56 protein-coding genes (2 of these 56 cut by a window edge) are annotated in these 57,671 nt (G+C 35.0%); 30 read left to right on the top strand and 26 right to left on the bottom strand.

The window, feature by feature from the left end; genetic code table 11:
• Nucleotides 1-265 carry the 3' portion of a T9SS type A sorting domain-containing protein gene (locus tag LB454_RS00840; protein WP_224462415.1) on the top strand. 2,009 nt of this gene lie to the left of the window's left edge, so only the last 265 of its 2,274 coding nucleotides appear in the window; the start codon falls outside the window, past its left edge; the stop codon is at nucleotides 263-265.
• 82 nt (nucleotides 266-347) lie between these two features.
• Here LB454_RS00840 and LB454_RS00835 read toward each other — a convergent pair whose 3' ends face one another.
• A complete protein-coding gene (locus tag LB454_RS00835) occupies nucleotides 348-2,576 on the bottom strand; it encodes a TonB-dependent receptor family protein (protein ID WP_224462414.1) in 2,229 nt (742 codons plus the stop codon).
• 187 nt (nucleotides 2,577-2,763) lie between these two features.
• Between LB454_RS00835 and LB454_RS00830 the strand changes: the two genes are divergently transcribed.
• Nucleotides 2,764-3,945, top strand: a complete 1,182-nt coding sequence (locus LB454_RS00830) for a hypothetical protein (RefSeq protein ID WP_224462413.1) — start codon at nucleotides 2,764-2,766, stop codon at nucleotides 3,943-3,945.
• Here the strand turns inward: LB454_RS00830 and LB454_RS00825 are convergent.
• The 6 genes from LB454_RS00825 to porX all read right to left on the bottom strand — a co-directional run bounded on the left by LB454_RS00825 (nucleotide 3,942) and on the right by porX (nucleotide 9,458).
• Entirely contained in the window at nucleotides 3,942-5,363 is a 1,422-nt protein-coding gene (locus LB454_RS00825; protein WP_224462412.1) for an MltF family protein, read from the bottom strand. The two genes, LB454_RS00830 and LB454_RS00825, sit on opposite strands and share 4 nt — an antisense overlap.
• A 126-nt stretch (nucleotides 5,364-5,489) precedes the next feature.
• Nucleotides 5,490-5,786, bottom strand: coding sequence for a hypothetical protein (locus tag LB454_RS00820; RefSeq protein WP_224462411.1), 297 nt, complete (start codon nucleotides 5,784-5,786; stop codon nucleotides 5,490-5,492).
• A gap of 58 nt (nucleotides 5,787-5,844) precedes the next feature.
• Nucleotides 5,845-6,219: a DUF4258 domain-containing protein gene (locus tag LB454_RS00815; RefSeq protein ID WP_224462410.1), complete on the bottom strand. Its 375-nt coding sequence runs from the start codon at nucleotides 6,217-6,219 to the stop codon at nucleotides 5,845-5,847.
• 9 nt (nucleotides 6,220-6,228) lie between these two features.
• Nucleotides 6,229-7,434, bottom strand: a complete 1,206-nt coding sequence (locus LB454_RS00810) for an alanine dehydrogenase (protein ID WP_224462409.1) — start codon at nucleotides 7,432-7,434, stop codon at nucleotides 6,229-6,231.
• Nucleotides 7,435-7,492: 58 nt separating this feature from the next.
• The gene (gene tsaE / locus LB454_RS00805; protein WP_224463851.1) at nucleotides 7,493-7,903 is read right to left on the bottom strand and encodes a tRNA (adenosine(37)-N6)-threonylcarbamoyltransferase complex ATPase subunit type 1 TsaE; all 411 of its coding nucleotides are present in this window, start codon (nucleotides 7,901-7,903) and stop codon (nucleotides 7,493-7,495) included.
• Between the two features lie 4 nt (nucleotides 7,904-7,907).
• Entirely contained in the window at nucleotides 7,908-9,458 is a 1,551-nt protein-coding gene (gene porX / locus LB454_RS00800; protein WP_224462408.1) for a T9SS response regulator signal transducer PorX, read from the bottom strand.
• Between the two features lie 37 nt (nucleotides 9,459-9,495).
• Between porX and LB454_RS00795 the strand changes: the two genes are divergently transcribed.
• From LB454_RS00795 to LB454_RS00700, 20 genes are all read left to right on the top strand, one after another.
• Nucleotides 9,496-10,725 carry an HD domain-containing protein gene (locus tag LB454_RS00795; RefSeq protein WP_224462407.1) on the top strand — a complete coding sequence of 410 codons (1,230 nt, stop codon included), beginning with the start codon at nucleotides 9,496-9,498 and terminating at the stop codon, nucleotides 10,723-10,725.
• Nucleotides 10,726-10,749: 24 nt separating this feature from the next.
• A complete protein-coding gene (gene lpxD / locus LB454_RS00790; RefSeq protein ID WP_224462406.1) occupies nucleotides 10,750-11,784 on the top strand; it encodes a UDP-3-O-(3-hydroxymyristoyl)glucosamine N-acyltransferase in 1,035 nt (344 codons plus the stop codon).
• Complete coding sequence (locus LB454_RS00785; RefSeq protein ID WP_224462405.1) at nucleotides 11,771-13,165, top strand: bifunctional UDP-3-O-[3-hydroxymyristoyl] N-acetylglucosamine deacetylase/3-hydroxyacyl-ACP dehydratase; 1,395 nt, start codon at nucleotides 11,771-11,773, stop codon at nucleotides 13,163-13,165. Before lpxD ends, LB454_RS00785 begins: the two co-directional genes overlap by 14 nt.
• 1 nt (nucleotide 13,166) lies before the next feature.
• Nucleotides 13,167-13,949 carry an acyl-ACP--UDP-N-acetylglucosamine O-acyltransferase gene (lpxA, locus tag LB454_RS00780; protein ID WP_224462404.1) on the top strand — a complete coding sequence of 261 codons (783 nt, stop codon included), beginning with the start codon at nucleotides 13,167-13,169 and terminating at the stop codon, nucleotides 13,947-13,949.
• Nucleotides 13,950-13,955: 6 nt separating this feature from the next.
• Nucleotides 13,956-14,522 carry an elongation factor P gene (gene efp, locus LB454_RS00775; protein ID WP_224462403.1) on the top strand — a complete coding sequence of 189 codons (567 nt, stop codon included), beginning with the start codon at nucleotides 13,956-13,958 and terminating at the stop codon, nucleotides 14,520-14,522.
• Between the two features lie 14 nt (nucleotides 14,523-14,536).
• On the top strand, nucleotides 14,537-15,472 hold the full coding sequence (locus LB454_RS00770) for a UDP-3-O-(3-hydroxymyristoyl)glucosamine N-acyltransferase (RefSeq protein ID WP_224462402.1): 936 nt from the start codon (nucleotides 14,537-14,539) through the stop codon (nucleotides 15,470-15,472).
• Nucleotides 15,469-15,879, top strand: a complete 411-nt coding sequence (locus tag LB454_RS00765) for a hypothetical protein (protein WP_224462401.1) — start codon at nucleotides 15,469-15,471, stop codon at nucleotides 15,877-15,879. Before LB454_RS00770 ends, LB454_RS00765 begins: the two co-directional genes overlap by 4 nt.
• A 74-nt stretch (nucleotides 15,880-15,953) precedes the next feature.
• Nucleotides 15,954-16,829, top strand: a complete 876-nt coding sequence (gene sucD, locus LB454_RS00760) for a succinate--CoA ligase subunit alpha (protein WP_224462400.1) — start codon at nucleotides 15,954-15,956, stop codon at nucleotides 16,827-16,829.
• Between the two features lie 63 nt (nucleotides 16,830-16,892).
• The gene (gene fabG / locus LB454_RS00755) at nucleotides 16,893-17,639 is read left to right on the top strand and encodes a 3-oxoacyl-[acyl-carrier-protein] reductase (protein ID WP_224462399.1); all 747 of its coding nucleotides are present in this window, start codon (nucleotides 16,893-16,895) and stop codon (nucleotides 17,637-17,639) included.
• 111 nt (nucleotides 17,640-17,750) lie between these two features.
• Complete coding sequence (locus tag LB454_RS00750) at nucleotides 17,751-19,661, top strand: hypothetical protein (RefSeq protein WP_224462398.1); 1,911 nt, start codon at nucleotides 17,751-17,753, stop codon at nucleotides 19,659-19,661.
• A 10-nt stretch (nucleotides 19,662-19,671) separates the two neighbouring features.
• Complete coding sequence (locus tag LB454_RS00745) at nucleotides 19,672-20,487, top strand: prohibitin family protein (RefSeq protein ID WP_224462397.1); 816 nt, start codon at nucleotides 19,672-19,674, stop codon at nucleotides 20,485-20,487.
• Nucleotides 20,488-20,691: 204 nt separating this feature from the next.
• Nucleotides 20,692-21,549 carry an ATP phosphoribosyltransferase gene (gene hisG / locus LB454_RS00740; protein WP_224462396.1) on the top strand — a complete coding sequence of 286 codons (858 nt, stop codon included), beginning with the start codon at nucleotides 20,692-20,694 and terminating at the stop codon, nucleotides 21,547-21,549.
• Nucleotides 21,549-22,838 carry a histidinol dehydrogenase gene (hisD, locus tag LB454_RS00735; protein ID WP_224462395.1) on the top strand — a complete coding sequence of 430 codons (1,290 nt, stop codon included), beginning with the start codon at nucleotides 21,549-21,551 and terminating at the stop codon, nucleotides 22,836-22,838. The genes hisG and hisD overlap by 1 nt, the downstream gene beginning before the upstream one ends.
• A gap of 9 nt (nucleotides 22,839-22,847) precedes the next feature.
• Complete coding sequence (gene hisC / locus LB454_RS00730; protein ID WP_224462394.1) at nucleotides 22,848-23,888, top strand: histidinol-phosphate transaminase; 1,041 nt, start codon at nucleotides 22,848-22,850, stop codon at nucleotides 23,886-23,888.
• Nucleotides 23,889-23,915: 27 nt separating this feature from the next.
• Nucleotides 23,916-25,049, top strand: a complete 1,134-nt coding sequence (hisB, locus tag LB454_RS00725; protein ID WP_224462393.1) for a bifunctional histidinol-phosphatase/imidazoleglycerol-phosphate dehydratase HisB — start codon at nucleotides 23,916-23,918, stop codon at nucleotides 25,047-25,049.
• Entirely contained in the window at nucleotides 25,050-25,637 is a 588-nt protein-coding gene (hisH, locus tag LB454_RS00720; protein ID WP_224462392.1) for an imidazole glycerol phosphate synthase subunit HisH, read from the top strand.
• 54 nt (nucleotides 25,638-25,691) lie between these two features.
• A complete protein-coding gene (gene hisA / locus LB454_RS00715; protein WP_224462391.1) occupies nucleotides 25,692-26,417 on the top strand; it encodes a 1-(5-phosphoribosyl)-5-[(5-phosphoribosylamino)methylideneamino]imidazole-4-carboxamide isomerase in 726 nt (241 codons plus the stop codon).
• A gap of 11 nt (nucleotides 26,418-26,428) precedes the next feature.
• Entirely contained in the window at nucleotides 26,429-27,184 is a 756-nt protein-coding gene (gene hisF, locus LB454_RS00710; RefSeq protein ID WP_224462390.1) for an imidazole glycerol phosphate synthase subunit HisF, read from the top strand.
• 11 nt (nucleotides 27,185-27,195) lie between these two features.
• The gene (hisIE, locus tag LB454_RS00705) at nucleotides 27,196-27,798 is read left to right on the top strand and encodes a bifunctional phosphoribosyl-AMP cyclohydrolase/phosphoribosyl-ATP diphosphatase HisIE (protein ID WP_224462389.1); all 603 of its coding nucleotides are present in this window, start codon (nucleotides 27,196-27,198) and stop codon (nucleotides 27,796-27,798) included.
• 17 nt (nucleotides 27,799-27,815) lie between these two features.
• Complete coding sequence (locus LB454_RS00700) at nucleotides 27,816-28,601, top strand: tRNA pseudouridine synthase A (protein WP_224462388.1); 786 nt, start codon at nucleotides 27,816-27,818, stop codon at nucleotides 28,599-28,601.
• On the opposite strand, the gene corA is transcribed toward LB454_RS00700, so the two are convergent.
• The 11 genes from corA to LB454_RS00645 all read right to left on the bottom strand — a co-directional run bounded on the left by corA (nucleotide 28,598) and on the right by LB454_RS00645 (nucleotide 38,340).
• Nucleotides 28,598-29,707, bottom strand: coding sequence for a magnesium/cobalt transporter CorA (gene corA, locus LB454_RS00695; RefSeq protein ID WP_224462387.1), 1,110 nt, complete (start codon nucleotides 29,705-29,707; stop codon nucleotides 28,598-28,600). The two genes, LB454_RS00700 and corA, sit on opposite strands and share 4 nt — an antisense overlap.
• Nucleotides 29,688-30,092, bottom strand: coding sequence for a glyoxalase (locus LB454_RS00690; protein ID WP_224462386.1), 405 nt, complete (start codon nucleotides 30,090-30,092; stop codon nucleotides 29,688-29,690). Before LB454_RS00690 ends, corA begins: the two co-directional genes overlap by 20 nt.
• Before the next feature lie 210 nt (nucleotides 30,093-30,302).
• Complete coding sequence (locus LB454_RS00685; protein WP_224462385.1) at nucleotides 30,303-30,866, bottom strand: type 1 periplasmic binding fold superfamily protein; 564 nt, start codon at nucleotides 30,864-30,866, stop codon at nucleotides 30,303-30,305.
• Nucleotides 30,867-30,892: 26 nt separating this feature from the next.
• Nucleotides 30,893-33,310, bottom strand: coding sequence for a TonB-dependent receptor (locus LB454_RS00680; RefSeq protein ID WP_224462384.1), 2,418 nt, complete (start codon nucleotides 33,308-33,310; stop codon nucleotides 30,893-30,895).
• Between the two features lie 46 nt (nucleotides 33,311-33,356).
• Entirely contained in the window at nucleotides 33,357-33,665 is a 309-nt protein-coding gene (locus LB454_RS00675; RefSeq protein ID WP_224462383.1) for a hypothetical protein, read from the bottom strand.
• 60 nt (nucleotides 33,666-33,725) lie between these two features.
• On the bottom strand, nucleotides 33,726-34,043 hold the full coding sequence (locus tag LB454_RS00670) for a DUF6787 family protein (protein ID WP_224462382.1): 318 nt from the start codon (nucleotides 34,041-34,043) through the stop codon (nucleotides 33,726-33,728).
• A 19-nt stretch (nucleotides 34,044-34,062) separates the two neighbouring features.
• Entirely contained in the window at nucleotides 34,063-34,470 is a 408-nt protein-coding gene (locus LB454_RS00665) for a DUF6146 family protein (protein WP_224462381.1), read from the bottom strand.
• An 8-nt stretch (nucleotides 34,471-34,478) separates the two neighbouring features.
• Entirely contained in the window at nucleotides 34,479-35,258 is a 780-nt protein-coding gene (locus tag LB454_RS00660; protein WP_224462380.1) for a septal ring lytic transglycosylase RlpA family protein, read from the bottom strand.
• Between the two features lie 5 nt (nucleotides 35,259-35,263).
• Nucleotides 35,264-36,214, bottom strand: a complete 951-nt coding sequence (locus LB454_RS00655) for an NAD(P)-dependent oxidoreductase (RefSeq protein ID WP_224462379.1) — start codon at nucleotides 36,212-36,214, stop codon at nucleotides 35,264-35,266.
• A 10-nt stretch (nucleotides 36,215-36,224) separates the two neighbouring features.
• Entirely contained in the window at nucleotides 36,225-37,295 is a 1,071-nt protein-coding gene (gene serC / locus LB454_RS00650) for a 3-phosphoserine/phosphohydroxythreonine transaminase (RefSeq protein ID WP_224462378.1), read from the bottom strand.
• Nucleotides 37,296-37,302: 7 nt separating this feature from the next.
• Nucleotides 37,303-38,340 carry an acyl-CoA reductase gene (locus LB454_RS00645; RefSeq protein WP_224462377.1) on the bottom strand — a complete coding sequence of 346 codons (1,038 nt, stop codon included), beginning with the start codon at nucleotides 38,338-38,340 and terminating at the stop codon, nucleotides 37,303-37,305.
• Nucleotides 38,341-38,401: 61 nt separating this feature from the next.
• On the opposite strand from LB454_RS00645, the gene LB454_RS00640 reads away from it, so the two are divergent.
• The 3 genes from LB454_RS00640 to LB454_RS00630 all read left to right on the top strand — a co-directional run bounded on the left by LB454_RS00640 (nucleotide 38,402) and on the right by LB454_RS00630 (nucleotide 43,859).
• Nucleotides 38,402-38,752 (top strand): 4Fe-4S dicluster domain-containing protein, encoded by a 351-nt coding sequence (locus tag LB454_RS00640; protein WP_224463850.1) that lies wholly within the window; start codon nucleotides 38,402-38,404, stop codon nucleotides 38,750-38,752.
• Nucleotides 38,753-38,924: 172 nt separating this feature from the next.
• Entirely contained in the window at nucleotides 38,925-40,805 is a 1,881-nt protein-coding gene (locus tag LB454_RS00635; protein WP_224462376.1) for a DNA topoisomerase IV subunit B, read from the top strand.
• 459 nt (nucleotides 40,806-41,264) lie between these two features.
• The gene (locus LB454_RS00630; RefSeq protein WP_224462375.1) at nucleotides 41,265-43,859 is read left to right on the top strand and encodes a DNA gyrase/topoisomerase IV subunit A; all 2,595 of its coding nucleotides are present in this window, start codon (nucleotides 41,265-41,267) and stop codon (nucleotides 43,857-43,859) included.
• Here the strand turns inward: LB454_RS00630 and LB454_RS00625 are convergent.
• The gene (locus LB454_RS00625; protein ID WP_224462374.1) at nucleotides 43,856-44,224 is read right to left on the bottom strand and encodes a DNA topoisomerase IV; all 369 of its coding nucleotides are present in this window, start codon (nucleotides 44,222-44,224) and stop codon (nucleotides 43,856-43,858) included. The genes LB454_RS00630 and LB454_RS00625 overlap by 4 nt on opposite strands.
• A gap of 41 nt (nucleotides 44,225-44,265) precedes the next feature.
• Nucleotides 44,266-44,688: a helix-turn-helix transcriptional regulator gene (locus LB454_RS00620; RefSeq protein WP_224462373.1), complete on the bottom strand. Its 423-nt coding sequence runs from the start codon at nucleotides 44,686-44,688 to the stop codon at nucleotides 44,266-44,268.
• Between the two features lie 296 nt (nucleotides 44,689-44,984).
• On the opposite strand from LB454_RS00620, the gene LB454_RS00615 reads away from it, so the two are divergent.
• The gene (locus LB454_RS00615; RefSeq protein WP_224462372.1) at nucleotides 44,985-46,133 is read left to right on the top strand and encodes a M14 family zinc carboxypeptidase; all 1,149 of its coding nucleotides are present in this window, start codon (nucleotides 44,985-44,987) and stop codon (nucleotides 46,131-46,133) included.
• Nucleotides 46,134-46,219: 86 nt separating this feature from the next.
• Nucleotides 46,220-46,702, top strand: a complete 483-nt coding sequence (locus LB454_RS00610; RefSeq protein ID WP_093368261.1) for an Lrp/AsnC family transcriptional regulator — start codon at nucleotides 46,220-46,222, stop codon at nucleotides 46,700-46,702.
• A 51-nt stretch (nucleotides 46,703-46,753) separates the two neighbouring features.
• Here LB454_RS00610 and LB454_RS00605 read toward each other — a convergent pair whose 3' ends face one another.
• Entirely contained in the window at nucleotides 46,754-47,464 is a 711-nt protein-coding gene (locus LB454_RS00605) for a YebC/PmpR family DNA-binding transcriptional regulator (protein WP_224462371.1), read from the bottom strand.
• 8 nt (nucleotides 47,465-47,472) lie between these two features.
• Nucleotides 47,473-47,856: a hypothetical protein gene (locus LB454_RS00600; protein WP_224462370.1), complete on the bottom strand. Its 384-nt coding sequence runs from the start codon at nucleotides 47,854-47,856 to the stop codon at nucleotides 47,473-47,475.
• A 223-nt stretch (nucleotides 47,857-48,079) separates the two neighbouring features.
• Here LB454_RS00600 and LB454_RS00595 point away from each other — a divergent pair, with 223 nt between their 5' ends.
• Complete coding sequence (locus tag LB454_RS00595) at nucleotides 48,080-49,579, top strand: DEAD/DEAH box helicase (RefSeq protein ID WP_224462369.1); 1,500 nt, start codon at nucleotides 48,080-48,082, stop codon at nucleotides 49,577-49,579.
• 60 nt (nucleotides 49,580-49,639) lie between these two features.
• The gene (locus tag LB454_RS00590; protein ID WP_224462368.1) at nucleotides 49,640-51,253 is read left to right on the top strand and encodes a BCCT family transporter; all 1,614 of its coding nucleotides are present in this window, start codon (nucleotides 49,640-49,642) and stop codon (nucleotides 51,251-51,253) included.
• A 5-nt stretch (nucleotides 51,254-51,258) separates the two neighbouring features.
• Here LB454_RS00590 and LB454_RS00585 read toward each other — a convergent pair whose 3' ends face one another.
• The 3 genes from LB454_RS00585 to LB454_RS00575 all read right to left on the bottom strand — a co-directional run bounded on the left by LB454_RS00585 (nucleotide 51,259) and on the right by LB454_RS00575 (nucleotide 54,451).
• Nucleotides 51,259-51,879: a YqaA family protein gene (locus LB454_RS00585; RefSeq protein WP_224462367.1), complete on the bottom strand. Its 621-nt coding sequence runs from the start codon at nucleotides 51,877-51,879 to the stop codon at nucleotides 51,259-51,261.
• Nucleotides 51,880-51,959: 80 nt separating this feature from the next.
• Nucleotides 51,960-53,168, bottom strand: coding sequence for an MFS transporter (locus LB454_RS00580; protein WP_224462366.1), 1,209 nt, complete (start codon nucleotides 53,166-53,168; stop codon nucleotides 51,960-51,962).
• The gene (locus tag LB454_RS00575) at nucleotides 53,165-54,451 is read right to left on the bottom strand and encodes a mechanosensitive ion channel family protein (RefSeq protein ID WP_224462365.1); all 1,287 of its coding nucleotides are present in this window, start codon (nucleotides 54,449-54,451) and stop codon (nucleotides 53,165-53,167) included. The genes LB454_RS00580 and LB454_RS00575 overlap by 4 nt, the downstream gene beginning before the upstream one ends.
• Nucleotides 54,452-54,520: 69 nt before the next feature.
• Here LB454_RS00575 and LB454_RS00570 point away from each other — a divergent pair, with 69 nt between their 5' ends.
• Complete coding sequence (locus LB454_RS00570) at nucleotides 54,521-55,372, top strand: SdiA-regulated superfamily protein (protein WP_224462364.1); 852 nt, start codon at nucleotides 54,521-54,523, stop codon at nucleotides 55,370-55,372.
• Nucleotide 55,373: 1 nt separating this feature from the next.
• Here the strand turns inward: LB454_RS00570 and LB454_RS00565 are convergent, their stop codons facing one another.
• On the bottom strand, nucleotides 55,374-57,671 hold the 3' portion of the coding sequence (locus LB454_RS00565) for a transglycosylase domain-containing protein (RefSeq protein WP_224462363.1). Its footprint extends 15 nt past the window's final position; 2,298 of the gene's 2,313 nt are visible here — the last part of the coding sequence; its start codon lies off the right edge, out of view — the gene reads right to left on this strand; it ends in the stop codon at nucleotides 55,374-55,376.

Here is a 57,671-nt window from a genome sequence, read left to right as displayed (position 1 = left end):
AATTTCAGAAAGTTTATCTGCCATAGGATTTGATGAAACTACATTATCAATTTATCCAAACCCAACAAATTCTCTTCTAAATATTGAGTCCAATTCTGCAGATGATCTTAAGGTAAGTCTTTTTGATATGACTGGTAAACAATTATATTCTGGAGAAATGAAAGGTAGTACATCCATAGATCTAAATGCTTATTCTTCAGGAATCTATTTCGTGAAATTAGATAATGGGTCAGATTCTACTACCAAAAAAATTGTCAAGCAGTAAAATTTAATACTTTACTTTATAAAAAAGAAAAGCCCGAGTCAACTGTCTCGGGCTTTTGCATGAAATAATAAACTAAAACAAATTAAAATCTAAACTCGAAACCTCCATAGATACCAAATGGATGTCCTGGTCTCAATCCAGCTGGAACTCTAGCTACTTCATATTCAGTATCTAGCATGTTAATTATGTTAGACGTTAAGCTGAAATTTTTATTCAAGTGGTATTTAGCAGAAAGATCTACAATAAAATTGCTTCCCACTTTTTCATTTGATGGGATACTTCCAGACCCAGCTTGAGTTCTGAATTCGCCTCTATATCTGGCGTTGGCATGTGCTTCAAATTTATCGGCTATAAAACTTAAACCTGCATTGAATTGATGTCTAGAGATATATGGTACTTCGTCACCTTCTGCAACTTCTCCCCAAATTCCTACATTACTGTCAAATGTATTTTGAAATGTAGCATCAGTAAAAGTATAAGCTACACTAAATGGCATGCTGTAATTGGAATTAGCTTTCAAAACATCGTAAGCACCCTGTACTTCTACTCCAGCAACGTCTACCTCTCCTGCATTAAACAAGTCTAAGGTACCAACACCACCAGTTGCTGCAAAATCACTTCCCAATAAGTTACTGTAATCATTATAAAATCCAACAAGCTCACCCGAAAACCCGTTGTGATTGAAACGAGTACCTAACTCATAATTCACACTTTGTTCAGAGCTCTCTTCTGGTCTTGTACCGCCAGGGGAAAAACCTTTATGCACACCACCAAATAATGAAATCTCTTGATTAAATTTATAATTAGCACCTATTCCAGGGATAAATTCATTGATTTCATTTGACCTTGTGGATAAATCTGTTCCTGTTCTCTCTACATCATTTCTTCCGAAGTCATTTCTTTCTAATTTTATGTTCTCATATCTCAACCCTGGAGTTAATGTTAATTTACCATACTTCAACTTGTACATGACATGTGCTGCTAGTGCTTTTGCATCTGTAATGCGGTTAGAATCTGTTCCAGGTATACCTGCATCAACAAGATTCATATTTCCCCCAAGCATATTATAGCCATCTACCCACTGGAATCTATCTTCTTCGTCCTGGTGGTATCTTAAACCTACTTCAATATCATGATATACATCTCCGGTTAAAAAATGATAATCTGCTTTGGTCTGAATACCCTGAGAGTAGTATTCTCTATTATTATTTTTAAGATTTAATGCAGACCCAGCAAAATCTTCTGAGCCATTGACTATTCCAAACAACACTGGAAAATCCCCCGGATTTTCTAAAAGATTGGCGATACTGGTAGATTGACCATTTGCTGAAACGTCATTTAACTTATACCAGTTTCTTTTGAAATCATTTCTATAGGCTGTGGTAGTTACCCTGAAGTAATCTGTAATTTCAGCAGTGTGAGTTAACATAAACTGAGAATGCTCAGTACTCATAAGATCTTCTTGAGAACCTGCATAGCGTCTAAATGGAGTTCTGCTGTAATCCTCGTCTGTTAAACCTAAGTAGGTTTCATCCGAAGCTTCATCAGAATATTGAAATTTGAAATCTAAAGATTGCTGAACTCTTGCTTCAGGATTTGTGTTAACTCTAAACTTTGCTACCACATCGTTGGTTTCAAATCCGGTGTCCCCACCATTATCTAGATTTTTGAATCCTTCAGATTCTCGTCTATTATATTCTATCATATAACCAAAGTTTTTAAAAGAATCTCCAACGTTGGCATAACCATTAAAGGTGTTGTAAGAGCCATAATTAGCTCTGGCATTAGCACTGAAGCTGTTTGGTATTTCAGTGGAAACAAAGTTAATAGCACCTCCAGTGGTATTGGGGCCATACTGAATTTGACTACTTCCTTTTAAAACTTCAACAGCCTGCATTCTGTTCACATTAGGAAAATAATACGCAGCTGACGCACTATATGGAGCAGGAGCCATTAAAATTCCATCTTCCATAATGTTTATTTTAGAAGAACGTTCTGGAGAAGTTCCTCTCAAACTGATGTTTGGTCTTAACCCAAAACCGTCTTCTTCATATATATTTACACCTGGTACCTGACCTAAAATCCTATTGATGTCAAAATAATTGTGTTGCTCCAACTCTTGCTTCGATAAATAATAAGCTGAGCCAGTTCTGTTTCTTGCTTCAAACTTGCTCCCTAAAAGCTTATTGGCTACAATCGTAACTTCCATTAAATCTTGAATAGAATCTTTTTTTGCAGAATCTTGAGTCTGAGCCATTAAAAATCCTGTGCATAGTAGCAATAAAAAAGAGGTAATGCGATTTAAATTCATTATTGTTTATTTAGATTAATTATGTATTAGCTTGAATTTTTGCGCAAAAATAAGTGTGAACTTTGAATGCTACAAGTTTATTTAGACTTAATTCAAATAATTTTTTTTATGTTTTTGACTATCAGTAAGGTAGAATTCAGTTTTATATATCGATAGAATATCTACATTTGCTTTATAAAATTAGAATATGAAAAAAGCTCTACTTATACTAAGTGTTTTATTGTTTATCTCTTGCAACAGTATTAAAAAAACTCAGCAAGCTCTGAATTCCGGGAATTATAGAGAGGCAATGAATAGATCCATACAGAAACTACAGAAAAACAAATTCAATAATAAAAGTGCTGACTATGCAAGAATTCTTAAGAATTCTTTTGAAAAGTATAGGGAGCAAACTTTGGATAGAATTGATTTTCTTGAAAGGGAAACACTAAAAGATAATTCTAAACCAGTTTATGAATTATATGTAGAATTACAGTCAGTTCAAAATAGAGTGAAGCCACTTTTGCCATTGAAAAATAAATCAGGAGAAAATATAGATTTTAAATTCTTCGATTTTACTGAAAATGTCTTAGTTGGTAAAGAAAACTATGCTAACTATTTGTACACAAAAGCTAGTGACTTATTGAGAACCAACGATAAGATAGACAGTCGTCTGGCTTACAATAGTTTGGTAGAATTAGAAAATCTTGCACCAAGATTTAAGAATGCATCCTCATTAAAGCGCGAAGCTTACATTAATGGAATCGACTTCATTTTGGTTTCGTTATATAACGATACAGAACAAATTATTCCAAGTGAAGTAGAGGATAGGCTTCTTAACTTTAGTACGCTCAATCTAAACGATTTGTGGACAGAATATCACGTCAACGCAAGAGAAGACGTTAACTATGACTTATCTGTAGAAATTCATTTTAATAACATTCAATTTTCTCCTGAGCGTTTACTCGAAAAGGAAACTTCTCTCAACCGTGAAGTTGTTGATGGGTGGAAGTATAAAAAAGACAGAAACGGGAATTATATTTTGGATGATAAGGGTAACAAAATTAAAGAAGATGTTATAGTCAATGCCAGTGGTGTGTTTTATGAAACCATTCAATCTAAGGAAGTAAATGTAACTGCAGAAGTCAATTATTTTGATTTAAACACAGAGCAGAAGATCAATACATATCCGCTAGAAAGTCTATTTATTTTCGAAAATAGGTTTGCCAGGTTTAATGGTGACGAGCGAGTGCTCAACAAGGATGAACTCTTTCTATTGAGAAGAGGGCCAGTAGATTATCCGAGTAATGAAAGGATGCTTATAGATGCTTCAGAAGATATTAAAGCTAAACTGAAAGCCATTTTAAATCAACAGCTTTCTACTAATTAATTGTCGATGAATTTTTGATAATGTTCGTACCTCTTAAAGATTTCTCGAACATAATTATAAGGTTCTTCACCTCTTACATAGCCATATTTAATAAATGACTTGTTGTAATGTTCTGGAAAACTCAAATCCAGCAGAGCAAGTTCTACATTATTATCCCAAATCAAAGGATCTAAGCCTTGTTTTTTGGCTAGTTTCTGAGCATCTTTTACGTGGTAGAGACCACAATTATAGGAGCCTAAAGCAAATTTTATACGCTGAATACTGTCTTTTACCTCTTCATGGCTATCGATCATTTGGTTGAGATACTTAGCCCCAGCTTTTAAACTCTGACCAGGATTGTAAGGGTCTGTAACCCCAAGTTCTCTTGCAGTAGCAGGCATGATCTGCATGAGGCCGCTAGCTCCAGCCCAGGAATCTCTGTTTGGCTTAAACTGTGATTCCTGGTAGGCAACTGAAGCCAATAGTCTCCAGTCCCAGTTGATTAGATCAGCATTTTCTTTTATGATTTCATCAAAAGGACTTATTTTGTTTTCGTTTAGGCTATAAAACTCACTTATAACTCGTTTTTTATGAAGTCTTTTATTTTTGAAATATTTATTATAAATCACATGATAATCTGTTGTTTTTTTGGCTTTATCCAACCATTGATTAACCGTAGCTAGAAGTTGCGTGTCTCTTTTTCTCACAGCCCAGCCTATGCGCTGGGAAAGGCTTAATGAAGTGTTGATATCTAGTATAGGGTAATAAGAGGAGTTGATGAATGCAATATTTTCATCTGCTATTGTGTATTTAATTTCACCCTCAGCAACTTTTTGAATAATTTTATCTGTTGACATCGTGCCTTCCAGTGTATCTATAAATATGCTACCACCTAATTCGTTGGCAAGATTTTTCACTCTGGATGCATAAGAAGAATTTCTTTTCACAGAAATGGTATCACCAATCAATTCAACAGGATTGGTGACCAAATAATTTTTAATTTCATGCAATTTCATCTGTCTCCAGTATTCAGGTTTTCTCTGGATCAAGACCTGATGAGACAAGTATAGGGGTGTGGTGAAATTTATCTGTTTCTTTCTAGATTCTGTAATCGTATACCCATAAGCCAGTAGATCTCCTTCACCATTTTGTAAAAGTTCCACCAAGTCATTTTCGTCTTTCGCGATTACCATTTCAAGCTCTACACCAAGATCTTTTGCAAGTCTTTCCAGGAGCTCATATTCAAACCCCATGGGCCTTCCTTTATAAAGAAAGTAGGTAGTTCCAGAATAAATAGTAAGTGCTTTTAAAGTTCCACTTTCTTTTATTTCTTCCAGATCTCTTGTGAATTTATCGGTATTGTTGTCCAATTCAGGCTCTTTTGAGGATTGACAACTCATGATGACAAGCATCAAAAATAGGAGCAAAATCTTTTTCATATGCATAAATAAGGAACTTCAAGATATGAATTAGTTTAATGTATTAAAACTATTTCTTAATCTTTTAGAAACAAAAAAGACCAGAATAAACTGGTCTTTTGATATAACTTTTTGATTTTAAACTAATTAATCCTCATCATCCTCTTCATCATCTTTTTGAGGTAAATCTACATAGTTCATATCCATTTCATCATCATCATAATCCTCAACATCAAATTTGGTCATTGTGTCTTCTAATCTAGTGCTTATTTTAACTAAATAGATACAATCTTCGGTTTTCACTTCAACAGCTTCAACAGTTTCATTTTTGGAGTTTTTAAATACCAACACATCTCTATCATCATAGCCATCAGGATATTTTTGAACAAGAAGAGATAAGATTTCAGGTGTAAGTTTTTTGTAATCAATGATGATGCGTTTCATACTGAAAAATGTTTGTTATCAACAAACATAAAATAAAAGTTGACATAAAAAAACAAAATCATTTTAAATTAAAAACTCTTTTCAGCACCGCTGTGGAATCACAGTTTTCGAAGATTAATCCAAGCTCCTTTTTGTTTACTTTACCTTCAACTTGATAAATTTTACAAGGCTTTGCTTCAATATCACTTTTTTTAAAGTTCACATCTCCAGCTTTTAATATATAAGATATGTATGAAGTGTCGATCTGTTGAGCTTCGAAAAATAGAAGAGCATCCTTAGAAACAATTCGTTCTTTGTTTCGGATGTTTTTTAAAACTCTAGCATCTAGTCCCCAGTCACATGATGTTTTTTTGCCACCTAAAAAAAACATGAGCATAATGATTCCCACTACAAATCCTGATAGATAATAACCTAGCCTATGAATGAATTTCATGTCAATTTTTTAAAAGATAAGTAAATTGGGATCTCTGTGGTTAAGGTCAAACCATTCAGCTACAGACTTATTTGTTAATATACCATGATAAAAGTATAAGCCGTTTCTGAGACCAGAATTAATCCTTAAAGCTGGTTCTAAGCCTCCTTCTTCACCTATATCTAGTAGGTAGGGAGTAAAAATATTACTAATAGATAAGGACGCTGTCCTTGAGTATCTTGAAGGTATGTTTGGAACGCAATAATGAATGACATCGTGTTTTTCCATAGTTGGATTATCGTGTGTTGTCATCACTGAGGATTCAATGCATCCGCCCATATCAATACTTACATCTATTATTACCGCCCCTTTTTTCATCCTCTTCACCATTTCTTCAGTCACAATAACTGGAGCTCTGTTTTTTCCTCTCACAGCACCAATAACCACATCCGCTCGTTTTAATGCTTTCATGAGTATTTTAGGCTGAAGCGTAGAAGTGAATAATGGCCGACCTACGTTGCTTTGCAAACAACGTAACTTAGTAAGTGAACTATCAAACACCTTCACACCAGCACCAAGCCCTAGAGCGCTTCTTGTCGCAAATTCCCCAACTGTTCCGGCTCCTAAAATGACAACCTCTACTGGAGGTACACCGCTTATGTTTCCAAACATAAGACCATTCCCTCCAGACATATTGGAAAGCAGTTCTGAAGCAATAAGTATAGAAGATGTTCCGGCAATTTCACTTAGCGCTCTTACGGCTGGATAGCCGCCAAACTCATCTTTTATAAATTCAAATGCTAAAGCTGTTATTCTTTTTTTGGCTAGGGTTTCACAGTAAGATTTATTCCTGGTTTTCAACTGTAAAGCCGATATCAGTATCGCCTGTGGTTTAATCATTTCGAGCTCCTCTTCAGATGGCGGAGCGACTTTCAAAATAATAGGACAAGCAAAAACTTTATGAGTGTCTTTGCTAACTTCTCCACCTGCTTCACTATAGTCCTTATCACTGAAATTCGCCTGATCACCTGCACCACTTTCTATCAAAACTCGATGCCCGTTTTGAGTCAAGGCATTCACTGCATCTGGAGTAAGACAAACTCTTTTTTCCTGGTAAGAAGTTTCTTTGGGAAGTCCAATAAATAGTTCTCCTTTGGAACGTTGTATCTCGAGCATCTCTTCCTGGGGGAGCAGTTCTGAAGTTGAAAAGGGTGATTTTGAGGAGTGTGGATTCATTGAAAATATTAGTTAAGCGAAATTAATTAAAATAAACCGGAAAACTCCTCACAATTTTTTAAAACTCACTCAAAGTCAGTGATCGAGTATCTGTATTTTTAACTTCAAATTTTAATAGAGTATAATGCTCGGGCCACAAATTTGGGATCTTTTCTGGCCATTCTATGAAAACATAATGTTTGCCATCCAGATAATCTTCAAACCCGATATCATAAGCCTCATTTTCATCCTCAATTCTATAGAAATCAAAATGATAGATGTCAGTTTCTTTACCTTGATATTCATTGACTAGAGAAAAAGTAGGGCTGGTAACTTTGTCTTGACTTCCAAGCTGATTGACCATTTCTTTAATCAAAGTTGTTTTTCCTGCGCCCATTTCACCAGAAAAAAGAATATATTTTGAATTTGCCTTTTCTAAAACTTGGTTAGCAATATTTCCAAGATCTTCAAGTGTGTAATCTAATGTCATCATATTACCTTGGTTCCATTACCACAAATGGTATAATCATTTCCTCCAGGGATATTCCTCCGTGCTGATATGAATTTCTATAATAATTCACGTAATAATTATAGTTATTTGGGTAAGCTAAAAAATAGTTTTCTTTAGCAAAAATAAAGGAACTCGACATATTGATACTGGGTAAATGAATCTTTTTTGGATCTTTGGCTACAACAACATCCTTTTCATTATAAGTCAAACTTTTCCCAGTTTTGTATCTTAAATTTAGACTTGTGTTTTTATCACCAACTACTTTGGAAGGATGTTTCACGTTAATGGTACCGTGGTCTGTCGTTATAATTAATTTAAACCCTAGACTCTGTGCCTGTTGAATAATGTCCAATAAGGGTGAATTTTTGAACCAGCTTTGCGTCAAAGATCTGTAGGATTTATCGTTGGAGGCCAATTCTTTTATAACCTCAAGCTCGGTTTTAGAATGTGAAAGCATGTCTACAAAATTGTAAACAAGAACCGTTAAGTCATTATCTTTTTGACTTCTAAAGTTTTCTGCCAACTTCTTGCCTTTGGCTACATTTGTTATTTTGTGAAATTGGGTTTTGTAATCTTTACCAAGCCTGCTTAACTGAGCTTCCAAAAATTCCTTTTCAAATTGATTTTTTCCGCCATCATCTGTGTCATTCAACCAGTATTCTGGATAAATCTTTTCCATATCGGCAGGTGTTAAGCCAGAAAACAGTGCATTTCTCGCATACTGCGTTGCAGTTGGCAAAATACTGAAATATGGCTCTTCCTTATTTTTTTTGTAATGATTGGCAATGGTAGATTCAAAAGACTTCCATTGATCGTATCTCAAGTTATCAACAACTACTAGAAGTGTGGGCTGGTCTTTGGATAATTCTGGTAGAATTTTAGATTTGAAAAGCGTGTGCGATAGAGTAGGAGCCTCTGCATTTTTTTCAAACCATGTTTGGTAATTTTGATCTATAAACTTACAAAATTCAATATTGGCTTCGTTTTTTTGAGATTCAAGAATTTCGAACATTCCTGTATCCTCAACTGTTTCAAGCTCAAGCTCCCAGTAAATCAACTTTAAATATAAATCCACCCATTCCTGATAACTATTAACATTCGTCAGTTCCATAGATATTTTCCGGAACTCCTGTTGATAATTTAAAGTAGTTTTCTCCGAAACCAATCTAGAATGGTCCAGGTTTTTTTTCAGACTCAGTAAAATTTGATTTGGATTTACAGGTTTTATGAGATAATCTGCGATTTTGGAGCCAATCGCTTCTTCCATGATATATTCCTCTTCACTTTTAGTTATCATTATAACTGGTAGGTCATTTCGGATCGCTTTCAATTCGTTAAGCGTTTCTAGTCCTGTGAGTCCAGGCATATTTTCGTCCAGAAAGACAATATCAAACCTTGTATTTGTCACTTCGTCAATAGCTTCCGTACCACTTTGACAGGTTGTTACTTCGTAGGATTTTTTTTCTAGAAATAATATATGTGGCTTTAGTAAATCAATCTCATCATCCACCCAGAGTACTTTTATCTTTGACATATATAGCTGTATATTTGTGTTTTAAAATTTTTTTGAATTGAACCAAAGGAACAAACTTAAAATAATAAACGATCCGATTTATGGATTTATTACCATTCCGAGCCCTTTAATTTTTGATCTTATTGAGCATCCTTACTTCCAAAGATTGAGGCGTATTACTCAAATGGGACTATCGCATTTGGTATATCCAGGAGCCAACCATACACGATTTCATCATGCTTTAGGTTGCCTTCACCTGATGAAGAAATCTATTGATATTTTGAAATCCAAAGGAATTGAAATTTCAGAAGAAGAGGAAGAAGCTGTACTTATTGCGATTTTACTTCACGATATAGGACATGGTCCATTTTCTCATGCTTTAGAACATTCTATCGTAAGTGATCTTTCACATGAGTACCTGTCACTTGAGTTTATGAATAAATTAAATTCAGAATTCAACGGTCAACTTACTTTAGCCATTGATATATTCAGAGGAAACCACGATAAAAAGTTTTTGTGTCAGCTTATTTCGAGCCAGTTGGATGTAGATCGACTGGACTACTTAAAGCGGGATAGCTTTTACACCGGTGTTGCCGAAGGAAATATCAATAGTGAGCGACTTATCAATATGCTGAATGTAGTTGATGACGAACTTGTTGTGGAAGAAAAAGGGATATATTCTATCGAGAAGTTTCTTGTTGCGCGAAGGCTTATGTATTGGCAAGTGTATTTGCACAAAACCAGTTTGTGTGCAGAACAAATACTTATAAGATTACTTCGTAGGGCAAAATTTGTTTTTGAGACGACTGAGGAAACTATTGAAAACTCAACCTTAAACTACTTTTTAAGACACAGAATTGATTCTGAAAATTTTGATGACCTCACTTTAGAGTTATTTTCCAAACTTGATGATTACGATATCATTTCAGCCTTGAAAGTTTGGCAACATCATGATGATTTTGTGCTTAGTAAGTTAAGCCAAATGATTTTGAATAGGGATTTACTTAAAATAAAGTTGAAAAATGAACCTGTTGATGCAGAAAAACTGGAGGAGTATTTAAAAAAAGCTCAGAAGAATTTCAACATTACTATAGCTGAAGCAGCGTATTTTGTTTTTGAAGGTTCTACCTCAAATCTTGCTTATCAGCCTGACAAAGAACATATTAATATTTGGTATAAAAATGGAAAAATCAAAGATGTTTCTTCAGCTTCAGATCAACTCAATTTGAAAGCGCTTTCAAAAACAGTAATCAAATACTACATATGTTACCCAAAATCCAATAATTAACCGTTTTTTTCTATTTTTGCCAGAATGAAATTTACAGCTCAACAAATAGCAGATATATTAGACGGTGACATCGAGGGAAATCCCGATGCCGAAGTTGATAAGCTTTCTAAGATAGAGGAGGGGAAAGAAGGTTCACTTACATTCTTATCCAACCCTAAATATACAGCATACATTTACGAAACTGAAGCTAGCATTTGTATAGTAAACAAAAGTTTTGAGAAAAATCAGCCGATATCTACTACACTTATAAAAGTAGAAGATTCTTACGAAGCCTTTTCAAAATTATTAGAAGTTTACAATCAAATTAAACTGGATAAAAAAGGTATTGAAACACCAAGTTCAATTTCAGATTCAGCCAAACTTGGAGAAGAGCCTTACATTGGGGCTTTTGTTTACATTGGAGAAAATGTAGTGATTGGTAATAAAGTAAAAATATACCCCAATGTGTATATTGGTGATAATGTGACAATTGGAGATCATGTGACCATTTTTGCTGGAAGTAAGATATATTCTGAAACGCAGATTGGAAATCATTGTACTTTGCATAGTGGAGTAATAATAGGTGCCGACGGATTTGGTTTTTCTCCATCAGACAATGGGGAATATTCCAAAATTCCACAAATAGGGAATGTCATCATAGAAGACTATGTAGATATTGGTGCGGCAACTACGATAGATAGGGCAACTCTTGGTTCAACAATAATTAGAAAAGGTGTAAAATTGGATAATCAAATCCAAATTGCACACAATGTGGAGATAGGTGAACATACTGCCATAGCAGCACAAACTGGAATAGCTGGATCTACGAAAATTGGTAAAAATTGCCTTATTGGAGGTCAGGTAGGTGTTGCAGGTCACATCAAAATTGGTGATCGAGTAAAAATACAGGCTCAGACTGGAGTAGGAAGGAATATAAAAGATGATGAAGCGATCCAAGGTTCTCCAGCGTTTGGATATAGTGATTTTAATAAATCTTATGTTCACTTCAGAAATTTCCCAAAAATAATAAGCCGCATAGACAATATTGAAAAACAACTTCCCAAGAATGAAAACCATTAACCAAACCACTATAAAAAAAGAAGTGTCTCTCCATGGAGTGGGGCTTCATACTGGTCAAAATGTTACGTTAACATTCAAGCCTGCTCCAGTCAATAATGGATTTGCTTTTAAAAGAATTGATCTTGAAGGCGAGCCAATTATTCCTGCAGATGCAAATTTTGTTACTAATACGGACAGAGGAACAAGTCTGGAAAAGAATGGCGTAGTAATCCAAACTTCAGAGCATGTTCTTGCTGCTTGCGTAGGTTTAGGAATAGATAACGTTATTTTAGAACTTAATGCATCAGAGCCACCTATTATGGATGGTTCGTCAAAGTTTTTTGTAGAAGCTTTAGAAAAAGCTGGTATTGAAGAACAAGATGCACCAAGGGATGAGTTTATTGTGAAAGATGTCATTTCCTTCAAAGATGAAGAAACCGGTTCAGAAATCATAGTGATGCCTGCTAATGAATATCAGGTGACTACCATGGTAGATTTTGGAACTAAAGTTCTGGGCACACAAAATGCTTATTTAAATAAAATGAGCGATTTCAAAAAAGAAATTGCAGACTCAAGAACCTTTAGCTTTTTGCATGAACTAGAAGCAATGCTAGCAAATGGACTTATTAAGGGTGGAGACCTTAATAATGCCATAGTTTATGTAGATAAGGAACTTTCGCCAGATACAATGGTGAGGTTACAAGAAGCATTTGGTAAAAATGAAATCTCTGTAAAACCTAACGGTATTTTAGACAATCTCACACTTCATTATCCCAATGAAGCAGCTAGGCATAAATTGCTGGATGTTATCGGGGATTTAGCATTGGTAGGAACACACATTAGAGGTAAAGTCATCGCCAACAAACCAGGTCATTCTATCAACACTCAGTTTGCTAAAAAGCTTGCTAAAATTATTAAAACTGAAAAACGAAATAAAGTACCTAAGTTTGATCTTAACAGAGCTCCGCTTTATGATGTTACGGAGATCATGAACAGACTCCCGCACAGGCCTCCGTTTTTACTGGTAGACAAGATCTTTGAATTGACAGATAAGTCTGTAATTGGGACCAAAAACGTAACCATGAATGAACCTTTTTTTGTAGGTCATTTTCCTGGTAAGCCTGTAATGCCTGGGGTACTTCAAATTGAAGCCATGGCTCAAACCGGAGGTATTTTAGCGTTAAGTACGGTAGAAGATCCTGAAAATTACTTGACTTACTTTATCAAAATTGATAATGTAAAGTTCAAACAACAAGTTGTGCCTGGGGATACGCTTATTTTCAAACTGGAGCTTATTTCTCCAATCCGACGTGGAATTTGTCATATGCAGGGATATGCTTATGCAAATGATAAATTAGCTTGTGAGGCTGAACTCATGGCTCAAATTGTAAAATCAAAATAACATGAATCAACCCTTAGCATACGTTCATCCTGGAGCAAAAATTGCCAAAAATGTAGTGATAGAACCTTTCACTACTATTCATAACAATGTTGAAATCGGCGAAGGCACTTGGATTGGTTCTAACGTAACTATAATGGAAGGTGCCCGCATTGGAAAAAACGTGAGTATTTTTCCTGGTGCTGTCATATCTGCCGTACCGCAAGATAAAAAATTTGAAGACGAAGATACCATTACCGAAATTGGAGACAATACGACCATTAGAGAATGTGTTACCATAAATAGAGGTACCAGCGATAAAATGAAAACCAAAGTTGGTAAAAACTGCTGGATCATGGCGTATTGCCATATTGCACATGACTGTATTGTAGGAGATAATTGCGTATTTTCAAACAACAGTACACTAGCTGGACACATTGTTGTGGGCGATCATGCTGTTCTTGCAGGAATGGCGGCTGTGCAACAATTTTGCAGTATAGGACGCCATGCTTTCATTACAGGAGGTTCACTAGTGAGAAAAGATGTTCCACCATTTGTAAAAGCTGGAAGAGAACCCTTATCTTATGTTGGAATTAATTCTGTAGGATTACGCAGAAGAGGATTTGATACAGACAAAATAAGAGAAATTCAAAACATTTATAGGATTCTTTATCAGAAAAATTATAACAATACTCAGGCAGTTTCAATTATAGAAGCAGAGATGGAGGCAACTCCTGAGCGTGATGAAATACTTCAATTTATAAAAGATTCCCAAAGGGGAATTATGAAAGGATATTTTTCAAACTAAAAAATTATGGCTACAACAAGCGACATTAGAAATGGATTGTGCATCAGATACAATCACGATATATTTAAAGTAACGGAATTTCTCCATGTGAAACCAGGAAAAGGTCCTGCATTTGTGAGAACCAAATTGAAAAGTGTAACCACTGGAAAAGTTATTGATAACACCTTTTCTGCAGGTCACAAAATAGAAGAAGTAAGAGTTGAAACTCACAAGTATCAGTTTTTGTATCAAGAAGGGGAATTTTATCACTTCATGCACGTAGAAGATTTTACTCAAATTAGACTACTGGAAGCAGCCTTAGATATGCCAAATTTGCTTAAAGAAGGTGAGGTGGTCACTATCTTAATCAACACAGAAGATAATCAGCCACTTTCTGTCGATATGCCTCCTCATGTGGTTCTAGAAGTGACACAAACAGAACCTGGACTTAAAGGAAATACAGCGACCAACGCTACTAAACCTGCGACTTTGGAAACAGGCGCAGAGGTGAATGTTCCTTTATTTATAAACGAAGGCGATAAAGTAAAAGTTGAAACTGAAAAAGGGACTTACAAAGAACGTATTAAAGAATAAGAAGACCTTATCAAATGAAGTTTCCTCACTCACAAAGTCTTAAACAAATTGCTGAGCTTATTAAGGCTGATTTTGTTGGTGAACCAGATTTTAAAATTCTGGGCATCAACGAGATTCATGTTGTTGAAGAGGGTGATATTGTTTTTGTAGACCATCCTAAATACTATGATAAAGCTTTAGAATCTAAGGCCAGCGTTGTATTAATCAATAAAAAAGTGGACTGCCCGGAAGGAAAAGCACTTTTAATTTCAGAAGATCCTTTTACAGACTTTAATAAGCTTACAGCTCATTTCTCACCCTTCAAGGCCTCAAGTCAAGCTGTATCAAATTCAGCAAAAATTGGAGAAAATACAATCCTACAGCCTAATGTGTTTTTGGGGAATGATGTGAAAATTGGTAATAATTGTATTATCCACAGCAATGTCTCCATCTATGATGGTGTTGAAATTGGCGACAACGTGCAGATTCATGCAGGAACAATTCTAGGGGCGGACGCTTTTTATTACAAAAACAGACCTACACATCACGATAAACTTTTTTCTGGAGGTAGTGTTAAGATTGAAAATAACGTTGAAATTGGAGCACTTTGCACCATAGATAAAGGAGTTTCTGGTATTACCATCATTGGCGAAGGGACAAAGTTGGATAATCAGGTTCAAATAGGGCACGATACAATTATCGGCAAAAAGTGCTTAATCGCTTCACAAACAGGTATAGCAGGTTGCGTTATTGTAGAAGATGAAGTGACTATTTGGGGACAAGTCGGGATAGCCAGTGGCTTAAAGATTGGTTCAAAAGCAATCATATTTGCTCAATCTGGCATTAGTAAAGATTTAAAACCAAATACAACCTATTTTGGTACTCCTGCAGACGATATAAAGAAAAAATACAGAGAATTAGCCTACATAAACAGAATTCCAGATATCATTCAAAAATTGAAAAATTTATGAGTACTTCAAATAAGGACTTAGTTAAAGACTTTTTTACCTCAAAATATTATAAGAATACGGCAGACTTTGAAAAGTTTATTCATCCAGACATCAAAATTGACTGGAACAGCAGTAAAGGTTTTTTTCTATTCGATTATGACAAATTCAAGTCCATGTCTTTTGAAATGGGAAAATCTTTTGAAAATATGTCTCCAGAATTTTCTCATCTTATAGAAGAAGATCATAAAGTCTGCGCCAGATTTACTTACAATGTTGAGACTATGGAATCTACAGATTTAATAGGTCTGGCAGATTTTTTTAGCATCTGGGAGATTAGAGATAACAAGTTATATAGAGGTTACATTATGTCACAACCATGCGATGATGGTCTAGAAGGTATTTTATCTTATATAAATGACCATAATTAAACAATTAAATACTTAATAATTTTTAAGGCTCGGCTTAAAAAATTACTTTTGTTCAACAAAAATTAAACAAACTTATGAGCGTTTTAGTCAATAAAGATTCAAAAATAATTGTTCAGGGATTTACGGGGAGTGAAGGCTCTTTTCATGCTGAGCAAATGATAGATTACGGAACCAACATTGTGGGTGGAGTTACACCTGGTAAAGGAGGAACTACACATCTAGGAAAGCCAGTTTTCAACACGGTTTCTGAAGCTGTTGAAAAAGCTGGAGCAGATACTACTATCATTTTTGTTCCGCCAGCATTTGCGGCAGATGCAATTATGGAAGCAGCAGATGCCGGTATTAAAGTAATTATTGCTATTACTGAAGGTATTCCTGTTTCTGATATGATTAAAGCTTCAGATTACATCAAAGGAAAAGATTGCAGACTTATTGGTCCAAACTGTCCAGGTGTTATTACTCCTGAAGAGGCAAAAGTTGGTATCATGCCAGGTTTCGTTTTCAAAAAAGGTAAAGTAGGTATTGTTTCAAAATCTGGAACATTGACGTATGAAGCAGCAGACCAAGTTGTAAAAGAAGGCTACGGTATTACAACAGCTATTGGTATTGGCGGTGATCCAATCATTGGAACTACGACTAAAGACGCTGTTGAAATGTTAGTAGGAGATCCTGATACTGAATGTGTAGTGATGATTGGAGAGATAGGTGGACAGCTGGAGGCTGAAGCTGCAAAATGGTATAAAGAAAGCGGTAGCAAAAAGCCTGTGATTGGATTTATTGCAGGTGAAACAGCTCCTGCTGGAAGAACAATGGGTCACGCTGGTGCTATTGTAGGCGGAAGCGAAGATACGGCTCAAGCTAAAAAAGCAATTCTGAAAGATTCAGGAATTTACGTTGTAGATTCTCCTGCAGAAATTGGTAAAAAAGTTGCTGAAGTTTTATCCAAATAACATTCACTAGTCTTAAGCCTTTGTTCTTAAACAAGGGCTTTTTTATATTCTAAATTGAAGTTTATGAAATTACTTGATTCAAAAAATGTCATTATTACGGGTGGAAGTCGGGGTATAGGTAAAGGTATTGCAGAAGTTTTTGCAAAGCACGGTGCTAATGTTGCTTTTACCTACAATTCTTCTTCAAGTTCAGCTCAGGAGCTTGAGGATCACTTAAAAACGTTTGGTGTTAACGCAAAAGCATACCAATCTGATGCTTCTGATTTTGATCAAGCTCAAAAACTGGCAGACGATATTATAAAGGATTTTGGAAGTATTGATGTTTTGATTAATAATGCCGGAATCACCAAGGATAACTTGTTGATGCGTATGAGTGAAGATGATTTTGACAAAGTGATAAAAGTAAACCTGAACTCGGTTTTCAACTTAACAAAAGCTGTCCTGAGACCTATGCTGAAACAGAGACACGGCAGCATAATCAACATAAGTTCTGTAGTAGGCATAAAAGGAAATGCTGGTCAGGCGAATTATTCTGCTTCCAAAGCTGGAATTATCGGTTTTTCTAAATCTGTCGCGCTTGAGTTAGGGTCTCGAAATATTCGTTCCAACGTAGTTGCACCAGGTTTTATTGAAACTGAAATGACTGAAAAGCTTGATGAGAAAACGGTTGAAGGATGGAGGCAGGCAATCCCCCTAAAACGTGGTGGACAACCAGAAGACATTGCAAACGCATGTGTTTTTCTTGCTAGTGACATGAGCTCTTACATTACTGGGCAGACCTTAAGTGTGGATGGAGGTATGTTAACCTAATAACCAATGATGACAGGTCACCTTTTGCTCTTGCTTTTATTAAATTTTGCTTGTGCATCGGGTTTGACACTGATTTTATATCATAAACTACTCAAAGACAAAACTCAAAGGGTGCTAGCATTCTTTAGATTTTTGTCTTTTTTTTTATTAGGATGTTTGCTAGTCAATCCTCAAATTGATGCTACTACATACAGCCTGGAAAAACCAAAGCTTATTTTTGCAGTGGATAATTCAGAATCTATCAATAAACTTTCGAATTCTTCAGAACTAAACGAATTTATATCTTATCTAAAAAGCGATTCAGACTTAAATGAGAGCTATGATTTAAACTTTCTAAATTTTGGAGGAAACCTAGAATCAACAGTAGATTCACTTTCGTTTTCTGAAACTTCCACAAATATTTCCAAAGTCATAGATTACGCGAATGCTTTAGATGAACCGGAATCTACCTTTGTAATGCTTACTGATGGTAATCAAACGCTTGGAGAAGATTATAAGTTTAAAAACTTCAACGCAGACTTTTCCAGTAAGGTTTTAGTTCTTGGTGATACCACTACCTATAGAGATTCTAAGATAGATCTTGTTAACGTCAATAGCTATTCGTATTTTAAAAATAAATTCCCTGTTGAAGTTTTTGTAAGTCAAAATAGCTCAGAAGATGTCAAGCAAAAGCTTAATCTTATCCAAGATGACAAAGTTATTGCAACCAAAACACTAACTATTCCTGCTAATAGCTCTTCTAAAACTGAATTTTTAGTAACAGCAGAACCAGTAGGAATGAAGGTTTTGAAATTGATATTAGAACCACTTGCGGATGAGAAAAATCAACTGAATAATGAAAAAATTGTCTCTACAGATGTGATTGATTCAAGGTCAAAAATCCTTTTAATTTCAGATATTCTTCATCCAGATATTGGTTTTTTTAATAGGATTTTAGATTCTAGCAAAGAACTTGAGTTTGAACATAAAACTACAGATGAGTCTATTGATATTTCAGAATACGATTTGATCGTTTTTTATCAGCCCCAGGATTCGTTTCAAAACCTGATTACTGAAGTAAAAGATAAATCTATCAATCACTTTATTATTGGAGGGTCCCACACCAGTTATGGATTGCTTAATCGTTTAGATCTTGGGTTTCAAAAGGAATTAATTTCATCTACAGAAGAATATTCAGCAACATTAAATTCAGATTTTAGTTTATTCCTCGTCAATAATCTAAATTTTAAAAATTATCCGCCAATAAAGGATAAATTCGGAGATATTCAACTAAGTAAAGAATATTCAGTCCTGTTGCAAAAACAATTAAATGGAATTGATGTTGAATCTCCTTTATGGGTCTTTAAAACTGAAGATGAAGTAAAACAATCAGTACTCTTCGGAGAAAATATTTGGCGATGGAGAGCAAAATACTACATTGAAAATGCATCATTTACCAAGTTTGATCAAAGCTTTCAAAAGATAATTCAATTTTTGGCCCAGTCTAAGTCGAAAAATACACTTGCTGTAGATGTTAAACCAGTCATTAATTCTGGAGAAAATGAATTCATCAAGGTTAAATATTACAATGCTAATTTTGAAAGTGATACGCGTTATGATTTCGATATGAATATCAAAAATTTGAATTCAGAACAAGTTCAGATATCAAGATTAATTAAAGGTGAAGATGTCTATACTTATGACCTTTCGAAGTTAGAGCCAGGGGAGTATTCTTTTACAATTCAAAGCGACGATATTGACCTCTCAAAAACAGGTAAGTTTGAAATTTTAGATTATTCAAGTGAGAACACATTTGAAAATGCTGATTTTGAAGGCTTAAGTAAATTGGTAGGAAAGGAAAATATTTATTTATTTTCAAACAAATCTCAACTGATTTCTAGCCTTAAAAAAGATAAACCTAAATCAATTCAAAAATCCATCCAAAAAACACAGAGTTTAATCAATTTTGAATGGCTTATCCTTTTATTAGCCTTAACTTTGAGTTTAGAATGGTTTTTTAGGAAATATAAAGGCCTAATTTAAATTTACTACTATGGAAAGATTACCTAAAGCAATTGTACCTATAATTATTGTGGTTGTTATTGCAATTATTTTTATCTCCAACTCAACTGTAAACATCAACTCTGGTGAGGCTGGAGTGTTGTTTAAGCGTTTTGGAGGTGGTGTGGTTACGGATGAGGCTCCTCTGAAAGAAGGATTTCATATTGTTGCACCTTGGAATACTGTATTTGTTTATGAAGTAAGACAGCAGACCATAGACGAATCTATGCAGGTTCTGTCTTCTAATGGATTGGACATCAAATTAGATGCAACTATCTGGTTTGAACCAACTTATGACCAGTTAGGTTTATTGCATAAGGAAAGGGGAGAAAAGTATATTTCTCGTTTGATACAGCCTGCGGTGAGATCTGCAACCAGAACTGTGGTTGGACGTTACAAACCAGAAGAACTGTATGCACAAAAGCGTGAATCTATTCAAAATGAGATGTATGATGAAACTCAGCAACTGTTGAAAAATCAATATGTTCAGGTGAATAGAATTTTGGTAAGAGATGTCTCCTTACCACCTACAATTAAACAAGCTATCGAAAGAAAATTGAAGCAAGAGCAAGAGTCTTTAGAATATGAATTTCGTTTGGAAAAGGCTACAAAAGAAAAACAAAGACAAGAAATTGAAGCAGAAGGTAAAGCCAGAGCTAACGAAATCTTAAGTGCTTCTCTTACTGATAAGATTCTTCAGGAAAAAGGTATACAAGCTACGATTAAACTTTCTGAGTCTGAAAACTCTAAAGTAATCGTAATTGGATCTGGAAAAGATGGAATGCCGATTATTTTAGGCAATAACTAATTTTCTCTTAAAAGTTTAAATGGATTTTATTGAGTCGATATTTAGTTTAAATTTGCAAAGCAATGAAATTACAAAACCTACATCATCATTTATCTAGCTCGCTCAATGCGGTTGGAATGTAGTATGTAGAGTTTTAGACATATACAAAACCCGTTTGAGCATTAAGCTTTAACGGGTTTTTTAATTTTAAAATTTGAAGAATATATGGAAAAATTAAAAATAGCTATTCAAAAATCTGGAAGATTACATGATGAATCTTTAAAGATTTTAAAAGACTGCGGAATCTCCATCAACAATGGAAGAGATCAACTGAAGGTGGATGCATCCAATTTTCCACTTGAAATATTTTACTTAAGAAATGGGGATATCCCTCAGTATTTGAGAGATGGTATTGCAGATTTAGCTATTGTTGGTGAAAATTTACTGCACGAAAAAGGCGAAGATCTCATTATCCAAAAAAGGCTGGGTTTTTCTAAGTGTAAAGTTTCTCTTGCAGTTCCAAAACAATCTGATCTTAAAGGTGTAAAAGATCTGGAAGGCAAGCAGATTGCTACTTCTTATCCCAATACGCTTCAAAAGTATTTAAACAAAAATAATGTAAAAGCTAATATTCACCTTATAAATGGTTCAGTTGAAATTGCTCCTAACATTGGCTTAGCTGATGCTATTTGTGATATTGTTTCAAGTGGAAGTACGCTTTTTAAAAATAATTTGAAAGAATCTGATATTATTTTGAAAAGTGAAGCCGTTCTCACAAGTTCACCTTCTCTTAATGAAGAAAAGCAAAACCTTCTGAATAAACTCTTGTTCAGAATAGATGCAGTTTTAAGGGCTGAAAATTCAAAATATGTTCTTCTAAATGCTCCAAACGATAGGCTGGATGAGATTATTAAAATCCTACCTGGAATGAAAAGTCCTACGGTTATGCCTCTAGCTGAAACCAACTGGAGTTCAGTACACACTGTCATCCAACAAGAAAAATTCTGGGATATTATAGATGAGTTGAAATCCGCTGGAGCTGAAAGTATTCTTGTAAGTCCAATAGAAAAAATGATACTCTAATGAAAACGATTCAAAATCCAAAGAAAGAAGACTGGGCTGAATTGCTGAAAAGGCCTACGCGAACATTTAAAGATATCGAAACCACTGTAGATGATATTTTTAAGAACATCCAGCAGAGTGGCGATGACGCAGTTTTGAGATACACCAGCATGTTTGATGGCGTAGATTTGAAAAGCTTTAAAGTGAGTACTGCGGAAATTCAAAAGGCACAAGCTCAAGTTTCAGATGAATTGAAATCGGCAATACAACTTGCCAAATCCAATATTCATAAATTTCATCAAGCTCAAAAAACAGAGCCAGTAAAAGTTGAAACTCAACCTGGAGTGACTTGCTGGCAAGCTAAGAAGCCTATACAAAAGGTAGGATTGTATATTCCAGGTGGTACTGCGCCTTTATTTTCTACCATTCTCATGCTGGCCGTTCCTGCTAAAATCGCAGGCTGTAGTGAGATTGTTTTGTGCACGCCACCAGATAAAGATGGTAACATAAATCCTGTGACTTTGTACACTGCCCAGCTTTGTGGAATTGACAAAATATTTAAAGTTGGTGGCATTCAAGCGATTGGTGCTATGACGTTTGGAACAGAAACCATTCCAAAAGTTTATAAAATTTTTGGCCCCGGGAATCAATACGTGACTGTTGCTAAACAAGTGGCAACTACCTTTGATGTGGCTATAGATATGCCAGCCGGGCCTTCAGAACTTCTAGTAATGGCCGATGAAACTGCCAATCCTGAGTTTGTCGCTTCAGATTTGTTAAGTCAAGCAGAACATGGATTCGATTCGCAAGTGGTTTTGGTTTCTACAGATGAGGCAACCATAGACAAAGTGAAAATCGCCATTGAAAACCAGTTAAAGGAACTTCCACGAAAGGAAATGGCGTCTAAAGCTATTGATAACTCTAAGTTTGTTTTGGTAAAAGACCAAACAGCTGCTTTGGAACTGATTGACTTTTATGGCCCTGAACATTTTATCGTTTCTACAAAAGATGATGAGTTTTTTGTTGAAAATATCAATAATGCAGGATCTGTTTTTATAGGTAAATACACTCCAGAAAGTGCGGGTGATTATGCATCTGGGACCAATCATACCTTACCAACCAATGGCTATGCAAAACAGTATAGTGGTGTGAATTTGGATAGTTTCAACAAAGCGATTACCTACCAAAAAATTACTCAGGAAGGTATCCAACATATAGGTAAAGCGGTAGAATTGATGGCAGAAGCTGAAGGTCTTCAGGCTCATAAAAATGCAATGACTTTACGACGAAACGAGGTAGAAAATAAATAATATTTGAAAATGACCTTAGACAATTTGATTAGAACAAATGTGAAAAATATGTCGGCTTATTCTTCTGCAAGAGATGAGTTTAATGCTGATGCTCAGGATTATTTGTTTTTAGATGCTAATGAAAATCCTTTTAATACAGATTACAACAGGTATCCAGATCCTTATCAACGCGAACTTAAAGCTGCTATTTCTGAAATTAAACAAATTCCTAAGCAGAATATTTTATTAGGTAATGGAAGTGATGAAGTTCTGGATTTGATATTTAGAGCATTTTGTGAACCTAAGGAAGATGAAATTATAACCATGCCTCCAACCTATGGGATGTATCAAGTTCTGGCTAATCTTAACGATATCCAAACTGTAAATGTTCCCTTAAAAAAAGGATTTCAAATTGATGTGGACTCAGTGCTTTCTGCTATCACTAAACACACCAAGTTAATTTTTATCTGTTCACCCAATAATCCATCTGGTAATTTGCTTCAGATCAATGACATAAAGACCATACTTGATGAGTTTTCTGGTTTGGTGGTGATTGATGAAGCTTACATCGATTTTGCGACCAATAGTTCATTTATTTCAGAATTGAACGATTATCCTAACCTAATCATCACTCAGACCTTTTCTAAAGCTCTTGCTCATGCAGGAATACGTGTCGGGATGTGTTTTGCGAGTGAACGCATCATTGCCGTGCTCAACAAAATAAAACCACCATATAATATCAATCAGTTGAGTCAAAAGAAAGCCCTGGAAGTGGTTCAAAATTTTGAGAATTATTTATTTCAGGTTGAAATATTAAAATCTGAACGGGAAATCCTTTCAGAAGAATTCAAAAACATAAGCTGGATTGAGCATGTTTATCCATCAGAATCCAACTTCTTACTTTGTAAAGTGGATAACGCTGACTACAGATATAATCAACTTTTAGAGCAAAAAATAGTAGTAAGGAATCGAACAAATCAGCATCTTTGCGAAAATTGTTTGAGATTTACAGTAGGAACTCCAGAGCAAAATCAAACCTTACTTAAGGCTCTTAATGAATTAAATTTATAAAGCTGATCTGATCAAAAGCAAAAAAACATGAAAAAAGTTTTATTTATAGATAGAGATGGTACGCTCATCAAAGAACCAGCAGACGAGCAAATTGATAGTTTTGAAAAGCTGGATTTTTATCCTGAGGTATTTACGTACATGGGTAAAATCGCTACGGAATTGGATTTTGAATTGGTGATGATCACCAACCAGGATGGTTTAGGAACAGATGTTTATCCTGAAAATACCTTCTGGCCGGTTCAAAATTTCATCATTCATACGTTTAAAAATGAAGGCGTTCACTTTGAAGATGTCTACATAGATAAAACCTTTCCAGAAGAAAATGCACCCACACGAAAGCCAAAAACAGGTTTACTAACCAAGTACTTTAAATCGGGATATGATTTGAAAAATTCATTTGTCATCGGTGATCGTATGACCGATGTAGAATTAGCTAAAAACCTAGGGGCAAAGGGAATTTTTATTGATAATCATACCAATTTGGGAGAAGGAGAAACTGAAAATTCTGATACTGAATTGGAAGCATTTGTTGCGCTCAGAACCAATTCATGGAAGGAAATTTATAGCTTCCTTAAGCTGGAAGCAAGAACAGCCAGCTTAAAACGTACCACCAAAGAAACTGATATTGAAGTGAGCATCAATTTGGATGGAACCGGGGAAAGCGATATTTCTACTGGAATTCATTTTTTTGATCACATGATAGATCAAATCGCCAGACATGGTCATATTGATATCAAATTGACAGCAAAAGGCGACCTTCAAGTGGATGAGCATCATACCATTGAAGATGTGGCTATCGTTTTGGGAGAAGTATTTTCAAAAGCTTTAGGCAACAAACTCGGAATCGAACGCTACGGGTTTTGTTTGCCGATGGATGACAGTTTAGCTCAGGTGGCTATTGATTTTGGCGGACGAAACTGGTTGGTTTGGGACACTGAGTTTAATCGAGAAAAGATTGGCGAAATGCCTACAGAAATGTTTATGCATTTTTTCAAATCCTTTACCGATGGTGCTAAGTGCAACTTAAATATTAAAGCAGAAGGTGATAACGAACATCATAAAATCGAAGCTATTTTTAAAGCCTTTGCCAAGTCTATTAAAATGGCTGTGAAGCGCGATGCTGAGAAAATGATTTTACCAAGTACAAAAGGACAGCTTTAGATGACAATAGCAATTATAGACTACGGAGCAGGAAATGTAAAAAGTATAGAATTTGCACTACAAAGGCTAGGTTACAAATCTATACTGACCAGTGATGCTGATGTGATTAAAGTAGCAGATCGAGTGATATTTCCAGGTGTTGGAGAAGCAAGTAGTGCTATGCGAATGCTTGAAAATACTGGCCTAAACACATTAATTCCTCAGTTAAAACAACCTGTATTAGGAATTTGCTTGGGTATGCAGTTGATGTGCGACTACTGTGAAGAGGGAAATACGAAAGGTTTGGGAATTTTTGATGTTGATGTCATAAAATTCCATACAAAGCTTAAAGTACCTCAGGTAGGTTGGAATACTATTCATAATCTCAAAACTGACTTATTTCAAGGTATCGATGAAGAATCTTATATGTACTTGGTCCACAGTTATTATGTACCTAAACATAAAAATAGTATTGCAAGTTCAAATTATGGCTTAGAATATAGCGTTGCCTTGCATAAAAATAACTTTTATGGCGTTCAGTTTCATCCTGAGAAAAGCGGAAAAGTAGGAGAGCAGATTTTGAAAAATTTTATTGAGATTAGTATATAGTAAACAAAACTTAGTACCCAATAAACGAAAAACAAACAACGGTAAACAGTTCATATGAGAATAATTCCAGCTATAGACATCATCGAAGGACAATGCGTAAGGCTTTCTAAAGGTGACTATGAAACCAAAAAAGTATATAATGAAAACCCTCTTGAAGTCGCTAAAGCTTTCGAAGATAGTGGTATTGAGTACTTGCATCTTGTCGACTTGGATGGTGCTAAGTCAAAACACATCGTTAACCATAAGATTCTTGAAAACATAGCTACGCAAACCAATTTGAAAATCGATTTTGGAGGTGGATTAAAATCAGATAAAGATTTAAAAATCGCTTTTGAATGTGGGGCAAAACAAATAACTGGAGGAAGTGTTGCAGTCACAGATAAGTCTTTATTTTTAGACTGGGTAACTAAATTTGGTGCAGATAAAATAATACTAGGAGCAGACGCAAAAAATGGAATGATAGCGACAGGAGGTTGGAAAGAGTCTTCAGACCTTCAAATTGAAAACTTTATTAGGGATTTTGTAAAAGACGGAATCCAATATGTGATCTCTACAGACATTTCAAAAGATGGTATGCTGGAAGGACCCTCTGTTGATTTGTATACATCTATCTTAAAAAATAATCCTAAATTGAATCTAATTGCTTCCGGCGGTATTTCAAGCCTTCAAGATGTGGAAGACGTCTTTGAAATTGGTTGTGAAGGTGTTATTATTGGAAAAGCGATCTATGAAAACAGAATAAGTTTGAAGGAATTAGAGAGATTTGTGTTAGAACATTAAAAAGAAAGAATTTGCTTACAAAACGTATCATACCCTGCCTGGATATCAAAAATGGTCGTACCGTGAAAGGCGTTAATTTTGTTGAACTCCGAGATGCTGGTGACCCGGTAGAATTAGCTAAAATTTATGCTGAAAATTATGCTGATGAATTGGTTTTTTTGGACATATCAGCTACAGAGGAACGCCGAAAAACTTTGGCTCAGCTGGTAGAAGAAATCGCCAAACACATCAATATTCCCTTCACCGTTGGTGGTGGAATTTCTTCGGTGGAAGATGTAGCTTTACTACTCAAATCTGGAGCTGACAAAGTTTCAATTAATTCTGCAGCGGTTAAAAATCCTCAATTAATTTCAGAGGTGGCGAAGCGATTTGGATCTCAATGTGTGGTTGTAGCCATTGATGCCAAGCAGATTGATGGCAATTGGAAAGTACATTTGGTAGGAGGGAAGCAGCCAACAGAAATTGATTTATTTGAATGGGCCAAAAAGGTTCAGGATTTGGGTGCTGGTGAGATTTTATTTACGTCTATGGATAACGATGGTACCAAAGCTGGCTTTGCCAATGAAGCCTTGGCTCGCCTGTCAGATGAACTTCACATTCCTATCATCGCTTCGGGTGGTGCTGGTAATGTCAAGCATTTTGAAGACACATTTATACTAGGTAAAGCAGATGCAGCACTGGCTGCAAGTGTATTTCACTTTAAAGAAATCGACATTCAAGATTTAAAACGCGAATTGCAATCTAAAGGCATTTCAATCAGAATTTAAAATAAAATATTATGACTATAGATTTCAATAAAAACATAGACGGTTTAGTGCCGGCCATCGTTCAGGATGCTGTTACCAAAAACGTTTTGATGTTAGGCTACATGAATGAAGAAGCGTACAAAAAAACTACAGAAACTCATCTTGTAACTTTCTATAGCCGAAGTAAGCAAAGGCTATGGACCAAGGGAGAGGAAAGTGGCAACACTTTGGATCTAGTAGACATTAAAGTAGATTGTGATAATGATACTTTACTCATTTATGTTCATCCCAACGGCCCAACCTGTCATACAGGAACAGATACTTGCTGGAGCGAAGAAAACAAGCCTTCTTTTGGGTTTTTATCTGAGTTGGAATCAACCATTCATCAACGTAAAACGGAAGCAAATTCAAAAGAAAGTTACGTGGCAAGTCTTTTTGAAAAAGGAGTCAATAAAATTGCTCAAAAAGTAGGTGAGGAGGCTGTAGAAGTAGTCATAGAAGCTAAAGATGATAATGATGATTTGTTTTTGAATGAAAGCGCAGACTTGCTTTTTCATTATTTAATTTTACTTCAGCAAAAAGGGTTTCAGTTAAAAGACATAGTAAAGGTTTTGCAAGACCGAACCGAAAAATAACCTATAACCTGGATTTTATGCAGTATAAACGATTTTATTACCTCATAAAACTCCAATATTTAGGATTTCGATATCATGGCTGGCAAAAACAGCCAGATGTGCTCACAGTAGAGCATATGCTCAATAAAACGCTTAATTATGTTTTGGAAGGTAAACGATTTAAAGCTATTGCGGCGGGAAGAACTGACGCGATGGTGTCTGTGAACCAGACTTATGCAGAATTGTTTATTTATGAAGATAAGCTTGAGTTGAACACTTTCCTGGATCTTTTCAACAAAAATCTTCCACAAGATATTCGTTGTCTCTCCATTGAAGAAACTACTGCTGATTTTAACATCATCCAACATCCTAAAGTTAAAGAATACCTTTATTTCTTTTGTGTAAAAGAAAAAATGCATCCTTTTTGCGCTCCGTTTATGGTGAATCTACAGGAAGATTTAGATATCGAACTGATGAAAACAGGGGCGAAATTATTTGAAGGTGAGCATGATTTCTATTCATTTGCATTCAGACCAAACCCAGAGACTCAAACTGAGGGGAAAATAGAAGTTTGTGAATTATCCATTAATTCAATTTACACTGCCAACTTTTTTCCTGATACAAGTTATGTTTTAAAAGTCGTTGGAGAGGGTTTTAAGCGTCAGCAAATACGTTTGATGATGGGTGCGCTAATCGACCTTGGCAGGCACAAAATAGACTTGAAGCAATTAGGACAAATTATTGACGGCAGAAATAAAATAAAGCTTGAACATATTGCTCAAGCTTCCGGTTTGATATTAAACTCAGTGAAATTGAAATACTAAAACCATTTTTTCTTTCTGAAGTAAAAAATCAGCCCCAAAGTTAAGATAAGCATAAGTCCTAACACAAAAAAATAGGCTGACTGAAAACCAAGTTCCGGCATGTATTCAAAATTCATCCCGTAAATTCCTGCGATAAACGTCAGAGGTATAAAAATGGTGGACATGATTGTAAGAACTTTCATGACTTCATTCATTTTATTACTAAGACTTCCCATGTAGATTTCTAATAATCCCCATACAATCTCTCTGTAGATATCTACATTTTCTGTAACCTGAAGAATATGATCATAGAGGTCTGCAATATAAGCTTTGGTTGATGCATCATAAAGGACGTGTTTGGACAATTGAAGTTTATTGATAAGTTCTTTGATAGGAAATATAGCCTTGCGTATGCTAAGTATTTCACGTTTTAGTAATTGAATTTCAGAAGTTGATGCATTATTGGCATCGAGTAAAATTCTGTCTTCAAGGTCCTGAGTCTTTTCTTCAATTGTTTCAATGACATTATAATAGTTATCTACTACGGCATCTATGAGGGCGTAGAAAAGATAATCCGTACCTCTCATGCGTATTCTGCCTACTTTATTATGAATTCGTTCACGTATAGAGTTGAAAATTGAATCCTGAGATTGTTGAAAGGATATAATGTAAGACCGATTAAAAACAAGACCAAAGTGGTTCTTAATTAATAGCTCGTTTTCGTTATGAAATACCATTTTCAATGCCAGGAAAACATAATCTTCAAATTCATCTAATTTGGGTCTTTGCTTAGTATTTGCAATGTCTTCGAGCACAAGAGGGTGGATATTCAATAAGTTTCCTAGTTTTCCCAGCTCTTCAACATTATGTACTCCAACAAAATTAATCCAGTGCTTAAACTCACTTTCATGTGTGATAAGCTCAAGAACCTTTTCAACTGGACAATTGTTGTGGTAAATTACTTTGTCTTCGTTATAGCTTATAACATTGATGACTGTTTGTTCGGTAGTTTCTTCCCCTACATAAGTTATTTTACCAGGGATCTGGTTTTGTATTGGTTTTCTTTTTAGTCTGAGATGACTTGAAGATCTTAAATGTTTTAAACTCTTATGCACTGTATTTCTCAAAATGTTCTAGTTGGCTTTGGAGACGTTCTTTAGTCAAATTAATAATACGTTTATTTACTTCAGAAGAATTTTCGCTGTAGAATTTATATTCTTCAATGGTGAAGTGCCCCATAAATATTCCTCTTATTAAATTTTTAAATTTTGAATCCTTCTTTACCGTATTTTCTATATACCTCAATTTTTCTTCGTTGCCTAACTTATGAAATACATTTTTGTACCTGATAATATAATTTTCAAAAATGGAAAGTATGAGTTCATTTTGAAATTTTGAAATGGGTCTTAAAGTCGAATTTTGAAAAGATTCTAAGCCTAATGTAGATTGATCAACTCTTGCATTCGGAACTTCTAGCCTGATTGATAGAAGCCGCTCGTTTCTGGAATCCATAATTTTAATTTTTACTAATGTAATAAAATCTTTGCTTTGTAGAATAGGACTTGTGAATATCAATTAAATGAAAGCAAGGGCTTAAATAGTAAAATATAAAAAAGCCACTCCTGTTTTACCTATCCAAAAAGCTAATTCTATTGGACATCCTGGTAAAGTTAAGAGCAGCTTTTTTAAAATGCTGAAGTTGGTTTGCTATGTCATTATAATTTATTCTACGATTGTAACTTCAAATGTTACTTCAATATCAGTGTCTCCTCCAACTTCAGGAGTTAAAACACCGTTACTTCCAGCTTCTTTATCTCCATCGTGAATCAAAATAAAGGTCAAGTCTCCAGAGCTTGCTTCTCCTGTAACCAATCTAAACTCTACACCAATTGGATTTCCGTCTCCGTCTGCGTCAAGGTATTCTGTATTCACATTCAAACCAGTACCTGCGATGAAAAATACTTGGTGCTCATCGTCTTCTTCTAAAACCTCTTCTGTAACGTCTTCAACTGGCTCTTCGTTTTCATTTAGAAATTCCATTCTTCCAGTATAAGTTGTGTTCGCCTCAAGATTTTCTGCACTTATTTGGGCATTAGAGCCGTCACCATCAAGATCTGTAAATGAAAATACTAATGATTCTGTTCCACCTTCAGGTGTCAAGAATACATTTAAAGTGGTAATTTCTTCTTGTTCAAGTACTGGCGCTGGAGCATCATCGTCGTCTGAACATGCACTAAAAGCAAGTACTGCAAGAAGGCTTAAGCTTAATAATTTGATAGTTTTCATAGGGTTCATTTTTAAAGTTGTAATTGTTAATAATTGAGTTTTAATTGTAACATAGCATTGGTGCCAACTTCGTCAGCATAAAATCTTAAGGCATTGAGGTAATCTCTATAAGTTGTGTTTAATAAATTATTTATAAGCAAATTGATGCTCAATCGTTTAGAGTCGAATTCGAATTCCATTCCACTCCTTAAATTTAGTATGTGATAGGCGCTAGGAGGTGAACTTATGTCAACCAGGACTTCTTCTTTATCACCAGTGATTCGATTTGTAATTTCCACCTCAAAATTATTGTCGGGAAACCTGTTTTGCTCAGCAATAAATTGACTATTGAGTGAAATGAAAAAATTATTCCAATCAGATTTTTTATAAGTCAGGGTGTTAGAAATATTAAAAGGAGGCATATTGATAAGGGCTTCATTTTGCTCAAGATCCTGTCCGTTGACGTAAGCAAAATTTGAATCGAATTCAAAGTTTTTATGAGTATAGCTTGCGCTCACATCTATTCCATACAACCTGGAGTCACTTTGCCTGTACTGCCATACTGGAAAAGAGCCTCTAATGGTATTTTCATCTATTGTACTAGGTTCTAAAATGATAAAATCATTGATTAAGTTATAATAAGGTTGAATGCTAAAGCCAAACTCATCGACCTCTCCCTGCAATTCGGCACCTATTTTGAAAGATTGTTCTGAATTCAATTGCAAATCTCCAAGCTCAATTCTTGCCAGACTGTGGTGTAAGCCATCACTAAATAATTCTGATGGGTTTGGAGCTCTGCTGGCTGAACTTAAATTCGTGGTAAACCTCCAATTATTCTGAAAGGTATGAGTTGCTCCGATAGTAGCGGATAAGTTGTGAAAATCGAATGATGGGTTGGTGAAAATTTGCCCGCCACGTGCCTCTTCTACTTCAAATTCTGGGAACAGTTCATTGTAATTTAATCTTTCCCATCTAGATTTTATGTAGAATTTTTGCGCATCAATTGTATTGAAGTCATATCTAACTCCTGCATCAAGCTTCCACCTGTCTGTTAGGGAAATTTCAGTAGTTGCAAAGACTCCGGCAGTGTACATCTCATAATCAGGGATAAGACGACGAACCCCAGTTTCTCCGCTAGGTATATTGGTTTGGGCGTTTAGTTCAATGCCAAAATTAGAATCAAATCTTTCTAAATCTGTCCATTCCAGCTGAGCTAATAAGGTGTGGGTCTTTAAGTTCATTTCCATTGCAGGAACGTCACTACGCCCACCACGTCTGACATCAAATTCTGACCTGTCATTATTCTGAAAGGAATATTGAAGATTTACTTCGCCAATGTTCTTAATTTTTTTAAAAGCATTCAGTTTAAAGATTTGATGTGTAATTTCCTGCTTCGGACTATTAATTGAATAAGAGAAATCTTCGATAAAAAAAGGTACCCCTCTGTTTATAGATGCTTCTAGGTCTGATATATTTCCCACGTGAGCTGACCTTAAAATACCGATTTCAGAATTGGTTAATTTGTAACTAAAGTCGATACCATAATCTATTTTATTAAGTCCAAGACCCAGACTGATATTATTTTCTCTTTGTCCTGTATTGGTTAACTGATAGTCTGGAGCTTTTAAGTCACCAAGTCGTTTTAAGCTTCCCTGAAGTCTGTAGTTGAATCCATTTGAATTTGATTTTATCAAACTCGTAGAAAAAGTACCACCACGACCATTGGTAGCTCCAGTTAATATGGTTTTACCCATCAGAGTATCTTTCAAAGGTGCTTTTTGAGGTTCTATGACAATAGTTCCTCCCACAGCATCTCCACCATATTTTAAAGCTGAAGCTCCTTTTATAACAGTAACATTGGCTGCTGAATTAATATCTACGTTTGGAGCATGATCTTCCCCCCACTGTTGGTCGTGAAGTCTTACATTGTCGTTAATAATAAGAACTCTTGAACTATGTAAACCGTTGATGATTGGTTTTACTATAGAACTTCCAGTATTAAGCGACGATACACCGCTTATAGTTTTCAACGCATCTCCAAGAGAAGCGTTACTAAAGCTCTCCAGTTCCTCAACCTTTAGTTGTCGAGTAATCGCCGAATTAAGTTTTTCATCATAAAGTTTACCTTTAAGTAAAACTTCATTCAATTCCTCAAGATGGTGTTCGAGACGAAAATTGATTTTGAGATTCTCTTGTAGTTTTATTCGTTTGGTTTGAGTTTCACAATAGGGGTGGGTAACTTTTATTAACAGTTCGCCACCACAAATGTCATTCAATTCGAAGTTACCCTTATCGTCACTATAGGCAACATTAGTTGTACCTTCAATAGCAATGACTGCACCTTGAAGTAAGGAGTTATCATGAATATCTATAACTTGTCCGGAAATTGTGTAATCACAATTTTGGGCAGTTAAAAATGAGGATACAAATAAAAAGAAATACAAAAGACTTGACTTCTGAATCATACAATCGAATTAAACTAGTAAATAAATAAAGTGTAGGAGCTGGACTTTAGACTAGTTTAAAAGGGGGAGGTTTATTGTAATATTTACCAGAGGGATGGATTTTTACAGCAACCTGATAATACATTGATACAGAAGCCTCAACTATAATTTCATTTGATGTAAATTCCTGAGTTTGAATCTGTGGAGAGTAGAACTGTAAATCATCCTTTGTTGATAACACATATTCATCACAAGTGCTACAATGTTCTATCGAAGAAAAATCATCTTCAAACAAATGACTAAGCGCATGAGCATTTACAACCGATGTTGTAAAAATCATGAATAAAGTGACGCTAAGTAATTGTTTGAAGTTCAACGTTTATTATATTTTTTGCGAATGTAATATTATTTTAAAGAATAATTGTTAAATAAGATGTTATTGAAACAAAAAACCAAGGCCTAACCTGGAAAGCATTTTCTTTTCGAAGCTCCAAAAGAATTTATTTTGTCCGAAAAGAGTTCCTATAACTACAAGTAAAACCTGGTAAATAGGAAATATAAGTAGTATTCTCAGTGAATAATAAAAGAATCCACCAAAGAAATGTTCTGGAAAAGCTCCGCGGTGTAAGCCTAAAAAAGTCAATACTGGTTTAGCAAGGTAGGCAGAAAGTGAGCCAGTGATGGCAAATACTATAAATATGATAACCAATTGAAAGTTGGATTGAATGCCCCAGCGTTCTTTTAATTTTTTCATTTTGCAAAAATACAAAAGCTTATCGCAATCTTTGCCTATATTTCTCTTGAAAATAGACGAAATAATTATAAAGTAGATAATTCACTTCGTATCCATAGTCTATATCAAATTCATAGTTGATTTGCATCGGATACAAATCCGTGCCAAACTGAGATGGATTGTTTGCTCTTATATTGTAGTTGGTCACAAAAATCTTATTTCTTTGTTCAAGGTAAGTTTGTCCATAATATCCTCTAGGTCTTTGAGTAGCAAGCCAGGCTGAAAAACCAGGCTCTAGAATTATAATCTCGTATTCTAAACTATCATTGGCAATACGTATTGTATCATTAGTGATTTCAGAATCCTCAAAATCCAAATCTTTATTTTGTTTTTGAACAGAACAGGCAAGGATTGTTGCTAAAAATAAAAGAGGTAAAAAATATTTCATTATTAAATTTAGTCCTTTCTTGTCATATCTACAATAAATGAATCCGGATATTTATCTAAATTTCTGGATTTGAAATTTTCTGCTGCTCTTCTATTATTAAATTGCCCCAAAATTACAGTATAAACTTTGGTTTCATTTACAGTTTTGATTTGAATGAGGACTTCACTTTTATAACTTACTTTGAGTCGGTTAGCCAGCCTTAATAAATTGTCACTTTCTTGAAAACTTGCTATTTGAACTCCGAAGAAGTCAGGTTGAACTTCATCTACTGTCAATTCATAAAATTCTCTTTCCTCAATTGTATTTTTGGAGGCCTTTTTAAAATTTTCTGCATTGCTTTCCCTCTTTTCTGTAGTTTGGGCAGTTTCTCGTTTCTCTTCTTCTGAAACTCTTGGTGTTTGATATTCAGTTTCTGACTTTTGACCCTTTGATTCCGTCAGATTTCCATCAAGCACCTCTATTCTTACATCTGTGACTCCGCTATCTATAATGTTTAAAGACTGAGCTACAGACCTGGATAAATCAATAATTCTACCTCTGATGAAAGGACCTCTGTCATTAATAGTGACTATTTCAGTTTTATTATTAGTTAGATTAGTCACTTTTACTTTAGTTCCAAATGGCAACTTTCTATGAGCAGCAGTAGGGAGATTGTGTTTGTAAATTTCTCCACTAGCCGTTGGTCTGCCTTCAAATTTATCTGCATAAAAGGAGGCTTTCCCTGTCTGAGTTTGGGCAAAGCTTAAAGAAGAGATAAAAAATACTAAGGCAAGTTGGATGGTTTTCATAATAATTAGTTTGAAAATGAAATAATTTGATCTGCAAGTTCTCTGGATACTCTATCCTGAGTTTCCTGAGTTGCTCCTCCAATATGAGGCGAAAGTGATAATTTAGGATTCATAAGTAACTGGATAGGAGGTTGGGGCTCATCCTCGAATACATCTAAAGCTCCAAAACCCAATTTATTGTTTTCTAATGATTTAACCAAAGCTACTTCATCTAAACATTTACCATGCGATGTATTGATAATCCCTGCAGTTGACTTCATTTTCTGAAGTTCTTTTGCCCCGATGAAGTAGCTATCAGTTTCAGGAATATGTAAACTTATAACGTCTGAAGTTGACAAAACTTCATCAAGAGTGGAGGAGGATAGTTCAAATTTTATAGATTGTTCATCAAAGAACTTTAGCTCAAGAGCAGAAGTTTCTATATTCTTATCGTAGAATTTAACCCTCATGCCCAAAGCTATGGCTTTCTTAGCTACTTCCTGTCCAACTCTTCCAAAACCTATGAGTCCTACAGTCTTACCTTTCAGTTCACTCCCTCCAGAAAATGAGCGTTTCAAAGCATTAAAGTTTTGATCTCCTTCTAGTGGCATTTCACGGTTGGAGTCTTTCAGGTGTCTCATACAACTTAACATATGAGCGATAGTAAACTCGGCAACACTTGTGCTCCAGGCATGTTCTGCATGGAAAACTTCAATATTATTCTTCCTTGCAACTTCAGAAGCTATATGCGTTGAAGTCCTATCGCAATTACCAATAAATTTTAACGTAGTCAATTCAGAAATGATTTCCTTAGGTAATAATGTTGATTGTTTCACCAAAAGTCCATCTATACTGTTGGTGTTGATATAGTTAACCAATTGATTTGGCGCGATGTTTTTAATGATCACTTCATGCCCCGCTTTTTCAAGTAAATTAATCCCAACTTCAGAAAAGCCGTCTGTTGCTAATATTTTCATTTAATTATAATTAAGTCGTTTTTTCAAAATGTTTCATGACGTCTACGAGTACATGAACGCTTTCAATGGAAAGTGCATTATACATAGACGCTCTATAACCGCCAACACTTCTATGACCATTTAACCCATTAATATTGGCTTCTTTCCATAGATTATCAAATCTTGAAGCCAATTTTTCATCTTTTAGAGTAAAAGTGGCATTCATCATAGAACGATCTTCTTTTGCTGTGAACCCTTCAAAAAGTGGATTTCTATCAATTTCATCATAAATTAAGCTTGCTTTAGCTTTGTTCTTTTTTTCAATTGCAGAAACACCACCGCTTCTGGCTAACCACTCCAAAGTCAGCATCGATACGTATACCGAAAAGACTGGAGGTGTATTGAACATGCTTTCTTTCTTGATGAATAATTCAAAATCCATCATTGATGGAATTGTTCTTGAAACTTTTCCTAAAATATCTTCTTTCACCACAACCAGTGTAGCTCCTGCAGGTCCCATATTTTTTTGAGCACCAGCATAAATCAATCCAAATTGAGAATAATCGATATCTCTGGAAAAAATATCACTGCTCATGTCACAAACCAATGGGGTGTTTTCTGAAGTTGGAAAAGACTTCATCTGAGTACCAAAAATGGTGTTATTACTTGTGCAGTGCAGGTAATCCAAATCTGTTGGTACCTCATATTGCTTTGGAATGTAATTGTAGTTTTTATCTTTAGAACTCGCCACAACTTCTACATTCCCAAAGTTTTTGGCTTCTTTGATGGCATTGGCAGACCAGGTTCCTGTATCTAAATAGCCTGCTTTATTTTCCAGAAGATTATATGCCGTCATCAAAAATTGCATACTCGCACCTCCTTGAAAAAACAAAGCTTTATAGCCTTTATTCTTTAAGCCAAGTTGCTCTAAAGCTAGTGATCTTGCCTTTTCCATTACCTCTACAAAAGCTGCACTACGATGAGAAATTTCGAGAATAGACAATCCAGAACCGTCTAAGTCTATGACAGACTGTGAGGCCTTTTCAAAAACTTCCAAAGGAAGAATACAAGGACCGGCGCTAAAATTATGAGGTCTTTCCATTAGTTTATTATTTAAGTTGAGTCAAAAACTCAATAGTATCTACACCATCAGCAAAATCTGAAAGTTCAGGGTGCTGAGCCTGACCAAAATCAACTTCAGCCAAATTATGATTACCTACAATGCACTGGATGTTTTCTTTTTCTTCTTTCAGCCTTCTCTTTAAATGAGTTTCATCAGTGTAGGTTTCGTAAAATAAAACACCAATAGGTGAAGAAAATTGTTGATCTTCTTTCAAAAGTAAAAAACCATTATCCAATAACTTTACAGAACTCATCAGGTATACCGCCTTATTATAATCGTAGTTATTGGCATACTTATGATGATTGATGAAATCTTTGTACTTAAACATTGACTTGAAAAAATCATCAAAATCATAAGCTTCAGGGACAAATAGCTTAGACACGTTTCTACAACCTAAACCAAAATACTTAAAAACATCTTCACCTAAAGCCTTCAGATCTGTTTTTGATTCAGTTCCGTCCAATAAGGCTGCAGAATTTCTGTTTTTTCTGATGATGTGAGGCTTTTCTTTAAAATAGTATTCAAAATACCGAGCCGTATTATTACTTCCCGTGGCAATTACGGCCTCAAAATATGGAAGCCTGTCTTTTGTAAATTCAATTTTAGACTTTAACTCAGGTTCAATTTCAATTAGTGTTTCAGCAAAAAAAGGAATCAATAAATTATCATTGGAAGATAATTTACCTATAAAATGATGTCCAGTGATAAGAACACTTAAAAAGTCGTGAAATCCTACCAAAGGGATATTTCCAGCCATGACAACAGCAACTCTTTGTGTTGCAAAATTACCCAAAGAATAGAGTAGAAGCCATTTATCAAGATTCTCTCTGGTCAGAGCCTTTGACCAATCTTTTAAGGCATTATGAATTTGCTCCTGTGTAAACCATGCATTTTGAATTTCTGCATTTCGAATGACATTAGTCAATTTTTGTGAAAAATTAGAGCTTGAGTCTTTAGAATCTATGTAATTTTGTAATAAGAATCCAAGTTCTGAAAAGGCATCTATTCTGGTTTCTAAAGTCATATGTTTGGCTAACCTTTGTAGTGTTGCTATTTTTGAACAAACTTACATAAATATTACTCAAATGGCTATTAAAATAACAGACGAATGTATCAATTGCGGTGCTTGCGAGCCCGAATGTCCAAACACTGCAATTTACGAAGGAGCAGACGATTGGAGATACGCTGATGGCACAGATCTAGAAGGCGATATTGTACTTCCAGATGGCAAAGAAGTCAATGCTGAAGAAGCTCAAGAACCTATAAGTGATGAATTATACTATATTGTAGCAGATAAATGTACTGAATGTTTAGGTTTTCATGAAGAACCACAATGTGCTGCAGTTTGTCCAGTTGATTGTTGTGTACCCGATGAAGAGCATGAAGAAACGGAAGAAGAATTATTAGGTAAGCAATCTTTCATGCACAAAGAATAATAGATTAATATTACTTTAAGACTTAAACCTCTAATCCTTAGTGCTTAGAGGTTTTTTATTTACTAGAAAATATTTATATCACAACATGGATCTAATTCATTGTAGATTTTAAATTTGTGTACAGATTTTTATTTTAGAGAAATCGTAGTATATTTCGGTGTTCAGAAAAATTATGGCAGAAGAAACAAAGTACACAGAAGATAACATTAAATCACTAGACTGGAAGCAACACATACGTATGCGGCCAGGGATGTATATAGGAAAACTGGGAGACGGATCTGGAGCCGATGACGGTGTTTATATCTTACTCAAAGAAGTTTTGGATAACTCCATTGATGAATTTGTAATGGGCTCAGGCAAAACCATTGAAGTTTCCATTCAAAATTCTAAAGTAATCGTTAGAGATTATGGTCGAGGAATTCCGTTAGGAAAAGTGGTGGATGTGGTTTCCAAAATGAATACGGGTGGTAAATATGACACGAATGCTTTTAAGAAATCAGTTGGTCTTAACGGTGTAGGTACTAAAGCCGTAAATGCACTCTCTAGTTACTTCAGAGTTGAATCTACAAGAGATAATAAATCGGTCTCTGCAGAATTTGAGCAGGGAAACTTAGTGAACAAGGAAGAACTTGATGAAACCTCAAGACGCCGGGGTACTAAAGTTACATTTATTCCTGATGAAGTCATTTTCAAGAAGTACAATTTCAGAAATGAATATATTGAGAAAATGCTTAAAAATTATGTCTATCTCAATCCAGGTCTGACAATACTGTTTAATGGGGAAAAATTTTACTCAGAAGAAGGCTTGAAAGATCTGTTGAGTGACAGAATAAGAGAAGAAGACAGATTGTTCCCAATCATACATCTAAAGGGAAATGATATTGAAGTCGCTATCACCTTTAGCAAGGCTCAATATTCTGAAGAATACCATTCTTTTGTCAATGGACAAAACACAACTCAAGGAGGAACTCATCAGTCAGCTTTTAGAGAAGCGATTGTCAAAACCATAAGAGATTTTTACAAGAAGAACTTTGAGCCTAGTGACATTAGGAAATCCATTGTATCAGCCATAAGCATAAAAGTGATGGAACCGGTTTTTGAAAGTCAAACCAAGACGAAATTAGGCTCAACCGATATGGGTGGAGACTTACCAACAGTAAGGACTTACATCATGGATTTTATGAAGCAAAAGTTGGATAACTATCTTCATAAAAACAATGAAACAGCTGAGCAGCTTCACAAAAAAATTCTTCGGGCTGAAAAAGAGCGCAAAGATCTCTCTGGAATCCGAAAATTAGCCAAGGATAGAGCGAAAAAGGCAAGTGTTCACAATAAAAAATTACGAGACTGTAGAATTCACTTAGAAGACACAAAAAAAGAAGGTTATCTGGAAACAACCTTATTCATTACGGAAGGTGATTCGGCAAGTGGAAGTATTACCAAGTCTAGAGATGTCAACACTCAGGCTGTGTTTAGTCTTAAAGGAAAGCCGCTAAATTCTTATGGACTCAGTAAGAAAATTGTTTATGAAAATGAGGAGTTTAACCTCCTGCAGGCAGCTTTAAACATTGAAGACTCTCTGGAAGACTTGAGATACAATAATATTGTAATTGCCACCGATGCTGATGTAGATGGTATGCACATTCGTTTATTGATCATCACTTTTTTTCTTCAGTTTTTTCCAGAATTAATTAAAGAAGGTCATTTGTATATTTTGCAAACCCCACTGTTTAGAGTAAGGGACAAGAAACAAACCTTTTATTGTTATTCTGAGACCGAAAGGCGAGAAGCCATAAAAGCATTGAGAGGTAAACCTGAAATCACCCGATTTAAAGGGCTGGGTGAAATCTCTCCAGATGAATTCAAGAATTTTATAGGGGATGACATTCGTCTAGATCCTGTAATGTTAGATAAGTACAAAAGCATACCCGAAATTTTGGAATTTTACATGGGGAAAAACACTCCAGATCGCCAGAATTTTATCATAGACAATCTAAAAGTAGAAATAGACCTCGTAGAGGAAGTTGAAGAAGAAATCCATGAGGTTAAGTAACCATAAACTTGTTAAAATTATACCTGGTGTGTATTACTTTTCAGTGATACTCTTTCTGCTTCTTATTTTTTTAAATCAACAACTTGGAAGACAACTTTTTCCTTCAGATAAGTATTATTATGCTTCACTTATCATAGTTGGCATGTGGTTAATTTATATTTATTTTGCTGGAAAATATTTTGAATATGATAGCGAAGGAAGTTTAGTTTCTTTTTTAAACAGAGGTGCCATTCTTTCTGAATTTATTAATTACAGAACTAAAATCCACGAGATAAAAAAAGACAATATTCATAAGTATAAAATATACAACTTTTTGTTTTATAGGAGATTAGTGTTATTCTATTCAACAAAGAATTCAATAAGAGATGTTTATATTAACATCAGTATGTTGAGTCCTAGAAAAACTCGATTTTTAAAATTATCTCTCGATAAAATAATTGCAAAAAACCAATCCAAACTATGAGTGACGATTTAGACCTAACTCCAGATTCTGAAGCTGAATACGATCCAACTGCCAAGGACGAATCTATAAAAGTTACAGGCATGTTTCAGGAGTGGTTTCTGGATTACGCCTCTTATGTCATCTTAGAAAGAGCTGTACCTGCTATTGAGGACGGTTTTAAACCTGTTCACCGTCGTATTCTGCATTCAATGAAGGACCTGGATGATGGACGTTATACCAAAGTAGCCAATATCGTTGGTCATACCATGCAATATCACCCTCATGGCGATGCCAGTATAGGTGATGCAATTGTACAGCTTGGCCAAAAAGACATTTTAATAGATACGCAGGGAAACTGGGGAAATATTTTAACTGGAGATAGTGCAGCAGCTTCCAGATACATAGAAGCACGCTTATCAAAATTTGCCCTGGATGTGGTTTTTAATCCAAAAACTACAGAATGGCAAATTTCTTATGATGGCAGGAAACAAGAGCCTGTTAATCTTCCAGTGAAATTTCCTATGATCCTGGCTCAGGGCGCAGAAGGTATTGCAGTAGGATTGAGTACCAAAATTCTTCCTCATAACTTTATTGAATTAATCGACGCATCCATCAAACATTTGGAAGGCAAACGATTCAGTATTTTTCCAGATTTTGCTACAGGTGGGGTTGTAGATGTATCCAATTACAACGATGGTCTCAGAGGAGGAAAACTAAGAGTAAGAGCCAATATTGAAATTCGGGATAAGAATTTGTTGGTCATCAATGAGATTCCATATTCTACAAATACGTCAACGCTAATAGATTCTATCTTAAAAGCGAATGATAAGGGTAAAATCAAAATAAAGAAAATTGAAGACAACACTTCCTCAGAAGTTGAGATTTTGATTCATCTGCCCAACAATATTTCACCAGATAAAACAATTGATGCTTTATTTGCCTTCACCAATTGCGAAGTATCCATTTCACCTTTAAGTTGTGTCATTATAGATGATAAGCCACATTTTCTAGGGGTTTCAGAACTTTTGAGACGAAGTACAGAAAATACAGTTCGTTTGCTCAAAACCGAACTGGAGATAAAACTCGGCGAACTTGAAGAACAATGGCATTTTGCTTCTCTAGAGAAGATTTTTATAGAAAAACGAATCTATCGTGATATTGAAGAAGAAGAAACCTGGGAAGGTGTTATTGAAGCGATTAATCTGGGTCTTCAACCTCACATTAAGCACTTAAAACGTGACATTACCCGAGATGATATCACTAGACTGACTGAAATTAAAATTAAAAGAATTTCAAAATTTGATCTTGACAAAGCTGAGCAGAAGATTGAAGCCCTGGAAGGAGAAATTGAAAGTGTAAAACACGATTTAGATCATTTGATTGAGTACTCCATCAATTACTTCAAAAATCTAAAAAGTAAATACGGTGAAGGTAAAGAGCGCAAAACTAAAATTCAATTATTTGAAGACATAGAAGCCACTAAAGTTGTTATTAGGAATACAAAACTATACGTGAATAGGAGTGAAGGCTTTGTTGGAACATCTATGAAAAAAGAGGAATACGTCACCGATTGTAGCGACATAGATGATATCATCTGTTTTACTGAAGACGGTACGATGATGGTGACTAAGGTTGAAAGCAAAACCTTTATAGGCAAGAACATTATTTATGTAGGGATCTTTAAAAAGAAAGATAAACGAACCATTTATAATTTGATTTACAGAGATGGCAAGTCGGGTTATAATTATATGAAACGATTTGCTGTAACCTCAATAACCAGAGATCGTGCTTATAGCGTTGGTCAAGATAAGCCTGGAACTAAAGTTTTATATTTTTCTTGTAATCCGAACGGTGAAGCAGAACTAGTTACTGTGTTTTTAAGGCAGAAAAAAGGCTTAAAACGTCTCAAATTTGATGTCGATTTTTCCGATTTGGCGATAAAAGGCAGAAACGTTAAAGGTAATTTGGTGACTAAAATGCCTATCAAAAGCATTGAAATGAAGGAAGAAGGTGTTTCTACTCTTAAGCCACGTAAGATTTGGTTTGATGAAACGGTAAGACGCCTCAATGTTGATGAGCGAGGTGAGCTTCTAGGTGCCTTTAAAGGCGAAGACAGACTTTTAATTATTCGTCAAAATGGAATCGTGAAAACCATTATTCCAGAACTTTCTACCCATTTTGAAAATGACGTTATCGTTATAGAAAAATGGAACCCCAAAAAGCCAATTTCAGCGGTATATTGGGAAGGTGAAAAAGAACGATATTACGTCAAACGTTTTTTGATCGATCAGCCTGAGAAGGAAGAATTAATCATTACAGAGCATCCCAACTCTCAACTGGAAGTTGTGTCTACAGATTATATTCCTCGCATTGAGATTGAATATAAAAAAGCAAGAGGTAAAGACAGAAAGGAAAACGAATTGGTAAATCTTGAAGAATTTATAGCTATAAAAGGAATCAAGGCGCAAGGTAATCAGTTAACATCAGAAAACGTTAAGCAGATAGACATGATTGATCCTATGCCTTATGAAGAAGAATCTATTGAGGATGATGAAGATGAATCCAAAGACGATGTAAAGCCTGGTAATAAACAATCTTCATTGTTTGATTAATCTACTTTAGTCACACGTCCTTTTTGCTTTTCATTTTTACCAACGATGCTGTACTCAAAGGTGTATGAGTTTCCAGAAGTTGATAATATTTTCATGTGAATTGGCTGTTTTTCAGCCCTGTTTTTCGGGTTTATAGATTTGAGCACATACTCACAATCATTGATCCAGCGAATGGAAGCTGTATCTTTTTTGTTCTTATAAATCTCAACTTCAATGGAATCGTTTCTAATAAAAGTTGTTTTGACTAAATCTCCATCTAAATAGGCTTCAAACTCAAATTTACCAGTTTTAAAGTCTTTGCATTCTCTTTTAGGGTTGTAACAAGAAGCTAAAGTCAATATAGCAAGAATAAAAATATAGCGCATTTAATTTTTTTCTGCAAAATTAACTAAATCTGGCGTATGATTTAGGTTTTAGGAGGATTTTGGTAAGATTCAAAACTACCGTCACTATAGAAAATTATTACTTTCCTGATCTCCTTTTGATCAGATGAGATCTGTTTATGCTTAATGCTGTCAAATGAGGTACTTTCAGAATAGGGTTTCTGTTCTTCTCGAGTTTCTTCTATTTGCTCCTCAGTTAATTCTATTTCCTTTTGAGAAGAAGCTGGAAAGCTTCCTTTTCCATTTAAGAGCCAATAGAGTTCTACTTCTTCAAAAGTGGAGACTACTTTCATCACAAAATCTAAACTTGGTTTATTTCTGCCTGATAAAATGTGAGAAATAGATGCTCTTCCTACATCTATTTTATCTGCAAAAGAAGAAGCAGACAATTCGTAATAATCAAAGATTATTTTAAGCCGTTTTGAAAAGTCATCACTGTTTACCATTGTAAATTAATAATTAATGTCAAATATAAATATACTTACAAATGTAAACATTTTGGATTGATTACTTCAATATTGTTTTAAAACAAACCTCAATATATTAAACCATGAGTTTAGATATGAATATTTAAATATCTGTATTTCAATATTTAATAATATAAAATAGTAGGTTTAGGAATTTTTCCGCCTTAAACTTTTTGAATCAGGAAATAAGCGCTTCATCCTGTATACAAATGTAAATAAAACTGGATTTACATTTGTATACAATTGTATATTTATAAAATTATACTTTTGTAAACATGAAAATACAACGACCTAATTATAATAAGTTATTTGACGACTATTCAGCGTTTAAACAGTCAGCACTTCAGGGAAGGTATTTGAAAGAAGTGGATTTGCTGGAGGTGTTCAAGACGATGTCACACAAGTTGAAAATCAAGAATGAAGGCCATTCTGAAAGTGGAAGAATAATTTCTTCTTTTCGTGTGGGACATGGATCTCGAAAAATACTAATCTGGTCACAAATGCATGGAAACGAAACGACCACCACAAAGTCAGTTTTGGATCTGCTGAATTTTTTTGTAGTTTATTCTGACTTTGCCAAGACTATTTTTGATGAATGTAGTATTGTCATTATTCCAGTGCTCAATCCAGATGGAGCAGTGAATTATACGCGTGTAAATTCCAATGCAGTAGATTTGAATCGGGATGCTTATCTCAAAACACAATCAGAAAGTAAGATTTTACAAAGTATTTATGCTGATTTTAAGCCCGATGTGTGTTTTAATATGCACGATCAGCGGACAATTTTTAGTGCTGGGAGTAAAAATAAGCCTGCAACTGTTTCATTTCTTTCACCTTCTTATAATGAAAACAGAGATGTCAATGACGTTAGAAGGCAGTCGATGAGTTTAATTACTTCTGCAAATGAACTGCTTCAGGGTTTTATTCCAGGACAAGTCGGAAGGTATGATGATGGATTTAACATCAATTGCATTGGTGATTATTTTCAGAAAAACGGAACACCTACTATTTTATTTGAAGCGGGTCATTTTCAAAATGACTATGAACGTGAACAAACCCGTAAATACATTTTCATCGCGATGCTTAATATGATCGTAGATGTAGCTACAAAAGCAGAGTTGAGTCCAGAAAAAAGGTATTTTGAAATTCCAGAGAACCAAAAACTCTTTTATGATATAATTTTACGAAATGTAAATCTAAAGGGAGAAGATTTTGATATAGCGATACAGTTTAAAGAAACCTTAAGCAATAGCCGGATTGAATTTGTGCCAGTAATTGAAAAAATTGATAAACTAAATTCATACTTTGGTCATCGCGAAATTGATGCCGAGCATCAGATTCTTGAATTTGAAAAGCCTACTGAATTAAGAGTAGGAGAAGTTTTAGCAACATTTAAAGTCAACAATAACGTTTTCGTTATATAATTAATAAACATTTTGATTAATCTTTCTTTTTTAATCATAATTATTAATTATTTTTGCGTTTTATTTAATATAATAAGATTTATCACATGAAAGGAAAACTTAAACTTGACGAGACTGATCACCAGATTCTCAATATGCTCATTGACAATACTAGAACCCCATTTACGGATATCGCCAAGAAGCTTGATATTTCAGCAGGTACCGTTCATGTTCGTGTCAAAAAAATGGAAGAAAGTGGGATCATAATTGGTTCATCTCTCACTTTAAACTACAAAAAATTGGGTTATACATTTATAGCCTATGTAGGTATTTTTCTTGAAAAAACTTCGCAAACACAATTTGTTCTCAATAGGATAGAAGAAATTCCAAATATTACTGTTGCTCACGTTACGACTGGCAAATTCAATTTATTTTGCAAAATAAGGGCTAAAAATACTGAACACGCTAAAAATATAATTTTCCTTATAGATGATATCGATGGTGTGAGTAGAACAGAAACAATGATTTCGATGGAAGAAAGTCTTAACGATAAGACACGGTTGATGAAGTCGATTTTCGAAAACATGTAAAATCTCTGCTTTTGCAAAGTCAAAAAGGCTAGATATTCATCTAGCCTTTTTTTATTCGTTCATAGTGTGATATACATTTTGCACATCATCGTCTTCTTCAATTTTTTCTAAGAGTTTTTCCACATCTTCTTTTTGCTCTTCCGTGAGTGTTTTAGTTACCTGAGGTATTCTGTCAAACCCGGAAGATTCAATTGCAATCTGGCGTTCCTCTAGGAATTTTTGAATATCTCCAAAATTTTGGAATGGAGCATAAATCATAATTCCATCTTCATCTTCAAAAACTTCTTCTGCTCCAAAATCTATCATCTCAAGTTCCAGTTCTTCAACATCAATTCCTTCGGAAGCAATCCTGAAATTACAGGTATGATCAAACATAAATTCAACAGACCCTGAAGTTCCCAGGTTTCCATCGCATTTGTTGAAATAAGACCTGATGTTGGCAACAGTCCTATTGGTATTATCTGTAGCCGTCTCTACAAGTATAGCAATACCATGTGGAGCGTAACCTTCGTATAAAACCGTTTTGTAATCGCCAAGACTTTTGTCGGAGGCTCTTTTAATGGCTCTCTCTACATTATCTTTAGGCATGTTGGCAGCCTTCGCATTTTGAATGACGGCTCTCAGTTTTGCATTTGTTTCTGGATCTGGACCGCCTTCTTTTACTGCCATCACAATGTCCTTTCCAAGCCTTGTAAAGGTTTTGGCCATCGCGGACCAACGCTTCATCTTTCTTGCTTTTCTAAATTCAAATGCTCTTCCCATACCTAATATTATTCAGCGAAAGCTTCCATTTTACGATTATACTCTCTTATTTCAGCCTTATTCACCGGATTTTCAGATTTTTTGATCAGGTTGACCAAATACAGTAAACTTTCAGACCCTGTTATAATTTCAGAAGATTCAGGTTCTATTTCTTCACCAGTTTCTTCGTCTACAATAGGCTCGTCCTGTGGAATTGGTATAGCAAAAACTTCGTTCTCTTCCACGTGTTCAGAAACCAATCTTAATGTTTTTGCTACAACAGGGAGGTTTTCTTCTACTGCAAATGGTCTTAGTTCTTTTACCATCTCTACAACTTCGTCGGTTACAATTTGGTTGGACTCAAGTGTTTTAACAATAGAATCTATGAGTTTTAATGCTTTTTTATTTTCCAAGGGTTGTTAGTTTTAAGTTGTTATGCAAAAATAATTTTTAGTTTATATATATAGGTAGTTGTTTCTACTATTTTTAAAAATATACTCGAATTTACTGATTCACAGAAGCTTTCAAAGCCTAGATTTTGACTTATAATTTGCTAAAATATTTCAATAAACCCTTTAATCTGCGTATTTTTGCCAATCTTAAAATTATAAATCACATTTCAACTCAAGGAAGTATATGCTTGAAAACACTGCAGAAAAGAGCCTCTACGATTATCAAGAAAAAGATTTAAAAAAGATATTTGATAAGATTGAGAATTCTCCAGATAATTTTAATCTCTTATATCAACTTCCAACCGGGGGTGGGAAAACAGTTGTTTTTTCTGAAATTGTAAGACGATACATAGAAAAGACTGGTAAAAAAGTCATCGTGCTCACACACAGAATTGAACTTTGCAAGCAAACTTCTGATATGCTTGAAGGCTTCGGCGTTCAAAATAAAATCATCAATTCTAAAGTAAAAGAACTTCCAGATGACAATGATTATATGTGTTTTGTGGCAATGGTGGAGACCTTAAACAATAGGTTGAATGAAGAAAAGCTGAATATGAAAAATATTGGCTTGGCTATTATTGATGAAGCACATTATAATTCATTTACCAAGCTTTTTGGATATCTGGATAAAGCTTTTATATTAGGAGTTACTGCTACGCCTCTAAGTTCTAACATTAAGTTGCCAATGCATAGGAATTATGAGGAGCTTATTGTTGGCAATTCAATATCATCACTTATTGAAAAAGGATTTTTGGCAGAAGCCAAAATGTTTAGTTATGATGTAGGTCTTGGAACTCTACAGGTTGGTATAACAGGAGATTACACTGTCAAATCTTCAGAAGATCTTTACACTAATCTGGATATGCAGGAAAAGCTTATTCAGGCTTACGAAGAGAAATGCAAAGGCAAGAAAACCTTGATTTTCAATAATGGTATCAATACATCCTGGTATGTTTATCAAACCTTTAAAGATGCGGGGTATGATATCAAACACTTGGATAATACCCACAATAAGAAAGAGAGAAAAGCAATTCTGAAATGGTTTAGAGAAAAACCAGATGCAATCTTGACTTCCGTGAGTATTCTTACCACTGGCTTTGATGAACCTACGGTAGAAAACATAATTTTGAATCGTGCGACAAAATCTTTGACTTTATATTTTCAAATGATAGGTAGAGGGTCGCGTAAACTTCCAAACAAAGATACTTTTAATGTTATTGATTTAGGTAATAACATTGCCAGATTTGGCCCCTGGGATGCGCCTGTAGATTGGCAGCTTATTTTTGAAAATCCAGATTACTTCCTCGACAACATGGTTTCTGATGAAGAAATTGAACTTAACTTCAAATATGAAATGCCTGATGAAGTAAGAGAAATGTTCAAAAATTCTGAAGACATCGAGTTCGACATTAGGAGGAGGTATAATGAAACTGTCAACAATGGGGATAAATCTAAACTTGTGCTTGAAGAATCCATAGCTCAGCATGCTAAAATGTGTGCAGAAAATTCTGAAGATGTTTTTGATGCAAGGATTCTGGCAAGAGAGCTAAAAGATGACATTAAAGACAGAATCAAAAGATATTCTAACTGTATCATCAACAATACTAAAAATTACAGAGATTGGCTTTACGAAGATTACGTAAGGAAGCTGAGGGTAAAAATTAATGAACATTTTATGGAATAATCCATTACTAACTAAGGGCTATTAAAAGATAGCCCTTAGTTTTTTCAAAACAATTCTTATATGTCCAACAAAATTAAAAGAAGCGATGAAAAGGAATCTATCTTCGGATTAAAACTCAACGGAAGAGTTTTTTTTACTTCTGCTTTTTTAATTTTTGTTTCGATTGCGCTTACTTTAATTTATAGTGAATCTGCTTCAGAATTTTTTAGCTCAACGCAAGAACTGGTGTCAAAACAAGGAGGTTGGTTTTACATTTTGGGAGTCAATTTCTTTCTGATATTTATGTTGTACCTAGCCTTTAGCAAGTATGGAAACTTGAGAATAGGAGGTAAGGATGCTAAGCCAGAATTTAAAAAACTATCTTGGTTTTCAATGCTCTTCAGTGCAGGAATGGGGATAGGATTGCTATATTTCAGTATTTCAGAACCTTTGTCACATTTTTCAAATCCACCTTTCACTGAAGGCGGGACTGCAGAAGCAGCAAGAGAAGCTATGCAGTTTACATATTTACATTGGGGGCTTCACATATGGGGGGTATATGCACTTGTAGGCCTTTCACTTGCTTATTTTACTTATACGCGTGGATTACCTTTGACGTTGAGATCTGTGTTTTATCCATTTTTGGGAGAAAAAATTCATGGAATTTGGGGGGATATCATCGATATTTTTGCTGTATTAGCCACACTGTTTGGTCTGGCAACATCTCTAGGTTATGGAGTAAAACAAATATCGGCTGGATTAAATTATGTTTTTGAATTTCCAGATGATCTCACGAGTCAGGTTTCCATCATTGCTGGAATTACACTTATTGCAACAATCTCAGTTGTTTCTGGAATTCACAGAGGAGTTAAATTTTTGAGTGAATGGAACATCAGAATAGCTGCTATTTTGCTTTTACTCATTTTGATTCTTGGTCCAACCATGTTTATTTTCAGATCTTATGTTCAAAATTTGGGTGCTTACATTGATGGTTTTTTTGAAATATCCACCTGGACTGAAAGTTATTCTGATGATAATTGGCAGATGCCATGGACAATCACTTATTGGGGATGGTGGATCGCCTGGTCTCCTTTTGTAGGTATGTTCATAGCCAGAATTTCTAAAGGTCGACAAATTCGCGAATTTATTTTAAGCGTTTTATTTCTGCCAACGCTTGTTATTTTTTTCTGGATGACTGCTTTTGGTGGCACAGCCATTCATGATGCGCTTTTAGGGGAAGCCACGGTGATTGATGCCGTCAACACCAACGTAGATATTTCTCTTTTCGTTTTCTTTGAAAAATATCCTTTTACCATAGTTCTTAATTTGGTAGCAATTGCACTTGTCACTAGCTTCTTTGTTACATCATCAGACTCTGGGTCTCTAGTGATTGATAGTTTGACAAGCGGTGGCAAAATAGATGCTCCAAAAGGTCAGCGTGTCTTCTGGGCTATTACTGAAGGAGCTATTGCAGCAGTATTGCTTATCGGTGGAGGACTTGAAGCCTTACAAACGGCTTCCATTGTTTCTGCATTGCCTTTTACCGTTATACTATTCATTATGTGTTATTCCTTGCATCTAGGCTTGAAAGAAGATTTTAAAAAGCAAAAAATAAAAGCTAAGGAACAAGAAGACGAAAAGTATGAGACTCGATTGAAACGGATGCTGGATAAAAGAGAAGATCAAACGTCTTGATAATATTATAAAGCACCAAAAATCAATGCTCCGTAGATAGCAAATCTTACAAATCTTAGGAGACCAAAAAGTAAATAGCTTCCAAATGGAAATTTTATAATACCGGCTGAAATACTGGCAATGGCAAAAGGCAAAGGAAGCAAAGCCCCAGCTAAGATTAAAATTCCACCCCATTTCCTCATGTTTTTAATATGCTTTGCCATTTTTACCTCCAAATACACGAATACTGAAGGAATACTGGCAATACCTCTTCCCACAAAATAGGAGATAATTCCACCTAAATAAGATAAAAAAGAAAGAATAAATAAAAAAAACCAGGGAGAAGAAGCTTTCCCACACCATGCTATAAAAATTTCAGGGGGGATAAGTCCCAGGATTGATTCTGATGCGAAAAATATGGCAAAAACTGCAATCGGTGGAAAATTCTCAGTGATATAAATCAACATTGTATTTACATCGATAACAAAAAAGTGAATACCCAGTAAAACGGCAATAAAAATAAGAATAGGCGGAGCCGCCTTGATCAAACTTCTACCCAAAAAACTATAGAATCCTGTATAAGTATAGTATTGGTGAAGTAATCTCAAATGAGATTTACGATTGGGATTTTTCTTTTTCTTACTCATAATAGGCTACAAAAATAAGGGTAAACCCTTATTAGACCATATCTTTAACCAAACAAATGAATTAAGTATTTGTTAAATTATTAAACTTCGTCGACTGTTGGTACTCCTTTAATTCGTTGTGCATTCAAAGCACAGGCAATAATAAACACAAACAAACTCAGCATAATTGTTTCAATATTCCATCCACCATCAATCATCCATCCTACAATTAGTGGGCCAAGAGCTGTACTTACAACCATGAACATGGTAAAAAGACTTCGGATAGCTCCTAATTTTTCAATCCCATACACTTCAGCCAAAATAGATGACTTTATGGTACCAGACATACCTACTGTAATCCCCATCATCAAAAGAAACGAGAGTGCTCCAAAAATGCTATCTATAAACGCAAATGCTAAAAGCCCAAGACTTATTGGGATAAGGTAAAACCTAAACATCTTTTTAGCTGTAAATTTATCTACCCAAAGACCACCAGCAAGAGAGAAAACCAATCGAGTAATGGCATATCCTGTAAAAAAAGCAGCGTACAATTGTGGTGACCATCCTTTTTGAGCTACAAATACGTATTGATAAAAAATAACTGCAGTAACTGTAAAACTTATTGCAAAACTAGTTGGCATCAAAATCAAAAAACGTTTATCATTGATGATGCTTCCAAAGTCTTTGACTAAGCTCAAAGAGGAAGGTTTTCCTCTGCTTAATTGTTCATTGAAATGCTCCAAGTCTGTAAAATGAAGCCTTATCAGATAGAGAAGGAGCATTACACCAGAGCCAATCATAGCCCATCGCCAGTCGAACCAGCCTATGATGAATGTAAGAATTAAAGGTAAGACAATCTCCCCGCTGGAAAATCCTAGTGTCGAAAAGCTTAAGGCTTTGCCTCTATTCTTGTCATAAAATTTGGAAAGAATAGTCATGCTTATGTGACTCAGCATCCCTTGTCCAGTAAGTCTTAACCCCACAAGACTTATAAAGACAAAAGCTAAGTGATAAGATACTCCCATCAGAATTGATGAAAAGGCCAAGCATACGATGGTAAAAGTTGTCACTTTTTTGACTGAAATATGATCTACTGTATGGCCAACGCTTAACATGATGAAAGATGCCAAAACCGTGCAAACTGCATAAATAGCGCCGAAGGTACCTTCTGTGATATCAAATTCTGATGAAATTTCTGTTACGTATAACGAAATGAGATAAGTTTGACCAAAACTGGACAAAAAGGTAAGCATCCAACCAAAACTTAATTTTCTAAAGTTACCGATGATGAAGTTGATAAAATCCCTCATTGATCTTTAGAAGATTCTAAAGATGGAGCAATCGACTTGATATCTTTACCTGAAGGATACTCGAAGCATTCTAAATCAAAATAAGGAATGGCAGCTAGTAGATGATCAAAAATATTGGCCATGACCCGCTCATAATTAGCCCAAACTTTGTCTTTTGAAAAAGCATATAACTCCAGTGGTATACCTTCAGCCGTTGGTGCAAGCTGCCTAGTCATCATCATCATTTCTTTGTTTATATCTGGGTGTTGCTCAAGATAATAGTCGACATACACTCTGAAAGCTCCAAAGTTAGTTTGGTTTCTGCCATTGATTTGAACTGACTTATCAACTTGATTTGAAGTATTGTAATCATTCACTTCCTGCTGCTTACTTTGAATATAATTGGTAATAAGCTTTATTTTTTTCAACTCTTCGATATCGTCTTCAGAAAGAAATTTAATGCTATTAGCTTTTATAAGAATGGAACGTTTTATACGTCTTCCTCCAGAAATACTCATTCCACGCCAGTTTTTAAAGGAATCCGAAATCAAATAATAGGTAGGAATAGTTGTTATAGTATTATCAAAGTTTCTCACTTTTACAGATGCCAAATTAATTTCAAACACATCACCATCGGCTCCATATTTTTCCATAGTAATCCAGTCTCCTAATCTTACAGTATCATTAACGGTGACCTGTATACTAGCTACAAACCCTAAGATGGTGTCTTTAAAAATCAAAAGCAATACCGCTGAAAATGCTCCAAGAGCTGTAAGGAATTTAATAAGTGGCTTTCCAGTAAGAGCTGAAAAAACGATGATAATTCCGACAACCCACACAATGATCATGAATACTTGTATATAACTTTCTATCGGTTTATCTTTAAAAGAATTGAAGGTGCGAAGAAAGTCCTTAACAGTCATTAGAATAGACTTCAGAATCCATATCACCACAAAGATGATAACAACTTCGAAGACTTTTTCTAAATAAATTTCAAACTCAGAAAAATCTATTAGTGCCAGGGGAATAAACTCATAGAGCACGAAGAGGACTACGAGATTGGAAACATAGACAAAAACCTTGTTCTTAACCAAATAATCATCAAAATGGGTTTTAGTTTTTTGGGATACGCTATGCAAAACACTTTCAGCAAAATACCTCAATATTTTAAAAGCAATAAAACCTAAGATGAGTAATACAGCAATATTAATCAACGCATTAAGATAAATAGCTGTAGTTTCACCTACATAATCGTTGGTTCGCAATAAATTATAAAAAAATCTAGCAAGCGAAGATTTATCCATGGTCAAAATTTTTGCAAATTTACATATTATCTAGCATCTTTAAGGCTTTAGATGATTCTATTAAAACCTATGAAGCAAAATTTAATCGTATTTTATATAGTAGCTGGAATTCTTCTTTTCGCGGGCATGGTCTATTACATTTCAAAGCCTGATTATGAATATTCAGATGAAATCAAAGTAGTTAAAACCTGGGAATTGCCTTTTGTTTTACGAGAAGTCTCTGGTATAAGTCATGTAGATGATTCCAGAATAGCCTGTGTTCAGGATGAAGATGGAATCATCTTTATTTATGATTTGAACCAAGAAAAAATTGTTAAGGAAATAGAGTTTGGTCCAAGAGGTGACTATGAATCGATTCGGGTCCTTGATTCAGTAGCTTATGTCATGGAGAGCAATGGCAAGGTTTTTAAAATTATTGATTTTGAATCTGAAGAAAGAAAGATTGAATCTTATAAAACTGAATTTTCTTCATTTAACGACATGGAAAGCTTAGACTATCACGAAAAACTGCAGAAATTCCTCACTATACCCAAAGAAAACAATCTCCTTGACAACAGAGAGGATTTTATCATTTACAAACTTAATCCAAAGAATTTCAGAATAGAAAATGAACTGTTTAGTTCTATGAGTTATACCGATTCTATATTTGAAGTAAAAAAAACTGGATTTGTAAAGAGTGATTTTTTGGCTTCTGAATTAACGATTCATCCAGAAACAAATGAAATATTTATTTTGGATTCCAGGATTCCCAAATTATTAATTTTAAATCCTGACGGATCTCCAAAAATACTCCACAAGCTAAACCCTAAGTATTTTCAGCAACCAGAGGGTTTATCTTTTGATTCTGAAGGAAGAATGTATATTTCAAATGAAGAAAGTGATTTTCTGAAGCAAAACATACAACTAGTAGAATGGAAGTAAACTAGTTTTTCTTTTTGCCAAACAACCGACCGAAAAAACCCTTTTTCTCTTCTTTCTCTTGATCTTTTTTCTCAAATTCCTTTTCGACTTCATCTTTGGAGAATAAACGTTTGAAGAATCCGTCTCTTTTTTGGTCTTTACACTCCAACATATTTTGCTGTTGAGCTGTCAGACTCGGAAATCTCGCTCTAGTGATAGCATTAAACTCATTATCTCTGGACATGTCTTGGTACATTTTTCCAAAAATTGGTAGTGCTGTATTTGCACCTTGTCCAAGTCGAGTAGATCTAAAACCGATGCTCTGATTGTTATTACCTACCCAGGTGATATTTACCAGTTTTGGGGTAACTGCCGCAAACCAACCATCCTTATTGTCTTGAGTAGTTCCTGTTTTACCTGCTATATCCTGTGATAATCCGTAGGTAGATCTCAATCTCTTTGCCGTACCTTCATTAACGACGTTTTCCAGCATAGCTAGTATGAGTCTATTTTGCTCAGGATTCAAATCTGATATTTGAGTTGATTCTGTATCAAATTCAGCAATAGTTTCACCAGTTTTTGAAGTAATTTTAGTTACAAAATAGATAGTAGGAACTTTCCCCTGATTTGCAAAACTGGCATACACCCTGGCCAGTTCTTTCATATTCATTTCTGCAGCTCCAAGGGCAAGAGATGGCTGCTCAGGTAGTTTAGAAACAATACCCATACTTTCTCCAAGGCTTATTGTATTTGCAATCCCTGCCTGCTCAAGTACCTTTACGCTTACGGTATTGATAGAATTTGTAAGGGCATATTTCAAAGAATAGTTAAGGTAAGGATCCTCTTCATTATCATTGTTAGCGTTTTTTGGGTTCCAACCTTCTGCATTGGTGTAAGTAATATTTTTTGCTGAGATATAGTCGCAGGGTTCAAGTCCTTGATTTAACGCACTAGCATATACAATAGGTTTAAATGTAGAACCTACTTGGCGTTTTGCTTTTTTTATGATATCAAATTTTGACAGCCTGTAATCTGCACCACCTACATATGCCAAAATCTGACCTGTAACTGGATCTACACTTAAACTTGCTGCATTGATTTGCTTCAAGTTATGACTTAAGCTATCCAGGATAGACATCTGTAAAACAGTAGTTTTGCCATTTTTAATAACTTCGATGGGTCTGGTTTTTTGTAAACTATCCTGAATTTGATCTGAAGATAATTTCTTTGATTTCCAGTTTTTAAAACTACCCGTCTTTTCCGCTAGTTTTTGAAGTAAGCTTTCATCTTTCCATGGTGCATTTTTACCGTATTCAGCCTCAAATAATGGTTGCAGGTAGGCTATCTGATTTTTTACAGATTTTTCCAAAAGTTTCTGTTGACCCAAATCTAAAGTGGTGTGAATCTGTAAACCATCCTCTTCAATGCTATATCTAGAACCATCTGATTTTTTATATTCACTTAAAATGTTTTCAGTTTCAGATTTCACTAAATCAATAAAAAACTGTCGTTGGTAAGTATTATTTTCTGAAATCTTTAGTTCAATAGGCTCAGTCATCGCTTTGTTTGCTTCAGCAGATGAAATATAATCGTACTTCTGCATTTGGGAAATTACCACATCTCGTCTCAGCTGACTTCGCTCAGGAAATAATCTTGGATTATAGGAATGATTTGCCTTCAAGGTTCCCACTAAAGTAGCCGACTCTTTTAAATTCAATTCTGAAGTTGTCTTGCTAAAAAACAACTGCGCTGCACTCTCTATCCCATAAGTATTTCCGCTGAAAGGAACGGTATTAAGGTACAATTCTATGATATCTTCTTTAGAATAAATATCTTCAATTCGTTTAGCAATGATGCTTTCCTTGAGCTTATTTACGGGTAAACTTAAAAACCCATAGGATTTTCTTCCGAAGACATTTTTGGCCAACTGCTGTGTAATGGTACTTCCCCCTCCAGAAGACTTATCACCAGATAAAATCGTTTTGAAAAATACCCTGAGCAAACTGTAGTTGTCCACACCGTCATGCTCATAAAACCTTGCATCTTCTGTTGCGACCAAGGCATTCACAAGATGTTTCGGAATTTCAGAATAGGTTATGGATTGGCGATTGTATTTATAGAGTTTATCTATAACTTTCCCCTTACGGTCAAGTATTTCTGTAGCTTCAGACTGCTGAATATTTATTAAATCACTTTTAGTTTGAACTTTTCCCCAAAGACCTATATAGATGCTTCCAAAAAACAGAAGGAAGATCATGATAACACCAGATAAGCCCAATAAAAATAATTTAAAGTACTTGTTTAGCTTTAGTTTTTTGGT

Source organism: Psychroflexus montanilacus, from assembly GCF_020164535.1.
In the GTDB taxonomy this organism is placed as follows: domain Bacteria; phylum Bacteroidota; class Bacteroidia; order Flavobacteriales; family Flavobacteriaceae; genus Psychroflexus; species Psychroflexus montanilacus.
This window is presented reverse-complemented; position numbering and strand designations above follow the sequence as displayed.

What these genes read in the sequence shown, in the direction of transcription:
- LB454_RS00835 (WP_224462414.1), bottom strand. Translation starts at nt 2,576, where the DNA reads ATGAATTTAAATCGCATTACCTCTTTTTTATTGCTACTATGCACAGGA.
- LB454_RS00830 (WP_224462413.1), top strand. Translation starts at nt 2,764, where the DNA reads ATGAAAAAAGCTCTACTTATACTAAGTGTTTTATTGTTTATCTCTTGC.
- LB454_RS00825 (WP_224462412.1), bottom strand. Translation starts at nt 5,363, where the DNA reads ATGAAAAAGATTTTGCTCCTATTTTTGATGCTTGTCATCATGAGTTGT.
- LB454_RS00820 (WP_224462411.1), bottom strand. Translation starts at nt 5,786, where the DNA reads ATGAAACGCATCATCATTGATTACAAAAAACTTACACCTGAAATCTTA.
- LB454_RS00815 (WP_224462410.1), bottom strand. Translation starts at nt 6,219, where the DNA reads ATGAAATTCATTCATAGGCTAGGTTATTATCTATCAGGATTTGTAGTG.
- LB454_RS00810 (WP_224462409.1), bottom strand. Translation starts at nt 7,434, where the DNA reads ATGAATCCACACTCCTCAAAATCACCCTTTTCAACTTCAGAACTGCTC.
- tsaE (WP_224463851.1), bottom strand. Translation starts at nt 7,903, where the DNA reads ATGACATTAGATTACACACTTGAAGATCTTGGAAATATTGCTAACCAA.
- porX (WP_224462408.1), bottom strand. Translation starts at nt 9,458, where the DNA reads ATGTCAAAGATAAAAGTACTCTGGGTGGATGATGAGATTGATTTACTA.
- lpxD (WP_224462406.1), top strand. Translation starts at nt 10,750, where the DNA reads ATGAAATTTACAGCTCAACAAATAGCAGATATATTAGACGGTGACATC.
- LB454_RS00785 (WP_224462405.1), top strand. Translation starts at nt 11,771, where the DNA reads ATGAAAACCATTAACCAAACCACTATAAAAAAAGAAGTGTCTCTCCAT.
- lpxA (WP_224462404.1), top strand. Translation starts at nt 13,167, where the DNA reads ATGAATCAACCCTTAGCATACGTTCATCCTGGAGCAAAAATTGCCAAA.
- efp (WP_224462403.1), top strand. Translation starts at nt 13,956, where the DNA reads ATGGCTACAACAAGCGACATTAGAAATGGATTGTGCATCAGATACAAT.
- LB454_RS00770 (WP_224462402.1), top strand. Translation starts at nt 14,537, where the DNA reads ATGAAGTTTCCTCACTCACAAAGTCTTAAACAAATTGCTGAGCTTATT.
- LB454_RS00765 (WP_224462401.1), top strand. Translation starts at nt 15,469, where the DNA reads ATGAGTACTTCAAATAAGGACTTAGTTAAAGACTTTTTTACCTCAAAA.
- sucD (WP_224462400.1), top strand. Translation starts at nt 15,954, where the DNA reads ATGAGCGTTTTAGTCAATAAAGATTCAAAAATAATTGTTCAGGGATTT.
- fabG (WP_224462399.1), top strand. Translation starts at nt 16,893, where the DNA reads ATGAAATTACTTGATTCAAAAAATGTCATTATTACGGGTGGAAGTCGG.
- LB454_RS00745 (WP_224462397.1), top strand. Translation starts at nt 19,672, where the DNA reads ATGGAAAGATTACCTAAAGCAATTGTACCTATAATTATTGTGGTTGTT.
- hisG (WP_224462396.1), top strand. Translation starts at nt 20,692, where the DNA reads ATGGAAAAATTAAAAATAGCTATTCAAAAATCTGGAAGATTACATGAT.
- hisD (WP_224462395.1), top strand. Translation starts at nt 21,549, where the DNA reads ATGAAAACGATTCAAAATCCAAAGAAAGAAGACTGGGCTGAATTGCTG.
- hisC (WP_224462394.1), top strand. Translation starts at nt 22,848, where the DNA reads ATGACCTTAGACAATTTGATTAGAACAAATGTGAAAAATATGTCGGCT.
- hisB (WP_224462393.1), top strand. Translation starts at nt 23,916, where the DNA reads ATGAAAAAAGTTTTATTTATAGATAGAGATGGTACGCTCATCAAAGAA.
- hisH (WP_224462392.1), top strand. Translation starts at nt 25,050, where the DNA reads ATGACAATAGCAATTATAGACTACGGAGCAGGAAATGTAAAAAGTATA.
- hisA (WP_224462391.1), top strand. Translation starts at nt 25,692, where the DNA reads ATGAGAATAATTCCAGCTATAGACATCATCGAAGGACAATGCGTAAGG.
- hisIE (WP_224462389.1), top strand. Translation starts at nt 27,196, where the DNA reads ATGACTATAGATTTCAATAAAAACATAGACGGTTTAGTGCCGGCCATC.
- LB454_RS00700 (WP_224462388.1), top strand. Translation starts at nt 27,816, where the DNA reads ATGCAGTATAAACGATTTTATTACCTCATAAAACTCCAATATTTAGGA.
- LB454_RS00690 (WP_224462386.1), bottom strand. Translation starts at nt 30,092, where the DNA reads ATGGATTCCAGAAACGAGCGGCTTCTATCAATCAGGCTAGAAGTTCCG.
- LB454_RS00685 (WP_224462385.1), bottom strand. Translation starts at nt 30,866, where the DNA reads ATGAAAACTATCAAATTATTAAGCTTAAGCCTTCTTGCAGTACTTGCT.
- LB454_RS00680 (WP_224462384.1), bottom strand. Translation starts at nt 33,310, where the DNA reads ATGATTCAGAAGTCAAGTCTTTTGTATTTCTTTTTATTTGTATCCTCA.
- LB454_RS00670 (WP_224462382.1), bottom strand. Translation starts at nt 34,043, where the DNA reads ATGAAAAAATTAAAAGAACGCTGGGGCATTCAATCCAACTTTCAATTG.
- LB454_RS00665 (WP_224462381.1), bottom strand. Translation starts at nt 34,470, where the DNA reads ATGAAATATTTTTTACCTCTTTTATTTTTAGCAACAATCCTTGCCTGT.
- LB454_RS00660 (WP_224462380.1), bottom strand. Translation starts at nt 35,258, where the DNA reads ATGAAAACCATCCAACTTGCCTTAGTATTTTTTATCTCTTCTTTAAGC.
- LB454_RS00655 (WP_224462379.1), bottom strand. Translation starts at nt 36,214, where the DNA reads ATGAAAATATTAGCAACAGACGGCTTTTCTGAAGTTGGGATTAATTTA.
- serC (WP_224462378.1), bottom strand. Translation starts at nt 37,295, where the DNA reads ATGGAAAGACCTCATAATTTTAGCGCCGGTCCTTGTATTCTTCCTTTG.
- LB454_RS00645 (WP_224462377.1), bottom strand. Translation starts at nt 38,340, where the DNA reads ATGACTTTAGAAACCAGAATAGATGCCTTTTCAGAACTTGGATTCTTA.
- LB454_RS00640 (WP_224463850.1), top strand. Translation starts at nt 38,402, where the DNA reads ATGGCTATTAAAATAACAGACGAATGTATCAATTGCGGTGCTTGCGAG.
- LB454_RS00635 (WP_224462376.1), top strand. Translation starts at nt 38,925, where the DNA reads ATGGCAGAAGAAACAAAGTACACAGAAGATAACATTAAATCACTAGAC.
- LB454_RS00630 (WP_224462375.1), top strand. Translation starts at nt 41,265, where the DNA reads ATGAGTGACGATTTAGACCTAACTCCAGATTCTGAAGCTGAATACGAT.
- LB454_RS00625 (WP_224462374.1), bottom strand. Translation starts at nt 44,224, where the DNA reads ATGCGCTATATTTTTATTCTTGCTATATTGACTTTAGCTTCTTGTTAC.
- LB454_RS00620 (WP_224462373.1), bottom strand. Translation starts at nt 44,688, where the DNA reads ATGGTAAACAGTGATGACTTTTCAAAACGGCTTAAAATAATCTTTGAT.
- LB454_RS00615 (WP_224462372.1), top strand. Translation starts at nt 44,985, where the DNA reads ATGAAAATACAACGACCTAATTATAATAAGTTATTTGACGACTATTCA.
- LB454_RS00610 (WP_093368261.1), top strand. Translation starts at nt 46,220, where the DNA reads ATGAAAGGAAAACTTAAACTTGACGAGACTGATCACCAGATTCTCAAT.
- LB454_RS00605 (WP_224462371.1), bottom strand. Translation starts at nt 47,464, where the DNA reads ATGGGAAGAGCATTTGAATTTAGAAAAGCAAGAAAGATGAAGCGTTGG.
- LB454_RS00595 (WP_224462369.1), top strand. Translation starts at nt 48,080, where the DNA reads ATGCTTGAAAACACTGCAGAAAAGAGCCTCTACGATTATCAAGAAAAA.
- LB454_RS00590 (WP_224462368.1), top strand. Translation starts at nt 49,640, where the DNA reads ATGTCCAACAAAATTAAAAGAAGCGATGAAAAGGAATCTATCTTCGGA.
- LB454_RS00585 (WP_224462367.1), bottom strand. Translation starts at nt 51,879, where the DNA reads ATGAGTAAGAAAAAGAAAAATCCCAATCGTAAATCTCATTTGAGATTA.
- LB454_RS00580 (WP_224462366.1), bottom strand. Translation starts at nt 53,168, where the DNA reads ATGAGGGATTTTATCAACTTCATCATCGGTAACTTTAGAAAATTAAGT.
- LB454_RS00575 (WP_224462365.1), bottom strand. Translation starts at nt 54,451, where the DNA reads ATGGATAAATCTTCGCTTGCTAGATTTTTTTATAATTTATTGCGAACC.
- LB454_RS00570 (WP_224462364.1), top strand. Translation starts at nt 54,521, where the DNA reads ATGAAGCAAAATTTAATCGTATTTTATATAGTAGCTGGAATTCTTCTT.